We start from the raw sequence: 52,978 nt of genomic DNA, 5'->3' as shown, positions 1-52,978 counted from the left end.
TTACTTTATCGCCGCCTTTTAGATTTGCTTGTTCCGCCTGCTCCGTAACAACCAAAAATTCTTCCGTCAGTTTCAATCGCTGATGTATTTGAATCGCAAGAGGGCTTTCGGATACAACCGTGCCAAACAACACATTAACTGGATTAGTCGCTTCCACAGCTTTCACAGCAACTGTTTTAATTAAATCTATCAAGCTCATCTCAAATCACCTTCAAATCTAATTGCATCGTGTGCACGCCACCTTCCCAGTTGTGCGTGCATTCGTCAACGAGAAAATATTGCTTGATGCCGATCTTTTCGATGTACACAAACACAAAACAACCAGCGCGCACTTTCCAATGGCCGAGGCAGGTGAGTTTCAATGATTTCGTTTCACGGTTACGCAACGTAATTAACTTGTCCAACAAGTCTTTAATTTGCGCGGCCGTCATCCTTTCATCGACTTTGCGAAATTCTTGCAATCGTCCCCATTTAGCAATGTTCGCGCTGTCTTGGGCAATATAGACCTCGCGTTTTCCTGTTTTTTTGTTGTCTTGCACGATCTTGATACGATTGTACGTTTCCTCGTCGATTGACTTTTTATAGTCGAAATCAAAAAGCAGACTCTCTTCCCCAATGTAGAAGTCGTCTGCTCGAATGGCCATGTTATTGATATTTCGCAGTTCCAGTTTCCCAAAATGATCGAACAGTACATAGTTCCTGTTCGTTGCAATCAACGTTGAATCTAAAAACTTTGCCACCACATCGAGCGCTTTTTTGTTGTCTTCGACCATCGCTGGCACTTTGTATCCCGTTTCTTCAAACGTTCCAATTTTCAATCCTGCATCGGTTGCAATTTTCCTAATGCCGGCCGTGGCCGTTGTTGAAGAAAAGACAAAGGTGTCGTTGTACATCAAATATCGAAGCTGATCATACGCCTTAACACTAAAATCACTATCCGCATTGAATCCTGTTTCAAACACATAGCCGTAGAAAATCTTGTATGATCCGTCGGTGACACGAATCATGGCTCCACTATTGATGGAAAACTTACGCGGATCCTCTATCACCAACTTTGCTTCCAAGGTGCCGGCTTTCCCGATCCGGCTGGTTGTCCATTTTAAGCTGGCCACGGGCATGTCCCATATGGTTCCGTCTCGATTATCGATGAACACTTCCATTTCATTTCACCCAGTCTGGCGGGATCTTTAGCACTAAGCCGATAGGCAATCGGCGCAATTGACTGTCCTTGATACCGTTCAATTTCTGCAATTCACGATATCTATGACCACTGCCCGTGTAATACTGCGCCACCTTCCACAAGCTATCCCCTCTTTTAAGCGTATAGGTTGTTGGTTTCGGCTTCGTATTTTGCCGAGTGGGGGTATTCTTCTTCACGATTTGTTTCGTTCCGTTTTTTGCCTTGGCGATTTTCATTTTTTTTGGGCCGAATGGTACATATTTTTTTAACTCAAGAGAAAAGTTGACGTCCTCGCTACCAAAAGACTCGTCGTATTCAAAACGCTCAATGGTCACCAATTCATTAATCGTAAACGGCCCATTGACATAAATATATCGAACGGGCTGTTTGTGATTCAGCCACTTTTCCAACAAACGAATATAATCCTTCGGCTTTTTAAAGACCGTCGCTGAATAGTGCGTCGGTTGTGCTGGGAAGTAGGACTCCAGAGTAAAACTTTTCAGCTTTGCTGGCTTCGGGACATTCACTTTCCCTAACGAGGCAATCGTAAATTCTTCTCCGTCCCCTTCTTCCTTCACATTCACCTTTTCGGGGTTAACCGGGAGACGGAAGAATTCCCGGTCATTCACGACAAAATATATGGCTCTTTCCGTCATGAGTACGCCCCTTCCGCCGACCGTGCGATTTCATTTGACATGAGCTGTTCAATACGTCGGATCAACTTGTTAATGTCGACTTCGCTGCGAATATCGCCGGTTTGAACTTGGACAGTCGGTGTCAGTGTGATGAAGTTCTGAATCGACTTGATTGTCGCCAACTCTTTGAACACTTCTAAATCTTCCTCAGCAATATTCACCTCATCATCAATCTTCCCAACCTTTCCGACCTTATCCAGTTTGCCGCCGGTCGGGTTTTTGCCTTTATCATTTCCAATGGGATTCTTCATGCCAGGGCTGTTGGCGATTTGATTACCAAGCGCTTGGGACGGAAAGGATTTGAACGGATTGCCTGTTTTCCCATTCGGAATTAGGCTTTTCGCTTTATCCCACACTCCTGCCAGCTTATCTGATACGTTTTTGCTGAAGTTGATACCGGCTTTATTCCCCGCGTCAAACGCTTTGGGAAGGCTGAGCAAATTCATCCGTGGAATACTAACCACATTTTTGCTGCTTGTCGGCGCTTGAAGATTTGCTGCCCAGCTTTTCAATCCACCGGAGATGTTGCTTACCGATCCGGCACTCAGTTTGCCGATCGTTCCGATGTTCACGCCTGGTATCATGTTCAGAGCTTTAATCAGACCGTTAATGGCTCCAATCGCAATATTTGCGCCAGCTACAAAAGCACGAGCCAACGCATTGGCCGCACGATCAAAAGACCCGGCGAGCGCCGCCATGTTGTCGATCACCATTTTGGCTAAATCGTAGAACAACTTTTTAACGGCGTATGTCGGATCGATAAACACGTTGGCCAGGAACTCAGCAAACGTTGCAAACAGATTCCATAGGTTGGCCACACTGTTCCAAATATAAGCCCCCAACGCCGCAAACAACCCTGTAATAAATCCAATCACCGCAGCTGTTTGTTCTCCCCATCTTACCGTGGCATAAGCAACGAATCCGATTAAAGCAATGATCGTCAGTAATACCCACGTGGCTGGGGAGCTAAGCATAGCTGCATCGTATACCCATTTTGCGGCTGCTGCCATGAGGGTAGCTGTTCGCACTATCAACCATTTCGCTGCAAGGCCGAGTAAAATGAGACCAATTCCGGTCAAGAGTGACCCGATGACTACTAAAATCGGTGCAATCCACGCCCAATTTTCTTCAAAAAACCGTCCAACGGCACCAACCATTCGATAGAAAAACTCCAGCGCATCAAAAGCAAGATCCATGCCTTTAATAAACACGTTGACAAAAAACATCGCATGTTCCGCCATCGTAGCGAACGCATCAGAGTTCACGAACTGGTTAAACCGAATCAGCAACGGTTCAAATGCGCGGAACGCCCAGTTTTTGAACATGGTCATCGCATCGGAGAAGGTTAAAGGCATGTTTTTAAATTTTTTCTCGATCTCATCCGCAGCCTTAAACAGGGCATTTTTGATAATATCCGCCGTAATCGTTCCTTCGGCTGACATTTCCTTGAGTTGTCCCTTTGTTTTTCCAGTGAAATCCGCAATTGCTTGGGCGAGCAACGGCGCATTTTCCATGATGGAACGGAATTCATCACCTTGCAGTTTTCCAGCCGCCATCGCTTGCGTGAGCTGATACATACCGGCTTGCCGTTCAAAAGTGGACGCACCCGACACCGTAAACGCTTTGCCCATCAATTCAGAGAATCGGATGATTTCATCATTATTTTTGAACGCATCCTCTGCCAGTAGCCCAAGTTTTGAAACGGAGTTGGCCATATCGATATAGCCGCTTCGACTTTTCTGCGCCGCTCGATAAATCTTCTCTTGAAGTTGCGCTTGTGTTTGCAATCCGTCATTGATATTCGCTAAACGGGCTGATGTAGAAACATACGTATCCGACGCTTCTACAAATGTTTTCGCTCCTTGTTTGATCGCCTCCAATGCCATATAAGCTGCCGCCGAACCAGCAAAAGCACTAAAGAATCCTCTGACGGCGCTAGTTGCTTGATGAATAGGGGGAGGCAAGCTGGAAAATTTGGACTGAAGCGGGGTTAAAGCATCGGCCGATTGTTTAGACGCCAAAACTAGACGTTCTAAATCGGCCGATGCGTTTGTAATCGCTTTTCGCGCTTTCGCTAATCCTTTCGTATCTAATTGAGTCGCGCTCGCATCCATCTTTTCCATGACGCGAATGGTTGCATCCATCGCACGAATCATTTTCATCAGAGGTCCTGTCAATTTGTCGTTTAACGCTAACGTTGTTTGCACTCCAGCCATTCGCTCACCCCCTCACCTTTTGTTTTATTCGATCGTGCTCTTCCTTCTCTTTCTTCAACTCGATTTGAATGCTCGCAATGACAAACGCTTTTTCTTTTCGATCCATTTCTAAAAACTCCCGCGGTCGCCAATGAAAACGGTGGAGAGCGACATGCGCATAGAACGCCTCTCCACCTTCCTCAATTAGTTTTTTGCTTCTTCGACCTCTTCGTCCATCGTTTTATCTAATCCTGAAATTTCCGTTACCTTCTCAAGAATTTGGTTTGCTTCTCCTAAAAGAAACATTTCAGCAAATAGCTTGTCCGCACCTAGCACACCATAGGATTCTTGTAGCTCGCGGTCATTTAAATCTGGGTACACAATCGACGCCACGCAAATTTCACGATTGTATCTCACCACATCAAAAACGCGCTCCATTTTGCCGCCTTTACCTGGGCGAAATTTGAAACAACGCTCGTTGATGGCATCAGCTTCACCCGCAGTCAACGGGCGCAAAACAAGTGGTTCGTCAAAACGATCGAGTTTCAGCTCTACATTTTCGTATGGTTTGGCATTCCCCTTTAAAAACGCCTTAAACTTGCTCATATAGGCCCTCCTTAATTAATGGTTTTGAATTGGTCTAGCAAATCGAAGTCATCAAATGTGAATGACACTTCGTCTTTCAACACATCATCTGAATCTCCGTCCAACTTGGCAATGAGTGTGCTGTCTGGCACAATATTTTTAATGATCGCGGTTTGCTTGCCGGCTGCGCTCGTAATATCTGCATTTACCAACATCGCATCGAACATTGGCGCTTTTCCTGTCCGCAAATATTCCAATGCCATGGCACGAATTTCTGGGCGGTGGTAGTAATACGTCATATTTCCTTTTCCGTTTGCTCCAACGATTTTGCTGCCGTTCATACGTGCACCGACACGTTTGACGTCAGCCTTGATATACTCAATGGTCGCGTCAAACTTTACAATCTCTGCAAACTCATATGACTTCCCGTCAATCGTAATATATAGCGTCCCTTCTTTCGAAGAAATGGCGTCTTTCGATTCCATTACACGCGGCATATCGATCACCTCCGTTGATTACTTGCATGCAATCGTCATGTAGAGCTTTTCCATTGCATCCACGAATTTGAGCCCCATCTTCACCAACACGGCATCCTTTTCATCACCTTGTTCAACCACGATTTCATCCGGATTATATGGCTCCAAAGCGCCAACCCGCACAAGAGGATCCAACACTGTCTTCATCATCTCTTTTTTGAACAAGTTTCGACCGTCCTCATTGTTGTTTACTTTTCCAACGAAATACTTGGAGTAGATATACTGCGTATTATCCGAGACGATATCCATTTCGCGAATGATTTTATTTTTGCGAAAATCTTGATTTTTGGTCGGTGTGAAGGAACGGAACGTATTGATGTCTTGTTCCACCACTACCGAGTCCCGATTGAATGTATAGACGATATGGCCATCTTTCAACGCTTGCTCGATTTCCTCATGAGTTTTGCGCTCGCAGTCGATTGCTCCCGGATACTCGGCATAGGTCAATGAATTCGTTCCCGCACTTGCATACGCTGCCGCGTACCAATACAACGCATCTTTTGCCGATAGCTGCTCGTTTCCCTCAAGCGTGACACCATTGAGAACAGACACCACACCTTCATGGTCAGCAGCATTGTAGCTGTTCGTAACGAGCGTCACGTTTTTTCCGTAATTCTCGCGCCATTCTTTTACTTTGAGCGCCAGCAGCGCTTTCACTGTTGGATCGTCCGTACCAACCGCGACCACCTTGAAATCTTGGGTATCAAGACCTGCCGCAAATTCCGCATAGGCATCATTGGTTGCAATCCCTGTGGTTCCGCCAGACAGTGTCAATGTGATATCGGATGTGGGCAACTGACCGCTAAACGTCACAAACGGATTTGGTTGTAAGTCGGCGATGGTAGCTACCGTTTGTGTGTCAACGATATCCCCGTCAAAATATGTTTTCACCGTCGCCGTGCCGTCTAAATTCGCCGTCACTACTACCGATAGTTTGTTGCCATCAGAGCCGGCGTGCTTGGCGGTCGCTGTCAATCCTCCACCCGTTGCCGCGGCTTTATTCCCCCCACTATTCAAGTTAAAAATCAGTACTTGACTGGTTGCCTTGAACGCTTCACGGAGTGGAACGATTTCGTTCAAATTCTTCCCTAACACTTCTTTAAATTTGGTGTTCGGCGTGACCTTTACGAACTTTCTCGCTTCGCCCCAATCTAATTTGATGGGAATGGCCACAACCGTATTGGAGTCCGGCGTCGTTGTGTTCAGGCTGTTCGTTTCAAAATTGATATACGCGCCAGGACGAATTTTGTTTTGCGTCTTCCATGTACCTCCTGCCATTATTGAACCTCCTTCGCTTTCCATTCACTCAAGAGCGTGTCTACTTCTTCTTTCGTGTACGTTCTCGACTCATCAAGCAGCACTTCAAGCAGCAATCGATCTTTCGCATATTCGGTCGCGCCCAAAAATGCTGATTTCCCATATCGCACTTCTGCCGTGCTTTTTTCAGTTTGCCGCGCCAATTTCCACCCCTCCTAGCGTCTGCATCTTTGTTTCGTCCGCCTTCTCTTGAAGCCAAACGCTCACATCGAACGTGATCACCAGCACGTTATCGGTTTTCGTCCCTTCGACACGATTGACATGGTAGCGATTCGCGATGTATTGAAATTCGTTTTGAAACGTTTCAAACACGTCATCGCATTCTGTATCTACTTCTGTAGATTGAGGAAAGTACACTACATTGAACGAATACGACCGTTGCACTTGACCTTTGACTTTTCTTTCTTGGCCAGATCGAATGATACGCACAAGAAAAGCAGGAGTTTGAAGCCCCTGCTTGACTTTTTCATCGTATACTTTGATGTCGCCAAACACCTGTTTAATTTGCTGAATAATGAGTGTTTTAATCTCCAAAGATCCGCCTCATCTCCTTTTCGATCTCCCGTTGCCACATGTTCGGGGCGATTCGGCGCATGTCATCCATCGTTAGCTTCAACATAAACCGTCCTTCTACCCACCCGACGGTCTGTCCAGCCACCACGATACGATGTCCGTTTTCCACAAACGATGCATATTCTGCCTGGTTGTAAATGTGAATATATATCGTATCACCCTTGCTCATCACATAATACTTCCAGTTGTTTCGCAAGTTTCCGGTATCAACGGGCGTTAGTTTTTTCACCTTTCGAATGGCTAGCTGTGCGATGCGTCCGGCCACTCTCATTTGCACTTGATGAGCGATTTTATTCAGCTCCACCAACTGCTGTTTTAGCACTCGAACTTCACTAAACTCATAGCCCATTATGCATACCCCTTTCTGATGAGCAACACCTCCTGGTGGGTAACATACACAAACGGTTCTTTGGCCGACTCATATCGAACGCCATCGATGATAAATATATCGCCGGCGCGTACGTCAACGTCGCCGGATAACAAGACTTTGACATCATACTGAATGATGTTGGCTTCGCCTTGCGATGCGTTATTGAGCGTCTGCATGCCAACAGTTGAAAGGCGACAAGGCACGTTTTCGTGCTTTGTCGCCCACTGCATTCCGTCGGCGCCATTTGGCTTCTGATATGGTTCGTACCGCTGAATGGTAGCTGTTCGGTCATACAGCCGTTCGACCGCGGATTTGGCTTTGAGAAAGATGTCACGGGACCGCATGCTACCACCTCATTTTGCGAAACTTATATAACACATTCTTGTATGAATGAACAACACTCTCTACTTCTGTTTCGCCTTGGCTCTTTTCGTGGGTCGTGAACGTGATTTGCACGTCCCCTTCTTTGATGGACTGGACAGCCGGTTCGGCATCAGGAGTGTTTTTTTGCCTCAAACGAACCAAATCCACAACCATGTTCGCGTGGACATACCGCAACTCATCTGGAACGTCCTCCCGATTACAAAACGTCTTGATCGCCTGGCCAACTTCATCGATGTACATCTCCAGGCGATCGTCAGACAGAGAGGTGTCCAATTGGGCTTTCACAATCTCAAGAACGGTCATCACTATTCAGCTGCCTTTTCTGATGCCTTTTTTGCCCCTTTTTTCGCCTCTTCCTCCACCACTTCTTCGTATCCAGCCTTTTTAAAGGCGGCCTCTTGTACATCGTTGTGCGCGACCAAAACAACGTCGCCTTTTTTAAATTTCTTCATGTCCCGTCACCCCTTACGCGTTTTTGTGCACGTAAATGGCGTTCTTTTTGTTCTCGAATACGAACGCATCGTAACGAATACGTCCTTCCACCAATGTACCGTTAATGCCTGGCGGATTTTCATGCGTGACATAGTCAGTCAATTTAATTGGTGCCACTGTCGCCATCGGATGCGTAATGAAGAACTCGACGTTGGCTGGCAAGTAAGAAGACGGCACCGTAATCAATGGAATCCCGTCAATGAGACCCACTTGCCCTTTCATTAGTGCATCCTGTGCGATATCAGACGCTTTAATGAAAGACGGGTCTAAGCGAATTTGTTTATAAAAATTCGCGCCAATATACGCTACGCGACCAACCAATGGCACTTTCAAGTCTGTAAGTGTCGTTGTCGCATCCAAAAACGCCTCATACGCATTATCCTTTGTAATCGGCGCCGTCACCGTCGTGCCCGCATTGGCGCAAATGACTGCAAAACGATAGATGTCCACCTCCGGCACAACCACTTCGTCAATCTGACGGGCAAGCGCTTTGCCGGCCTCCATGACACCCATGGTATCTTGTTTCGATTTATTATCGATCGTAAACGTAAAGGACCGATCGCGTGTTACTTTCATTTCTTGCACACTGTTCTCCAGTTCGACCGGTGTGCCATAACGATTGTTTCCTGACGGCGTATAATCTTGCATCGGTGCTGTTGGGATCGAGAATACCTTGACCGTTTCGACCCCAACCCACTCCAAATCTTGATTTACAGCTCCACCCGAAAGAGATTGTTTTTTGAAACGCTCGTCGACATATGGCGCATACTTCTCCGCATAGTTAATTGGCATTGTTCATTACCTCCTACACATTAAATAGAATTAAATCCAGCTAAAAACGGATCCTCTGGATCCCCGCCAGTCGGATTGCCTTCAGCTGGTTTGATCCCCGTAATTTTCGGTTGATGGTTGTTTTCAGGCACAAATAAAAAGGACTTGGTTTCTTGCAGCGTCTTTAACTGCTCATCCAGTCCTTTCGTGATGTTTCCGTTTTCGTCTAATTCAATAGCGTCCTTGTCAAGAAGCGACGCAACCAAATCGGCGTCATGCACTTTTCCATTGATCGCGAGTTTAATCGCGCTGTTGAGTTGTGTTTCTTTGATTTTTGCCTCATATACTGCCTTCTCGTCTTTATATCGCTTCTCTAATTCCGCAAGCTTCGTTTGTAGCTCTTCATTTCCCTCGGCTTGCTTTTTCAACTGTTTTAAGTCGTTGTCGCGCTGCTCTAGCTGTTTTTTCATATCGTCAAGGTTGGCTTTCAACTCATCGACTTTGGCCTTGTGAGCTTCAACCGACTTTCCATGCTCAGCCATAATTTTGTCAATGACCTCTTTCTCCAGTCCTAAACTTTCGAGAAATTCACGTTTCATTCTTGTTCCCCTCCAGGTTACGTTTTTTTACGTGGTTACGGCCACGAACCGCTTTGTTCTTTAACGTCTACAAATGCTAAAAAGACGAGGGAAAATAAAAAAGCACATAACCGTTTTGTTTGGTTAGGTGCTTATTCTATAATTTGAATTGACTTAATTTCTGGCTCACCAACACCGATATATTTTCCGTCGATAAACATGTCAAGACTATCATAATCATTATCGGTATCTTCTTGGTCGGTATAATCTTGGACAATCCCCTCTAATATTTCACCATCTTTGAGAGTAACTCTTATTTTCTTTCCTACATATTCCCATAATCTCAATGCTCCATCCCTCTTTCTTTTATTAAAGTTGGAACAATATGAGTTCCTGTCTTACTATAATGTATTTTAAAGTCTTTTGTTTTTACTTCTTCTCCCGTTGTTTGATCCACATATACCCCGATGTATTTATCACCTTTTATGAGTTCTTTATTTATCCATTCTCCTTTGCTACTGAATTGAAGTACACCAGTACCAGCATATTTTCTCACTAACTCATTAGCTTCCTCATAAGAAATCGTTAAATAGCTTGGCTTCTGCTTACCCTTTGCTTTATTTCTCTCTACATAATCAAGATAGCGTTTATGAGACGGATTATGCTTGTCGTAATGGTTTCGGCTGTGTTCCAATTTATAAACACCATTACGAATATCGGCTCGTATCTGTTCTTCTAACGCTTGGCGCTTCTCTCTTTCTTTACGTTCCGCCTCGAGCTTCGGTTTCAATACATGTTCATTATACCACTCTTCATAAGGAACCGAACCCACCAATCCATTCATGGACTGGCGTTTTTCGCCGTTTGTGTACTCCGACTCATCAAAATGCGGGATCGTCGTCGTTCGGCAGCGCACATGAAACGGCGGCGCATTCGTGCCTGGCTTATAATCTTTGACGTTATAAACCTTGCCGTCTTGATATCTACAAATATCTGATGTTCGCATATCGAGCGTGGCCAAAATCTCGTATTTCTCCATCCCCGCATCGCGATAGCTGTTGTGCGCAGCTAAATTGTGAAAGAAGCTCGCTTCCGTCCTAACCAACGCTTCGGCGCGCGAGTATGCAACGTCTGTCACTCTCACTATTTCTTTGGCCGTCCGATCGATGGACCGGCCGATGATGAAGCTTTGTTCGAGCGACTTTCGAATGTTTTGCATGGTTTCTTGTTCGTGGCCCCAAATCCGTTCAGAAAACTCTTTGCCACTCCAGTTGTACGACATCACTTCGCGCATGGTGCTGTCATCAAGTATTTGAACGTTTGCAGGGATGCCGGCCATCGCGAAATCATACATGAAGTGGTAGTACGAGTTTTGGTACACATCGACCAACCCCGTATAGGTGTACTCCTGCAATCCGTTTTTTCCGCCATAGAGGTGCAGCATCATCATTTCGATTTGCGCTAAAAGCAACTCTAATCGCGAAATCCGAACACGATAACTGACTGCGTTGAGCAAATTTTCGTATTGCGGATTTCCCGCGAGGGCCATAGCACGAAACCGGGCCAAATCGACTTGCTTAAATTCTTCAATTTCTTGGGACGTTAAAATCTTTTTCGCCTCATACAATGAAAGCTTGTTATCTCTCGCATACCTTGCGTAAAACGCTTCAATCTGTCGCACAATATCTCGTTGCGCTTCTTTCAGTCGCTGTTGCATCTGCGCTAAATATTTCTCGACAATCAACTGCGCTTCCTGTTCTCTTTGCGCGGCACGCTGCTCCCAATACTGCCGGCTATTCATTTACGTTCCCATCTTTCCTTTGTTGCTGGAACGCGCCCTGGTAGCCGTTATACATTTGTTCTTGTTCCTGTTGCTTCTTCAATCGTTCCTCGACTTGCTCCGTATACCACGGATGATTTTCACGAATTGTCTGGTCATCGAGAATACCAACCGACGCCTGGCAGTTGGCGATCACCTCTGACTCATTAATGATGATGTCACGGTTGAAGATAATTGAAATTGGCTCATTCGTGAAATCGCCTTTTCCTGTCATGAGCAAATACTGGTCGATGAACCAAATCAAATGTTCTAGGCTTGATTGAAACTCGGTTTCAAGGATGTTGCAGTCCATATCTAAATCCGAATATCGGTATCGAAGCGCCACTCCACTGGCGTTGCCCAGGTTCTCATCCTGTGTATCAACCCCGCGTCCAAATTCATAGATGGCTTTCCGGATCCGAAGAAGCTCTTTTTCCACCGCGTCTGTCTGAAGATCGGCTTGGAGCTTATCCACATCGCCGTTTTCATCTAACTTTACCGCCCGATATCGGTTCAAATCATTTAAAAATTCCTGTAAGTTCGTCCCGCCATAATTTACTAACTTATAGATGAAATTCGGGATGTCAGCCAACAGATCCGCATTTACGGAAGCTTGCAAATTGTAGTCATCAATCAATGACTTGATACAGTCGATCAGTGGCTGCTCTTCCTCATTGTACTTGAACGCAATCAACGGCATGCGCTCCCACAGATACGGCTTTCCATCGATCATGAAATGATAGTTTGTTTCCACTCCAGCCAACACATCTGGGACAAGCGAATCTGCCTGCCAAACATAATATCGAATTCCTTTCGGATGATGATACTCGACCTTCTTTTGTTTTTGCTTTTGGCCATTCATGAAAATGACCTCTTCATAAACACGAATAAACGACACGATTTCTTCATGGTCATTATCGGACCAAAACGGAATAATCTGCTCGCTTGGAATCTTTTTAAACGATAACTCGCCTTTTTCGTCAATATACACATATAAAAAAGCGATCCCTTTATTGATCGCTTCTTTGCCGAGATTTTTAATCACCTTTAACAGCCGTTTATCAAACATATCTTGCATAATTTTGCGGTATTCTTCGTTTTCTGTCGCGATCGTCGGCTCCTTTGAAAGCAAATAGCCCACCTTTTGATTGACGAGCTTCTTCACAAAGTCATGAGCCAATTTTTGATTGGAACGCCACGTGATTTCCTGATTTTTCTTTTCAATGTCCATCTTCGTGCGGTAATATCGATCGCCGAGCAACATCAAATTCCGCTTTTCGCTTGTCTCCCAGTCTTTGACGATCGCCGCCAAAAGTTGCTCATCTGTCATGATCCCTTTCGCAAGCTCCGCCAACGCCCGCTCATGCCATGGCGCCCTGAATAAGTCCTCAATCAGCACATGATCACCTCCCTATTTCAAAATTGATACGGATGGCCGTTTCATATCGTCTTCAAACGCATACCGTGTGGCATCGATCGTATGGTTATTTTTATCCTCCAGCTTGGGCTTTGGATTGCCGTCTGCATCTACCTGATAGTCAATAGACTCAAATTCTCTTGCGATGTTTGGTGTTCTCTTTGGGTCAATGACGATCGCCTCTAGGTCATCCAGCCATTTCTCCCCGTACTCCACGCTTCCCGGCCCCTTCTTGGCTCCTTTGATTCGTGGTATGCCGTGCTCTTTCTTCATTTCATCTATCGATTTCGGTTCGGCACTATCGGCAATGATCGGTTCAAGATGATAATTTTTCGCTTTGATTTTTTCAGCTGCTTCCCGGTTCGATAACTTTACACCATATATTTCGTCAATCGCGTAAATCGTTCTCCTCGTTTTATCGTAGTGCCAGCGTACAAACGCGAACGGATCCACACCATATCCCCAGTCAATGCCCTGGCGGATGTTATCAAAGCTCTTCATCTCGTCATCCGTAATCGTCCGAAACACCAAGTTGTCAAACGGTACCACACCACTCCCGATCGGCTCGCCAAGGTATTCATGACGATACTTCATTTCATTCGTTCGCTTTGTGTGCTCCGCTTCCTCCATGAAATCCTGCGACAAAAACGGATTATCCAAATACGTCGAGTGATGAACGAACGTGTTTTCAGGAAGAAACTGCGTTTCGTATTTTTGGTTCACCCATGATTGCCTCCGTTTTGGCGGGTTATAGCTGTAAAAAAACGTATATCTCAACCCATCTGGAAGCTCTCCGCGCAACACCGACTTTTCGATGACAGACACTTCTTCTTCTGTCTTAAATTCAGCAAGCTCTTCGATCCACATAATTGCTAGTGGAAATTTCGATGCTTTAATGGATTTGATTTTTTGTGGGTCATCAGCACCGCGGAACAGAATCCGATTTCCTCGCGGCAGATACGTGATCCGCATCGGGTTGATCGTCACTTGAAAATACTCTGTGACACCCAATATTTCCATCGCTTCTTTCAGCTGTTCCAACACCGAATCCGCTAGCGTGTTCCCGACCCTGCGTACAACAAGAGCCGTCACCGGATACCGCATCACCAGCAATAACACCATCATTGCGATATGCGTAGATTTGGCGCTGGCCCGACCACCTTTCAGTACATAGCGCAAATAACGTTGCTGTTTCACCAGCGCCCACACTTTTTGGAACGTTGGTGTAAACACTTCAGAAAGCCTAATCTGCTTCATCGGACTCACCGATGTCATCGATAATTTGAACACCAAAATTGGCGTCAATTTGCTGGCGCTCGGTCCACATGGCGAAGCGCTTGCCGAGGAGCTCAGCAGCTTTAACACGATCCCGAATGCTTGGTGTCTTATCTTCCAATTCAAAAAATCCTTCGCCTTTTCCGACAGGGATTTCTTCCGTGACCTCACCACGCAGCACTTTTGTCAAAAACTCCAGCACCTCATCCTGCGAAGCGACGCGTGCTTTATCTTTTTCAGCTAAGCGTTGACCGATGTACTCTTTAATCGCAACATTTTGCAACAGTTTGTGCGCGTGCCCTCGAGCCGTAGCGTCGGAATACCCAGCCTTTCTCGCCGCCTCTTCTGCGTTTCCTAATTCGATATAATAATCCGCAAACGCTTTTTGTTTTGGCGTCAACTTCCGCATCTACATCATCACCTACCTCCTCACTTCCTTCGAATCGCCCCGCGCACTCGCTTGTACGTGTCGCGTCGGACGCCCATAATGTCGAGCCAGTCACGCCAGGTCATTTTCTCTTTCTTCCGTTTCGGGTTCTTGTCTTTATCGTCAACATACAGTTTATACATGCTTTTCACCTCAAATGAAAAACGCCACCCAATCGGGTGACGCTCATGGAAGGGGGATTTGGTTGATACCATTGTAACACGTCTAAACAGAAATATTCTGTCATCTTTCTATCATTTTTCCTTCACTTTTCCGTCAGTTTTCTGTCATCCATCCGCGCTCGGCCGCCACCTTTTTAGCTTCCTCGATTGTGTCGCAGGTAGCGACCACGCGCCAATATGGCCCGTCGATTCCGTCTCGATCCCACGGCGGACAAGTCGCCACTCCTTCATATCGAACGACATACTTTCCGTTCCGGCACAATACGATTTGACCGGTCCACATTTCATTTGATTTGCTCCATACGACTTTCATCTCGCCCATCCTTTCTTAATAGTCCTTGTATACTTCAATCCGCAACGCAAAAGCGAGCTTGTAGAATGCTCTCTCGCGCTCACGATAGTATTTTGACTCACTGATGCACATTTCGTTGTACACATCGTAGTCACGCGGTTCCTCTGTACTCATATATCGCCTCACGATCAATTCTCGCTGTAGTTTTGTTAGGCGATTCACTGCACGCACAATTCGGTTCATGTATTCGTCACGCTCACGCTCAAAATCAACTTTTCTGATCACTGCACTCTCGGTCGACGAATGAAACGCATTTGTCTGCGACGGCGGCACGAGAGAGTACGTTTGCGTCACTCGCGGAAGTGCCTCGTCTGGCACAGTCAACATGTACATGCGATATTTTTCCAGTGCTGCCTCAACAGCCTCTTTTGTTTTCTCGCCGTCCACATCGCGAAGAAATGACAATTGCTTATATTTCAACCGGACCCCTCCCGTTTATGTTAAAATATACTTACATATAGCTGTTATGTTTCCGCGGATCTCGTAATCATTTTTCATTACGAATCACCTCGGCTTTTTTATTCGGTAGCGAGTGCCGGGAGAAGCCCGGTCTTTTTTATTTATTGATCTTTTGCACGATTCGCAAAACATAACCAATGCTCGCGGATTTTTGTTGCTGTCTTCGGCCCGATCCCAGGGATGTCTTCTAGTTGCCCGAGCCATTCGAGCATCAGTTTTGTGTCCAACTCGTTTTGGCGTTTAGCTCCGGCGTGAAAACCTCGGTTCCACGCTTCTGCCAGTTCTGCCTGGCGGACAGGGAGCGCTGTCATCTCCCCACCTCGCCTGATCCTGCGCAGCGTTTTCCCCATCACGTCACTACCTTCCAGCCTTTTTTCAGCCGGCTTTTCAACTCGCACTTTTGCAACGGCTCATAGCGGTAGACGGCTTGTCCATCTTCACGTCGAAACAACAGGTACCATTTCAGCCTGCGCTTGCGCTTACTCATCGTATACATCCTTTTGCAGTTTTTGGAGAGCGTATAGTCTCAGCGCTCGGAGTTCTCGCGTCGCATCTACCCAACTTTCCTCTCTCCGATCTTTCTGTTGGCGCAACTCGTTGGCTTGCTCTTTCAGTCTTTGTATTTCATTTTCGAGAACGATGATTTCTTTATGCAGCCGTTCCTTGTCCGCCATCGCCGTTTCGAAAAGCTCTTTCCAGTGTTCAATTTCCTTCTCTTTCTCCGTCAGCAGCTTGTGCGCGTGGATCGCTTCTCGTTTGAGCCATTCGATGCCGGCCTCTTCTGTTGTATCTTCAGTGATCGTTTCGCTATCGGTCGGCTCATTCTCTGCCGTTTCTTGCGATTCAGTCCCTTGCATCTCTTTTTCCAATTGGGCGATCTTCTCTTTCCGAAAACTCTTCCAACTGTACAGTTGTTGTTTCGTAATGTTCTTGATTGCAGCGATCACGGCATCGCTGAATCCCTGGCGACGTAAATCAATGTATTCCTCCACAGTCAAGTCGATTTTTTTGTTAGACATGTCTTTCTCCTCCTTCACGCTTTCGCAATCTTTCAAAATATCATCGAGACTCTCTCCGTTCCGCAATCGCTCCAGCTGTTCCGGTGTCAGCTGATATGTTCTCACCGTCGTATCTATTCCGTGTGGGCGGTTGCCGAACCGCACAGGTCCTGACCGATACGGGGATATTCTTGCGATCGTCGGCATCGCGGTCACCTCGCATTTTGTTTCGCGGTCTTAAAAACCTTGTCACGATCCTCAGCTGATCTCCAAAACCATCTCTTACCTTGTTTTTCATACCTCTCGAACCAGTGTGGCTCGAAATCTCGTCTCCATGTGTATCCAGCTCGCGCCCGTCCGTCCTTGTACAGCTCAGCATGCACCCACATATATTCATCGCCACGCCGGATGATCGCGGCGTAGTCTTCACACCAGCCCCAATCCCAATCTCTTGTGTACCCCAATACTTCCCATCCTGGAAAAGCGCTCTGTATCCTGTTCAATATGACGCTATCAGCTATCTGCTCATCCTCAACAAAATCGAAAATCGTCAGCTGGTTCATTTATTCCCTCCTTTCGGGAGCAGAAAGAACTGCTCCCTTTGGTTTATTTCACTGCTCTTAACACTCTGCCCTCTTCACGTTCAATATCATCCAACGACATCTGATAATCAGCTTCACGAACTGCTGCGGCAAACTTTTCAATTCCTGTATCCCATAACCCGTGTCGTTTGATAACATCCGAAAACTCCTCAACGTCATGTTCTCGGATGGACCAGCTATCTGCTTGATCTGCCGGTTCGTATTTTTCAACCCAATCTCCTGTTTTCGGATCAATGTCTTTGAAACTCTTGCGGGCAAAATGGCATAGCTCATGATCGACGAGAGCAACACGCTGTTCATGCTTCATAGCTTTCCAGGCATCGGAGCTAATGAAAACAAACAACATTTTGTTTGTGACGAATCGCTCAAATGCTGTGCATTTCTTTGCTTTTCCTGCCCAATCGCTTGAGCCTTCACGGAAGTAATAGCCGATTAAATGCTTCGCGTCCTTTAAATGCGGATGATACTTATCGATTAACTCCTCTGCAATTTCCTTTACCTCTGCAGCTTCTTCAAAATAAACGCCTGCCATCTTTACAACCTCCCAGCTTATTAGATTGATAGAGCTTGTTAATGATTAGTCATGCAACCTTTGCATTCTCGACCGATGCCCATTCTGTCACTTTTGTCTTTCCAAAACATATCAAGTGGCAATATCCGTCCACATCTGGAACAAACTCTTTTATGTCCTTCCTGAGCCTGGCTGATACCGATAAAAATTTTGGGATCGTCCTTTACTATTTCCCAGTCCACCCTCCTAATACAAAACCAACGATCATCAACATTAATGGCTTCTTTGATAGCATCACAGATGAAATCAATAAAGTTAATCGCGTCAAATCTGTGATTGGGCTTTTGAATAAAAATATCGATCCAAACTTTATCTTCATAGAAATCAATATCACTAGTTTTTCTTTTTAGGATGGTTGTTAGCCCATTAACTATTTCCCTGCGCTGCTTTATTCGTTGTTTCACTCCCGTTTGATCATTCGTGGTTACTGAGTTTTTAGAATAAAAGTTTGAAAACGGGATAGCTGTTTTAAAAATCGTAGATGCTTTAGGTTCTTCTGTTTCCCATTCCCAAAAAATCGATTGTTTGTTCCTTTTATTTATTTCCTTGCCTTTTTCAGCAGCAACCTGCTTATTGTTGGCCCTCATTCTACGAGCATATTCAGTGTGATATTTTGTCTTCTTTGCCCAATTACGTTTTCTTTGCTTTTCCCTCTTTTTGGAGCAGGATTTACAAAACTTTTGTGTTGGAGATTTTCTAGTAATTAAGCTGCTGCACATGTGACACTGTATTTGTTTTTCACTCAATCACATCCATCTCCTTAATCTGAATTTCAGTACGAGGAGTTTCACTATAATACTTGCTAATAGAACAATCGATGATTTGAGAATCGTCTTTCCAAATTACGCCTGTTAATGCATCCTCGATCAGTTTCAAATAATTTGATACATCTGGCTTGCTTATTGGCCTTAGCTGGCCGGCTTCGGCTGCGGCTTTCTTCTTTTTGCTAAAGCTCTTCAAAATAGGTTTGTACACCTTAACCTCAAGGGAAATCGGCCCCTCAATCAATTGTTCCGGCCGATGCTTCGATGCAGCCAATTTCAAATAATGCTTGAAATCTCGTGATTTCTTGGGATCATACATCCGAACGCGGCCATTCACCGTCGTCGCCCTTGGCCGTCCCTGTGCCACGGGCTCGCCATACACAATGAGCTTAATCATTCCTCATCCAACCTTTGCACATGAAACGGATTCATGTATTGTTCTTGCAACTGACACCGTTTCTTGTTTTTGTACGGGTGTTCGAAATCAATTTTTCTGATGCAATAGGTCTGTGTGATCGTCGTCCGTCTTTCCACATTCGATACGTGTATGCGGCATGCTGTCCCCGTAAAGTGCTTGCATGCTGGGCATAAATCCGGGTTGTACCGTACCGGCATGTTCTCGTACTCTACAATTCTTGTTTGTTTCATTCGGTTCCCCCCAATGCTCGCTCTAGCATCACTTGCACTTGTGTCCGCGTTCCGGCGCCGCCCTGCTTCATTCTGTTCAGCGCTTCTCGGATCGCCTGCTCTAGCTCTTGCACACGCTCCTCCAGCTCCTGCACACGCGCGCACTCCCAGCACCTGATTCTGCCGTGATAGCATACATCCACTTTCCTCACCTCGCTAGGCGCTTTATTTTGCCCTGTACGGCGTTTTTCTCGTTCTGGGATACTTTCCTATTACCCTCGCAAGAAAAACGCCGTACGGGCTAAAATTTGAAGATTTCGAGCGTGTTAGTTTTTTAGACTCTGCAAAAGCTTCAATTGCTTTTCATGCTTCGCCCGCTTCTTGCTGTGCTTCGTGTACTGTATCAGCTTTTCCGTGCGCGCAATATGCCAATCTAGCGATGCTTGCCATACCCATTCGGACGCTCTCGCTAATATCGCGTGTAGCGAGTCTGCTGTTGGTTCAAACATCTTCTTGCCTCCTTAATCTTTTAGTTTTTGCATTGCAAGCACATGACGCAACGTGTAGTAGTCCAAATCGTAAACGGATTGCCCTTGATGTTCGGTGATCCCCATCTCGATCAGTTGCCGAATCATCATTTGGCGTTTAAGCTCTTTCGTGAGTTGAACCTTTTCATAGAGGATGCCCATCGCGATCACCTCCCTCCCAAACAATATCCTGTGTGATCCCCAATCGCTCACAAGCTTCCGCCAGGCGTTTGCGCCACTCTCGCATCTTTATCTCCTCTTCCTGTCGCACCTTCTCCGCATCCTCGCAGCCGCACGAGGTGACCAGCCAGGCTCCACTCATCACCCTTGTGTATAGCCGTCCCGTTCCATCGCACTTCACGCACATTGTTTACGCCCCCTTTAGTCTGAAATCTTCACCCTCGACCTCGAGGAGATATGGACCGCATTGCCCGAGCAGCCGACTGGCAGCTGCATAGCCGATTTTTTCGCTTAGCGTTCCGCGGTCTTCGTTAGAGTTAAACACGATTGGTTTTTGCTTTCTGTATCGCTCGTTGATAATCTGATAATAGAGTGCCTCTTTTGCCTCGCTCCATTTGGCTTTTCCGATATCATCCCACACCAGCACATCCGCATGGATCGCGCTGTATAGAAGCCGGTTCAACGTCTCGCCTTCGTCGTTCATCGTCTTGGCCTGGATCAGCTCGTCCATGAATGCGACATCTGAAACGACGAGTACATTGAATCCGTCCTTAATGAGCCGTTTAGCCAGGGCGATTTGCAAATGGGTCTTCCCCACACCGAAATTGTTGTGCTGTTGCTTCATCTCTGCTCGTTGGCCGGCCGGCAGTTCTCGAAGGCGTTGTTCCCCTAGTACTGCGATGAACCCAAAATTTTTGTCAGACAGTTTTTTCGTTCCGTTCTCCGCACCAAATTCTTGCAGGTAATTGACTGTCATGTCATACATATCCTGTTGATATGGTGCTGATCGTCTGAAGTTTTCGAAATTCGCGTGCACGAATTCGTCCGGAATGAGCGCTTGCTTGAATCGGCGTCTCCAGGCTTTTCGTTCTCTGCATTCACAAGGCCGAGCGAATTCATAGCCGCGCTCATCCCGATAGAAGATGAACTCCGCATCTTTACACTTGTGACACTCGTAGTCACCCCTTCCATCCCCAAGCTCGTCGGGCTGCTTCGGCTTCTCGGAGGATTTGCTCATATGTCTTTCCGCCTTCTGCTGAAGGTCGGCTAATACCTCGGCGATGTTTGTAAACCTCACGATTGTTCACCTCTTCTCGCTTTCTATGAAACTCCCGTTCGTAGGCTTCTATATCTTCGATCGTGCGCAGATTGTTTTGTACCCACTCGCGAAGTATCCCCTCTGCGTAATTCCATTTCTTCTGTTGTTTAAGTGCTCGTTTCATAGCCTCGATGACAATCTCGTCTCCAACGTCATCTATCCATTGATCGATGCACTCTGATACAAAAGGACTTTCTACACCAAAGTTTTCTTGATAGAAGCGATGAGCGTTTACTACTACTACCTTTAAGTTTTCTTTATTACTTAGTAAGTCATTATTTAGTTCTTTATTATTTAGTAGTTGCGGATTTTCCATCGATGGTTTTTCCATCGATGGTTTTTCCATCGATGGTTTTTCCGTATATGGTTCCTCGTAAACAATGGTTTCCCATTCGAATTTTCCTTGTTCATTTTTCCGGCGTTCACGCCTCATATATCCATATTGCTTCAGTTCCTTAATAGCTGATTTCAAAGCGTCTTTACCGTCTTTGGCATGCTTCTCTAGTTCATCGTCATAAAACTTCCAATCGTCCGGCATGGAAAGCATATAAGCATGGAGCCCTTTTGCTTTCCAACTAAGACGCGGATCGTGCAAGGCGGTTTTATTCATCACGACGTAGTTGTTATTTTTTTGAACTCTGATTACGCCCATGCTGTCACCCTTTCCTAACACAAATCGCAAACCCGTCTTTCACGCTTTTTACCGTATATTCCGGATATCTCCGCATATACTCTCGTACAAGCTGTTTGAAATGCTCCTCGTCTTTGGCCTCCTCCCAAATCCATCTTGGGAGGAGGACTTTATATGTGGGTGGATTATTCAGCATCGAAGACGATCTCCTCTTGTTGCGGTTCCTCTGTCTGCGGCTGCGGATCGATCACCTCGTATGCCTCGGCTTCGATGTAGTCAACCGATTCCGGATCAGCTGTGATGTCCTTTTTTACTGTCTCGTCTTGCATAACAGCTTGCTGGATCTCAATCGAAATCGGCAGGTACTTCCACATATGACGGATGACCGTCTTTTTGGCCATTTCCTCGTAGTCCGTTACCCATGGGCCGTTATTGGCGGCTCTAGAGCGCTTGCGACGTTTCTCGATCTCCTCTTTTGACATGAATTCGAACTGATAGCCGCCGTCTTTAAAATGTGCAACCGCATAGGCACCAATGAAATCGCCGCGGTTTGTCATTGCCGGTTTATGAACGAGCTTCGGATGTAAGCCGTACTCATATTCGAACGTGTCATTTGCGTAGACTGCATGAGCGTAGATGCTTTCGATGTTTCCACTGCGTCGTGCCAAGTCGATCATGCCTTTATAGCCGATGATGAATTGCACATCGGATTGTCCAGTCTTCCCGTTCTTGAACGGCACTAAATAGCAATGTCCGATGAGCCCCGGCTCTAGTCCAAGCTGTGCTGCTTGCATAACCGCGCCAAGCAGAGAGGGAACCGAGCATTCCAACAGTTTCGGGTTGGTCCGGATTGTTGTCAGCGCGATGCGCGCCATCCGATCAGCATCCATGTGCTTTGGAAGAGCTTTTTCAATTTCAGGTCCCATTTTTTTGAGATACGCTGCAATCGTTTGTGCTGGAGAAGGAGGCGCTGCCTCCGTGTTTTTCGCTTTGTTTGCGAGTTGATTTTTTAGCGTTTGATTTGTTGCCATGTCTATGACCTCCCTATTTCTTTTGAATTACCTACTTAATGGAGAATCGCCGCGATATCGATTCCTTGGCGACCTCTTGATATATTTCTGGATACTTCGCTTTGAGCAGTTTCACATCAACGCGATGACTCACAATGTTTTTCCACGTCACCACGCGATCACCGGCAAATGCTCTTTCATAATCACCGAGCATAGCCTTGAGCTGATTTTCAGCTTCCTTACGACGTTCAGCTGCTTCAGCTTCCTCCTGTTTGGCTTGCTCATATTTCGCAATCAAGTCGGAAGCGTCGGGAGGAAGCTCAATTTCCTCATCGAATTTGGCTGTAGGATAGAGGGCTTTCAACAACTCACTTGAAGCATCGGAACCATCGAACATCGGTGGATTTTTCTTGAGAACGTGATTGTTCCAAAAGTTCAATTCAATCTCGATGAGATATTGGATAATCTCCTCATCACGCTCAATTTTCTTGTAGATGAACTTGTTGCCGCCGATCAGAACCGCAACCCACCATGAATCGAAGCCCGTGATAGCCATATAATGCTGGCATTGAATGAGATATTGCGCCGGAACCTCGTCATTTTTCCATTCGTCTTTGAGATGTTCACTAGCTGTTTTGCACTCAAGCCCCTCTTTCCGGCCGACAATGAGGCGATCGACGTTCGCAATCATGAACGGATATTCAGGATGTCGCAAGATCGCGTTCCGACGACGGACTTTCAGGCCTGTTCGCCGGCTGAATTCCTGTGCGACGATATCCTCCAGGATCGTCCCCCAGTAGGCCGCTTCACTGTTCACGTTCTCCTCGGGGGCCTGTCCGATTTTTTCGAGATACACAGCCACAGGAGATTTCCATTTGTTCAACCCTGCGATCGCCGCGGCGTCACTCCCGCCGATCCCCTTCCGGCGAGCCTGCAGCCACTCCTCATGGCTCATTTCGTTCGTGTTGGCCAAGATGACAGCTTCCAAGTTTCCCACCCCCATTTGATTTTTGGCGGCGATTCCTGTACTATGTAAGTACAGGGTCATAGGGGAATCACCGTTGGCGCCTCGCTCCCTCCAGCGGGGCGTTTTTCACGCCTGTTTTGGCCAGCCGAACTTGCAGCAATATTCATATGCGCACCACTCATCTTGATGGATCATCAAACCGTCAATAAATTCAATAATATTGTCACCTTCATAAATTTCCCCGCCACACCCCTCGCAATAGCCGATCACATGCGGCTCTCCCTGCCGAATCGGATGCCGGTCGGAAATGATCGGGTTCTCGATCATGCTGGTTCACCTCCTTCAGTGTTTCAAGTCGCTTCCGGATCGCCTGTATGCTCCGCCCAGTGCGGGCGGAAAGGGTTTCGATCGGTTGGATACCATAGTGATTGAGAAGGTAAAAGTCTTCATCCTCTGTCCATCTGCCGGTTTTACCTCTCAGATCAGCTTCCCTGTCTTCTCCCCACAACGGTCGGCTAAGCTCTTGCATACGCTTCCCGTATGGACACTGCCGGCAAGGCGACATACGGAAGTTCGGCATTGAAAAGTACTTGCACTGTCGACAATGCGTATCAAGGATTTTTGCTATTTTTAGTCGGATGCGCTGCTTCTCCGTTTTTGTCATTTTCGTCACCTCCTTTCCTAGTGCGCATCGGCAAAGGCGAGAACGCTGATGACCGGGGGATGGAGTCAGTGCAACGTTCCCACCCTTGACGACAGGCACTAGGCCTGTCCTTGTGTTGGGAAATGGAAATGTGCTATATTGTGATTGGGCTGGTTTTTCTTTTGTGTTGCAACGCCGCTTTGAGGCATTTGCGGCGGATTGCAACTTTTTGTTTTTCCCGTTTCAGCACGGCCACTTCATGCCAATTCCGACGCCGGCTATGAATCTCAATTTCTTGCGCCAAGCAGGCTTCCCAGCTCAAGAGATTCATATATTCATCCCAAGAGGGGCTTAAATAATTCGGTGTATACGCCATCACTCATTCCCCTTTCTGAATAATCGTTGTAATATTGATTCCGCGTTCTTGTAGCGTTGCGATCAGTTCAGCTAGCTGGTCGTGTTCTCTCTTCCGCCGCAGGAGCTCGTCCAACTCACGACGACAGCGTTGGTATTCTTCGATCCAGCGATCGGCAGCGTCTACATCGCCTTGCTGTAGCTCCATATAGGCTCTCGATACGTAGAATTTGCAGTGTTCAAGCAGGATGGCGCCATGTTCTAAGTCGCCTGGGAGGAGGTTCATTGTGCTCCCCCTTCCTTCACATACGCCACGATGTCATCAATCATCGTTTGCGCCTGTTTATCGCCGCTTGTCTCGACGACATGTCTCAAATACTCCAATTCCTCAAGGATCGCGAGTCTTTTCTGATCGACGCCATATTCCCGCAGAAACACCCCTTCGTTAGTTGCGAACATTTCAATTGGCGTCCCTGTTTCCCAACCGCGAATGCGTCGAACTTCCATTGGAATGACGATTCTTCCTAAATGGTCAAGTTTACGAACGATTCCAAGTGGTTTCATCGTGTAACAACCCCCATTTCTGCTTGGATGATCTCTTTAACACGACGTTGCCATTTCAGTTGATACACCATTTTCCCGCTTTCCAACTGAATCGGCTCGGAACTGCTGTATTTTTTGCCTTCAGCCGTTGGCACCCACTCACCGCCCACTCTCCACTGCAAGCCCGCCCGTTGCAACAGCTTGTTGACCTCTTTTCCGGAGATAGCCGGTTCAAACATCTTGCCGATCTGCGTTGGTGTGACCAGTTGCATTTCAAAATCATCAGTCAGGCGTTTTTCAATTTTGTTTTCCAGTTGCTCAATGCGGCTGTTTTGACGAGCGTTATCTTCTTCAAGAGCTTTGATTTTTCGTTCTTGCTCCACCATTTGCTGCGCATATAGGAGCAACATTTCCGCCTGGGTTTTTGGTTGTAACACCTGCTTTTGTTTTTGCAATGCCTCTTTCATGCGGTTGAATTCATTTATATATCGAACCTTCACCAGCATGGCCCGTTGCGTTGTATAGCCCATGGTCACAAGCATGAAAGCATCGAAGTTTAGAAGAAACTTCGTATAAATCTGACCGTTTGTCGCCTTGTATTCGCACCGCTCAAATTTGAGCGATGAAAAATCAATCCCTAATTCACGCGCTTCTTCTGATGTTTTTAAGACATCGATGTTGTTAATTGTGTTTTCGATGTCACGTTTAACGTTTTTATGTTCTTTGCCGAACATTTCCGCGACTGTAAGGCTATCAGTGAGAACTTGGTCATTTTGAATAAAAACTAAATCTCCCATGATTTCACCTCGCCGTATTATTTTGTTTTCGAGTGAATTTCGTGTGAAAGCTTGTCCACTTTTCCGCCAAAAGGAACGCCCTCACAGGGCAGCCGGATCATATTCCCGGTCGATGCGTTCGTGCAGTTCCCGTTTGAAGCGCAAGACTTCCTCGTGCATGCTCCGGTCGCGGTTCTTCATGGCCTCTGCAACCGTTCGGGTGTAGAAAGCGATAGCGGCTTCAAGTGAATTGAAATCATGCGCGCTTGGTAGTTTTGGCATTTGTGTTCACCTCCTTCCTCTGTTCTGAAAGGTGACGGATGAGACCTGGAATTAAATGTTTAATGACTGCACGAGCGAGCTTCTCGCTCGGCACTTCGATCGTTTTTGCCATTAGATCGCCCCCATTTTTTTGTTACAGTGTATGCGGAACGGATTGTCCGTCATTTCGTGTCTGTTGTGTCTTTTTACGACACTTTTTCAGGAAAAAAAACTGAAATATCAACATTGTACAGCTTGGCTAATCGGTACAATTCATCGGCATACCAACGACTTTTCCCGTTTTCACGCCTTTTATATTGAGTCAAAGACATATTCAGGTAATCGGCGACCTCTTTTTGGGTCAAACCACTGTTTACCCTCAACGCCTTTGGGGATAGGTGCAATTTCACAGTATCACCTCCAATTTTTTCTTGTGTCTTTATATGACACTTTCATCATATCATCCTTTAAACACCAAGTCAACACAAAAAAGACACTTTTTTTAAAAAAAATATTTTCAAAGTGTCGTATAACGTCTATAATAAATGCGGAAAGGAGGTGAAGAAAATGAATGATTTTTACAAAAAAGTCGGACAAAACATTGAAAAGTACAGAAAAATGAAGGGGTTGAGCGCCGAAGAATTAGGAAACAGAGTGGGACTCACTAAAAAGACGATCAGGCGTTATGAGACAGGAGAAATACGCATCATTAATGACAGGGTCTTGGCGATCGCCGACGCCTTGGATGTTGATCCGGCCGATTTATATGAAGGGACAGACGTCGTCGAGTTTACCGATGAAGTTGAAAAACTTCCAATTGTTGGGGCAGTTAGTTGTGGGAATGGCACAATCGCATACGAAGCAATTGAAGGATATGAAGAAGTTCCGAAAAGCTGGGTCAGAGGCGGAAAGTACTTCTTCCTGCGCGCGAAAGGAGACAGCATGATTAATGCTCATATCACAGACGGATCACTACTCCTCATCCGCCGCCAGGACGATGTAGAAAACGGAGACATCGCCGCCGTATTGATCGACGACGATGCGGTGCTAAAACGGGTGTATAAGTCGGGTGACACTATTATTCTACAAAGCGAAAACCCGGCGTACAAGCCTATCATCCTGCATAAAAACGATATGAAAAACGTTAGGATTATAGGCAAACTCAAGAAAGTGGTCCTAAATTTCTAGCGCTAGGAATTTAGAGGGCGGGCGACGACTCGCCCGTTTTTTACGAAATACGAAGGAGAGGGGAAGTAATGAAAGCGGCTCTTTACGTCCGCGTCAGTACAGATGAACAAGCAAGGGAAGGGTATAGCATCGAATCACAAAAAGATTCTATTATTCACTTCGTTAAGTCGCAAGGATGGGAAGTTTATCATCTTTACATTGATGACGGATACAGCGCAAAAGATTTGGATCGTCCAGCTATGCAACAATTGATTCGAGATGCAGAAGAAAGAAAATTTAATGTCGTGGTGTTTTACAAATTGGATCGGCTTGTACGGTCTGTCGGTGACTTGGATAAGCTCCTCAAACTTTTTGATAAACATAACATCAGCATTCGCTCCGTGACAGAGCCGTTTGATACCACAACTGCAGTAGGAAGATTTTTGATAACCCTTGTCGCCGCATTGGCTCAGTGGGAGCGTGAAACAATTTCCGAGCGCGTAGTGGTCAACATGACTAAAAAAGCTATGTCTGGAGAGAGGAATGGCGGGCGTGCCCCCTTTGGATACGACATGAAAGACGGTGAGTTGGTCATTAATGAAGAAGAAGCTCGTTTAGTACGTGAAATATTTCGCGTGTATATTGATGGAAAAGGCATTCGTCAGATTGTTCTATACTTGCAACAATTCGGTGTAGACAAAGATATTCGCACAGTGTCACGAATGCTTGAAAATCCGGTTTATTGTGGAAAACTTCGTTGGGGAAAAAATTCAAAGATGCATGAAATCATTTCTGACGGCCCTCATCCGGCTATTATCGATGTGGAAACTTTTGAGAAAGTACAACAGCTGCGCAAGCAACGATCCCAAGAAGGAAAAAGGGCCACGTCTCCATACCCCTTTAGCGGCGTTTTGCGTTGTGCACGTTGCGGATCGGCACTGTCCGGGTACTACAAGAAAGAACGCGGGACAAAACATTATATTTGCATCACTAAAAAGAATAAGGGTACATGCAATCTCCCGATGTTCACAGAACAGGCCCTGACCAAGGTATTCCTTGAAATGTTGTCGCCTAAAGACCCGGAAGAATTTATAAAATTAATCCAAAACGCAGAAATTAAAACAGAAAACGAAGATCATACTGCGCTAATCGCAGAGCTTGAAAAAGAACTGTCCGCGATCAAAAAACGGAAAAAGAACTGGCTACTGGCGTTAGGAAATGGTGTCATCTCACCGGAAGACTATAGAGAGATGACGGCCGAAGACGCAAAGCGAGAAATGTTCATAAGAGAACAGCTTGAACAACTAAATAAAAAATCGGTTTCGATCGATTTAGAGTCTGTTCTTAACATAGCACAAAATATTCCGGTGTTATGGGAGACAGCGAATGACTATGAGAAGAAAAGTTTTGTCAACGAATTGTTTGAAACCATCGTCGTCGACGTCCCGCGCGATTATTACCGCGCGCGAGGAAAAACGCCGTCTGTCGTAATTAAAGAGGTGCGCTTGCGATAAAGATTCTTTTGTAGGCGCTAGCCACTCCCAACGCCGGCAGACCGACGCGGACCGCTGCCGGCAACAGAACCGCCCCCATGAGGGCAACGGACGGGGACGGCCAGAAAAACCAAGAAATGACCATCATCAAAATCCCGATCGTCCAATACGCCCAAGCCGGCGTACGGATGAAGCGGACAAACGGCGAAACCATGACATCATTGATGCCGGTGGCCGACAACACTTTGCTCATCGCCACAATAATAGAGATGACTAAAATCGTCGGCAATAGCTCCGTAATGGCGTAAATAAAGCTGTTAAACACCCCGCTGACCGCCGCGTTCAACGAATGGGTGGCGACCGCCGCCAATAAAAAGATGCCGGCAATGCAAATGAGCGATGTATCTTTGCGGGCGACCATAAACCCAATAATGAGCACAATAAACAGCAAGTAAATCCAGTGCAGCGCCACAAGCTCTACACCCATGAACCATTCCCCTTTCTTCCCGACTTCGAGCCCGACCCTGTGGACATGCGCCCAGGCCGGTGTACTACAGCATATGAAGCGGGAAAAAAGGTGTGAAAGCCACAGCAGTCCGTCGAGAACGAAAAACGCCGGCGCCAGCGCAAACAGCGCTAGCGTCCGGCCTTCTGCCCACGCCGCAGGCGCACGTACCGCCCTGCCGTCCAAAGCCCCCATATGTTTCCGCCAAGCCAAGTGGCGAGCCAAAGAAGACGCGGGGAAACAGCCAACAGTACGAGATGAAATATCGTATTTTGCCCAATCAGCAGAATGGAAAGCAACCGAACCGCCGCAGCACCCGGTTGCGCCTGCGGCAACGGGTACAGCCGCGGCCATAGCGAGTAGCGATGATGGGAAGGCAGCGCGGCCAGTTGAACAGCGGTCGCGTAAAGAAACAAAAATGCGATGGCCGCCCGCCCGTATTCGTGATCGATCACAGCCAGCATGACGCTTCCAATGGCGGTGAGGCGTACATACAGACCAGCATACCCGCCGGCGCGCAAAAACGTGCGGGCATACAAATGAAAAAACACATGCCGCTCGTCGTACGGTATCAAAGCGAGCAGCGGATCAAGCCAGCGCCGCCGCTTCGCCGCCTCCCGCCATTCCGGAACGTCGGTAAACAAGTTGGCCAGCCGGTAAAACGCCGTTGCCGCTCGCTGTTCTTCGGCGATGATCCGTTCCCATTTCCACGTTTTCCCTCTCACCAACCGTGACAAATAGATGGAAAGAGCGGCCATCAGCCCGACGACAACGACAAACAACGGCCATGGCGCCGCCGCCAGCGCCAAATAAACGAACACCGCCGCTAAGCTGAAGCGGGCGAATGCGCCAAAGCGGTGAAAAGACGGCTCAGCGATATAGCTTCCTTTCCAAGCGGCCCATAAGCTCCATCCTTTGAAACAAAAAAGGCCGAGCAAAAAAAGCGGCCACGGCACCGGGGAAAAGCGAGCATGCAATGGACCCGCCAACAGCAAAAGCAAAGAAAGGCCGTACGCCTGCCATAACCATGAGAACAAAAACGCCCGCTGAATATACGGCCCCAGCCGTTCTTCCGCCGGCAATAAAAACACCGTATCCGCCTCGCGGAACAAGGTGCGCACCGACCCGGCGGCCGCCGCCCAGCCGAACACGACCGCCGCAATAGCCGGATACGGAAACGAGTCAGGAAGCGCCGCCGCCCAGCGCTCGTACATCACCGCTATGCCGCCAAGCACGATGATCAAACCGACGAGCAAATGGTCGTTGAACATATAGCGCAAGTAGCGGATCCGTTTTCGCCATTCCGCTTGGAAACGCTGCTTCCAAAGACGGCGGGCGTCAATCATAGCTCATCGTCCTTTGTCAATTCGATGTACAGCTCATCAAGCGACGCCCCCCGCAGCCCGAACTGGCGGCGAATGTCATCAAGCGTCCCTTTGGCTTTGACGCGGCCTTTGTGCAAAATAACGAATGAGTCGCAATACCGCTCTGCCGTCGCTAAAATGTGCGTCGACAGCAAAATGCCCGCTCCCTTCGCTTTCTGTTCGTTCATTCGCTCAAGCAGGGCGTGAATGGCAAGCGGATCGAGGCCGAGAAACGGCTCATCGATGATATAAAGCGGCGGTTCAAGCAAAAAGGCGCATACAATCATGACTTTTTGCTTCATTCCTTTTGAAAAGTGAGCCGGAAACGAGGAAAGCCGCCGCTCCAATCGAAACTCGCGAAGCAGCGGCGGAAGGCGGCGTTCATACTCCGCTTCTCTCAGCCCGTACGCCATCGCCGCTAGACGCAAATGTTCCTCAAGCGTCAATTCTTCATACAACACCGGCGTTTCCGGGATAAAAGCAAACTGCCTCCGATACGTTTCCGGCCCGTCCGCAAGCCGATGGCCGCTGATGGAAATCGCACCGCGGCGCGGTTCCATCAAACCGATAATATGTTTGATCGTCGTGCTTTTGCCGGCTCCATTTAAGCCGATCAAGGCGACCATTTCACCGCGGTCGACCGCAAACGTCACGTCTTCAAGCACGTTTTGCGCCGTATAGCCTCCGGATAGATCCTTCACCTGCAAAAGTGTCATCGTCCGCCCCCTTTCCGTTCTGGCGTTTATCCCCATTGTACCAAACCATAGCCTCGCTTACCAAAAAAAGATCACACCGTTCTTTTGCATAAACTCACTCAAGCCGGGCATGATAAATAGCGAAGAGGGGATGAGGAATCAAAAAGTTGATGAACGATCCATCCGAAATGGGGTGTTCGTCAAAGACGCCGTTGTGAGCTGCAAAACGTTGTAAACGTTCCTAGGGAGCGACCATCGCATTCGTTGCTGGGAAGCAACGAGCCTGTCCAAAGGGGATGGTCACGTTGAACAAAGGAAGCGCTCACGCCGAACCAACTTTTGCCGCAAATGGGGTGTTCATCAAACGCACATTTGCTTGAATCATCCTCTCCCCTTTTCACCAACCGGGATGTAGCCTGCGTTGCGGGATTACATCCCGGTTTTTTTATGGTAAAATGAAGAAAACAGGAAGGAAAGGGTGACCACAGTGAGCAATTGCATTTTTTGCAAAATCATTAACGGCGAATTGCCCGCGGCGAAAGTGTACGAAGACGACCATGTGCTCGCGTTTTTGGACATCAGCCAAGTGACAAAAGGGCACACGCTTGTCATCCCGAAAGTACATACGGAAAACATTTTCACCCTCACGCCGGAGGCGGCCGGCCAACTGTTTCGCGCAGTGCCGACGATCGCCAATGCGCTCAAGCAAGCATTTTCCCCGGTCGGGCTCAACCTATTGAACAACAATGGCGAGCAAGCGGGGCAGACGGTGTTCCATTACCATCTTCACCTCATTCCACGCTACGGCAAAGGGGATGGGTTTGGCGCGGTCTGGAAGTCGCATGCAAGCGACTATACACCCGCTGACTTGCAGGCGATCGCGGCCGCCATTCGCGAACAGCTCGGCTGATCTCCCGTTGAACAGCAGAAAGTTCAAGCTCACAACAATAAACGGAAGCAGGGATGTCCCGCTTCCGTTTTTACTGTTTTCCTTGCTGCCCGATCACATCTTGCAAATCTTTGTCTTTGATCTCAACATCGGCGTCTTTCACCAGTTTGTCCACTTTTGACTGCATCGTCGCAGGATCAAGCTTGTTCCGTTTGACTTCAAACGCAATTTCGTCTTTCATTTCGTTGAACGATTTTTTCTTTTCTTTGTCCGTCACTTTAATGATATGGTAGCCGTAATCCGTTTTCACCGGATCGCTCACTTCGCCGACTTTCAGCTTATAGGCGGCGTCTTCAAACTCCTTGACCATTTTCCCCGGGCCAAACCAGCCTAAATCGCCGCCGTTGGACGCCGAGCCCGGATCTTGGGAGTATTCTTTGGCCAACTTGGCGAAATCCTCGCCTTTGTCGAGCTTCGCCTTTACTTCTTTTGCTGTTTTTTCATCTTTGACCAAAATATGGCTGGCGCGAATTTTCGGCTTGTAGTTGTCATAATACTCCTTCAGCTCTTTCTCCGTCACTTTTATGTCTTCAACGGCCGCTTTCGTCCGCAGCAAATCGAGCTTGACCATTTCGCGGATCACTTTTTCTCCGTTCTGCTGCACGGCCAAATCATATTGCGTTCCATACGCTTCCTTGATTCGTTCGATTTCTCGGTCAATCTCTTCATCGGTTACCTTGTATTTTTTGCTCAACACTTTTTCGTCGATCAAATCACGAAGGACGGATTTGCCGACGCGCTCTTTCATCTCATTGTAAAATTCGTCTTTCGTAATATTGCCGTTTTTCGTTTCCACAATCGCTTCCGAACCGTCGTTATTGCAGGCCGACAAAGCCATGAGCGAGACGACGGCAGCGGCCATCATCCATTTTTTCATTCGCTTCACAACTCCTACATCTTTTTTCGATTGAATGTTCCCACGCTTTCAAGCGGCGCAGATCGAATGGCGCCCAAGCGCGCCCAAGGAACAACATGCTCGCCTCTTCAGCCACGACAATAACTATACCATATTTCCAGCGAAAAAAAAACCTCTTTCCGCTTTAGTCATCCGCCCATAACATGCACGCTTGCCATACATATGATGAGGATGAAGCGCTCGACAGGCTTCTTCTTGCCGAAAGGGGGTGTTACGATGAGCGCACCTTACTCCGGAGGCTTTGCGTTGATTGTTGTGCTGTTTATTTTGTTAATCATTGTCGGCTGCGCCTGCGTCATCTACTAAACGAAAGAGGGTGCTCCCGCAAAAGGAGCACCCTTTTTTGCCGCCTTCCTTGAAACGAAGGGAGAGGCAACGACAATGGAACTCGCTCCATCAAAAGGAAAACATAACAATCCCCGCATCAACCGTCAGAGCAGGGAAAAGTCATGTAAACAACACTTCAAAGTAAGAAGAGATTAATAAAATCGTAATAAGGACATTGATCGTGCGAAAAACCGCCGGCTGATGCTCCTCCGGGATGTCGCGCTGCGCGCAGAGCAAGTGGGTGAACTGGTTCACCAAAAACAAGATCATGGCTGCCAGAGGGATGAAATAAAGCGTCAAAACTGTTCCCCTCCTCTTTGATCTTCGCCAAACGCCGCCCATGGCTCTAACTTTACATCGTTCATGGCTGGAAATCAATCATTTTTCTTTTTCCGGACACAAACCGATTTTTCTATTGGTGAATGCGCACAAATTCGGTAAAATATACGTAAAAACGGTCACATTTTCGTCACCAAAAGGAGCACGATATATGGAATCGTTGGAAAAGCGAGTGGCCAAGCTGGAATTTCACCAGTCTCTGCTGATGGAAATGATCGATGAAGCGAAAAAACCATTTTATTCCCTCATCATCCGCGCGGATTTGACCAAAGAAGAAGTCGACGCCTTCTTAGCGTTTTGCCAAGAGCTTGCCGACCAATACGAACAGCAAAAAGCGGAAGGGTTGACGATTTTCACTCCCCTGCTCGTGCAGTTTGCTGGGATGCTTCATCCGAACCTTCCGCTGGAACAGACAGTTGACGCTCTTTTGGCCCAACAAATGTTTGTCCCGCTGATGACCGAACTGAAAACGCTCATTCGCACCATCAGTTAGCCTGGCTGGCCAATTCTTTCTCGTGCTCTTCCGTTTTCGGCTTTCGTTTGACAAGTTTGCCGTCCTGCTCGATAAAATCTTCTTTAATGTTTTCAAACGCCCGCTCAAAAATTTCCATGAAATCATCGCCATAAATGTTGCGGACGATGCACATCATTTCTAAAATTTCTGGAAACTTTCCGTACAACTCGCGCAGCGGCAGCGCCCCATTGAAAACGGCATTTTTCGTCGGGTCATACGTCTCCATCAGCCTCATCAACACTTCTTCGCCTTTTTCCGTCAACTCAATGTACGTATTGCGCTTGTCATCCTGTTTTTTGGAAAACGAAAGCAACCCTTTTTCTTCCAATTTTTTTGAGAAGTTGAACGCCGTCGACACATGCATCACGCCGAACTTGGCGATTTCCGAAATTGAGGCTCCCTTGAAGTGGTAGGCGATCCATAAAATGTGATGTTCGTTAATGTTCAAGTCAAACGGCTTGATCCACCGCTGCCAATCTTTTTCAATCGATTTCCACAGCGCTTTGCTCAGCTGGGCAATCCGTTGGCTGAATAACATCGCCTCTTTGATGGAATAATGCTGTTCTGTCGTTTTCATCGTTCCACCCACTCTTCCCTCACCGTATTTTTTACTTCCTATTATATCAATAAAACAAAAAGGAATARAGACAAAAGTATTTATTTTTATGATTTTTTTTGCATATTCATAGTAGTAAACATAAGGCGCTTGGCGCATACAGGAGGAGAATGCCATGGTGTATATACAATGGCTGCTTATCGCTGTCGGATTCTTATTTTTCTGTCTTTTTATAAACGCATTTTTCGCCTTATGGAAAGCGCGGGCGTACCCGCCCAAAGCATTGTTGAAAGAACGGACTTTGCGCTATATTGGAATAGCGTCCATTTGCTTGCTCGTCGCTTGGCTTCTCAGCTATGTCTAATATACATCAGAAATAAATGGAATGCGAGGCATTTTTCCCCTTATCCTCTCCCTTTGATAGCAAAAAACCCGACCAGCAATGATCGGGTTTTTCGCCGTTTACACGTGCGCTGTAACGTTCATCCGTCGGAAAATCGACGATGCGATCGGATAGATGATGGCCATCGCCACTGCGTTCAACGCCGCTGTTGGCAGCACGATGGTGACAAACAGCGCCGAAAACGTCGCTCCGCCCGGCAACCCGACGAGCAAGAGCGCCGCAGTCAAAAACACCGCGCCGGAAATGACTGTGCCGACTGCCGCCAGCACTGAAGCCCCAATGACCGTTTGGCTGTATGTTTTTATCAAAGCCACTAGGGCAAACACAACAAGGGCGGTGATGACCTTATCGATCATATTCGGCAGCTGTCCGCCTGGGAATGTCGTCGTCATCGCTGAGATCAAGCCAGTGACGACGCCGACAAGACCGACCGCTTTGACGTTTGGAAAAAGCAAAATCGCCAAAAACATCATCGCCAGCATCATATCCGGCTTCATTCCGAAAAACAACCCCGGAATGACCGCGTGCAGCACGGCTCCGATTCCGACTAACAGCGCCATCGATACTAATGCTCTCACATTCATGCTCATCTCTCCTCATCTCTCCTCATCTATTCTCTTGCTCGAGAATTTTTCTATCATTATATCACTTTGCAGTGTAAAAGTGAAGAAGAAATTTTCAGGCAAAACGGCGGCGGAACTCGTTCATAAACGACGCGAGCGCTTCGCACGCCTCAAGCGGCACCGCGTTGTAAATCGACGCCCGGCAGCCGCCGACCGACCGGTGCCCGCCGAGCCCGACAAACCCGCGTTCTTTCGCCTCAGCGAGGAACGTTTTCGTCAACTCCTCATTTGGAAGCGTAAAGGTGACGTTCATGAGCGAACGGCTTCCCTTTTCGGCGTGCGGTTTGTAAAAGCCGCCGCTTTCATCAATCGCCTCATACAGCACGGCCGCCTTTTGCCGGTTGCGCTCTTCCATCGCCGCCACACCGCCTTGCTCTTCGACCCATTCGAGCACGAGCGACAGCATGTAAATCGCAAACGTCGGCGGCGTGTTGTAAAGCGAATTGCTCTTATGGTGCGTCCGGTAATCGAGCATCGTTGGCAGCCCGTCCGGAATGCGTTCAAGCAAATCGTTGCGGAGAATGACAACCGTGACTCCTGACGGGCCGAGATTTTTCTGCGCCCCGGCGTAAATGAGGGCAAATTGGCTGACATCGAACGGACGGCTTAAAATATCGCTCGACATATCCGCGACCAAGTCAACAGGCGTGTTTGGAAATTCATGCCATTGGGTGCCAAAAATCGTGTTGTTTGACGTAATATGGACGTAGGCGGCGTTTTTCGGCCATTGGACGCCATCAAGCGACGGAATGTATGTGTAGTTCGCTTCTTTGCTCGAAGCGACGACGGTTGTCAAACCGATTTTTTGCGCTTCTTTCAGCGCTTTTTCCGACCACGCTCCGGTCAGCACATAACAGCCGATCTTCCCTTCCGTGAGGAGATTCATCGGCACCATTGAAAACTGCAGACTCGCCCCGCCTTGCAAAAATAAAATGTCATATCCGTCCGGCACGTTTAGAAGCCGCTTGAGCCGCTCTTTCGCCGCATTATGGACGGCGTCGTATTCTTTGCTCCGGTGGCTTAGTTCCATGACCGACATGCCGGTGTTTTGGAAATTAAGCAGCTCTTTTTGCGCCCGCTCAAGCACCGGAAGCGGCAGCGCTGACGGGCCGGCGTTGAAGTTGTACGCGCGTTTCATCGTCATCCCTCACTTTGCCTCCTGGTAGTCCATTGATATTATTATCCTAACACGATTCGGAAAAAAAGAAAGGGAATTTTTCGAAAAAAGCGCTTTCAAATGAAATCTTCCAAAAAAGAAAGCCCCTGCTATTGCAAGGACTTCGCTTGTTTCCGCCGCTCGCGCTCCTGGCGGATGCGCTCCATGTAAATCTCCCCTTCTTTTTCAATGAACGCTTCGTCGATTTCCCGCTCGCGCGCCGCCGTTTTTACGGTCATATAGCCGCTGAAAATAATGCCGGCAACAACCAAATACACCCACCAAGGCAAACTGAGCATCGCCATTCCCCCTTGTATGCTTGTCTTGTCTTAGTACACTATACGCGCGAGCGGGCAGCCGTATGCATGAAGAAAGAGGCGGGAAAGCCGCCTCTTTCTTAGGGACAACGCTTATGCTTCGTTTCGCTTCTTCTTTGTTTTCTTCTTCGCTTTCTTCCACTGTCGGCGCAGCTCGTTCAACTCTTCTTTCGCCTGTTCATACTGAGCCGTCGGGACGATTTCAATGATCGGTTCGATCATGATCCATCCCTCCCTTGATCCGCCCCTACTCTTTACTACCCGCGTTTTTTGGCTTTGAAACAGACAAAAACGCCGGTTTGTAAAACGAGCGGTTGTCAAGGGCAAAGACGCGTTCGGTGAATTCACCTGGTTTCACTTTCTCAAGCGCGCGGTTGATCATCGTAATTTTCGCATCCAAATTATCAATGTAATGAAGCACCTCGGCTTCTTTGACAAGCGGCGGCTTCGGGCTGCCCCATTCCGCTTTGCCGTGATGCGCGAGCACAAGATGCTGCAAAATGACAACTTCTTCACCTTGAATGCCGAGCTGTTCCGCCGCCTTGCTGATCTCGCTCACCATGATCGAAATGTGTCCGAGCAAATTTCCTTCAAGCGTATACGCCGCCGATACCGGGCCGGATAATTCAATCACTTTGCCAAGGTCATGCAAAATGACGCCGGCATAAAGCAAATCTTTATTGAGCGACGGATAGAGATGGATGAGCGCCTTGGCGAGCTCGAGCATCGACACGACGTGGTACGCCAGTCCGGAGATGAATTCATGATGGTTTTTCGTCGCCGCTGGGTACTCAAAAAACGCCTTTTCGTATTTTTTCAACAAATAGCGGGTAATGCGCTGGATGTTTGGATTTTCCATAGCAAATATGTATTCCATGACTTTCGCCTTCATTTCCTCGCGGCCGAGCGGAGCCTTCTCCAAAAAGTCATCGATGCGCACGGCATCGCCCGGATGAGCGGGACGGATCGAACGGATGCGCAGCTGCAATTTGCCGCGGTAGTTATGGATGTCTCCCGCCACTTTGACGATGCACTCCGGCACATACCGCTCTTCGTCATCCGGCGAGACATCCCACAGTTTGGCTTCAATGTCGCCGCTTTTATCTTGCAAAATCAAAGTTAAGAACGGCTTGCCGTTGCTGGCGATGCCTTTCGTTGCTGATTTGATGAGCAAAAAGAGATCAACTTGCTCCCCAACCTCATAATGGATGATGCCTTTCGTCACTTCGTTCTCCTCCGTTTCTCTGTACGTACTTTCTAGTATATCATAACGGTTAGAGGGCAAAAAGAAAGCCTTGCCGAAACGGCAAGGAAACATTGACCCAAACGTCCCGTCACGCTGTTTATTTTTTTGTTAACTGAATGGCCCGTTTCATATCCTTGAAAATGTTCATTCGCCCATACATCAGCACGCCGCCTCGATACACTTTGGCGCCAAAATAGATCAGCAAGGCAATCGTCGCCGCTAAAAGCGCGAGGCTGAGCGCCACTTCCCACCCTGGCACGGAAACGAGGCCGATGCGCAAAAACATGAGCATCGGAGCGAAAAAGGGAACAAACGAGGCGCCGGTCACGAACGCCGACTCTGGCGCATTCAAGCCAAACATCGCGATCATAAACGCAGCGACAACCAACATCATGACCGGCGTAATCGCCGGCTGCACATCTTCGACCCGGCTGACGAGCGAACCGAGCACGGCAAATAGCACCGCATACAAGAGGTAACCGAGCAAGAAAAAAACGAGTGCGTACACAAATATCGATGCCGGCAGGTGGTCAAATCCGAGAAAGCGCCACACTTCCTGCCCGCTCGTTTTTAACGCGGCGAAAGCGACGGCGAAAAAAACGAAAAATTGCGTCAAGCTGACAAGAGCAACGCCGATGATTTTGCCAAACAGCTGTTGGACCGGGGAAACGCTCGACACTAAAATTTCCATCACGCGCGACGATTTTTCCGTCGCCACCTCCGTCGCGATCATTCCTCCATACATCAAAACAAACATATACATCGCGAAAAGAAGGACATAAACAAGAGCGCGCGCTTGGTTCAACTCCTCTTCCGTCTTCGCGTTTTTTTCCAATGCCACCTTTTGGAACGGAACCGGTTTGTAAAGCTCAGCCATTTGTTCATCCGTCAGGCCGAGCTTAGCGGCTGAAAGCGCTGTTTTCAGCTGGCTTAGCGCTCGTTCCAGTTCCTCAGGCGTCTGATTGTCCACAATCGTATTGGCATAATACACCGCTTCCGGCAATCCTTCCGCATCCATGGACAATACGAGCAATCCGTCCCATTTGCCTTCTTTGACTGCTTCTTTCGCTTCGTTTTCCATATCAGTAATTTTAGTCAACGCGATTTGGTCATGGCTTACCTGCTTCTCAAGCGGACCGTACAAAGATCCCGTGCGGTCAATGACCGCGACATGAGTCTTTTCATCACCGGTGAAAAACTCGATGATCGGCTGAATGTTGGCCACCCCGATGATCAACAGGCAAGTGATGGCGGTTGTCACAAGAAATGCTTTCGCCCTCAGCTTCGTTCCATACGTATGCCCCACCACAAGGAAAAACTTATTCATACGCCGCACCTACTTTTTCAATAAAGATATCATTCAGAGACGGTTCTTCCAAGGCAAACAGACGAACCGCGACTTTTCCTGCTATATGGCCGAGTATCGCTTGTGCCGTCTCCTCATTGGCGATTTGCAGCCGCACCCCTTCCGCCGTCCGCTTCCACTGCAAAACGCCAGGAAACCGCGCCAATTCTTCAAACGGCCCGTCCCCTTGAATGACAAGTATTTGTTTGCCAAACGAACGTTTCAGTTCACGCAGCGCTCCAGCCACCACCGCGCGGCCGCGGCGCAAAATGCAGACATGTTCGCACAGCTCTTCCACATGTTCCATCCGATGACTCGAGAAGACAATGGTCGTGCCGTTCCGTTTTAAATCAAGCACCGCTTCTTTCAACAGCTCAACGTTCACCGGATCAAGACCACTGAATGGCTCATCCAAGATTAATAGCTTCGGTCGATGAAGCACAGCAGCGATAAACTGGATTTTTTGCTGGTTGCCTTTCGACAGCTCCTCCACCCGCTTGTTGGCGTAATCGCGGATATGGAAGCGCTCGAGCCAGCGGTTGATTTCCGGGAGAATATCCATCTTTTTCATTCCGCGCAACCGCCCTAAATACAGAAGCTGCTCTTGCACTTTCAGCTTCGGGTACAACCCGCGCTCTTCCGGCAAATAGCCGATCAGATGGCTTTTCGAGTAATCAATCGGTTCGCCTTGCCAACGGATCACCCCTTCCGTTGGGAGCAGAAGGCCTAAAATCATGCGAAAAGTCGTCGTTTTTCCCGCCCCGTTCGCCCCAAGCAATCCGAACATCTCCCCTTCCGGAACCGTCAACGTCAAATGGTCGACGGCCGTCGCCTGACCAAACCGTTTCGTCACCTCAATGATCTCTAAACTCATCCACATTCCCCCAACGTAAACCAAATTTTCCACCCACATTATTAAAACGTGCAGTCTCAAAAAAAGTTTCAGACAGAAGCAGGAATTTGCCTATCAAACCTCTAATGAAAGAGAAATGAATGATGATTCAGCGAAAGGAGATGGTGACATGCCGATGTATACGTTGACCGCTTTTGAGCGCGATGGAGAAAAATTGCTCGATGAAACGTTTGAAGCGGCCAATGATGAAGAAGCGAAAAAAATCGGTGAACAAAAGCTGCGCGAGCGCGGCTGTTTGGACAAAACACACCGTTGCGTCAATGCCAGCGGCAAGCTCATTTTATTTCACCGCTAATCAAAACACCCCGGGGTTGTTCCCGGGGTGTTGTCATTTATCCAAATATTTCCTTTAACATATTGATTTTCTCTTCCGTATATTCGGCGAAATGCTCGTTGTACACTTTCGGCTCTTTTGGGTTCGCCTGGCGGGTGATTTTCCGCGTTTTCGGATCGACGAATTTGCTTGATGCCCCGCAGCCAAGGCCGATGATCGACTGCTGCTCTTCCATGATCATAATGTTGTATATGCTCTCTTGCCCTGGCAGCGCGTAGCCGACGTTTTCAAGGTTGCCGAGAATGTTTTTTTGTCGATACAAATAGTAAGGGACATAACCGTGTTCCTTTGTCCATTCTTGGGCCGCCTTCATCATCGCCTGCACTTCCTCGCGGCTGGCGACTTTGTACTTTTGTTTGTTCTTTGTCATTTCCGACGCCCGCTTAAACGACAGCGTATGGATGGTGAGCGATTCCGGCATGAGCCGCTCCGTCTCGGCGAGCGTATGCGTAAATTCCGAAAGCCCCTCGCCGGGCAGTCCGATGATTAAATCCATATTAATGTTGTTCATACCCATTTGCCTTGCTAAATGAAACTTGTTGATCGTCTCTTCGACCGTATGATGGCGCCCGATCGCTTTTAACGTCTCCTGAATGTAGGACTGCGGGTTGATGCTGATGCGGTCGATCCGCCACTTTTTCAACACTTCGAGCTTCTCCTGCGTAATCGTATCCGGACGCCCGGCTTCGACCGTGATTTCGCGGACGCGGTCGACATCTGGAAAGACGTCGTACATATGAGCGTACAGCCGGTCCATCTCGTCGGCCGTAATGCTCGTCGGCGTCCCGCCGCCGTAGTAAATCGTTGTGATGCGGATGCCGCGCTCGCGCAAAAAGCGGCCGACTGCCTCCATTTCGTAATGAAGGCCGGCCAAAAAGGCGTCGACCGACCCTTGGCGGCCGTTGATGGCGTACGCCGGAAATGTGCAATAGGCGCATTTCGTCGGGCAAAATGGAATGCCGATATAGATGCTCACTTCGTGGGCCAAATCGTATAAATCCGGAACGACCGTGAGCTGACGATCCACGATCGCTTGCATTAATTCGATTTTTTCTTTTGTCACTAAATAATCTTCAGCCAGCTTCCGGTGCGCCTCTTCTTTCGAAAGGCCTGAGCGCAAAAGCTGATGAAGCAGCTTGACCGGACGAACGCCAGTCAGCACGCCCCACGGCTGAATGAGGCCGGTAGAACGCTCAAGCAACGTCAAATAGACATGCAAAACGGCGTTTTTCAGCTGTTTTTCGTACGTTTTCCCGTCAGCGTCCGCCGGCGCGCTGCGTTCATGACTCGCTTCCTCGACGCGCCCGGACGTCTTGTCGAGAAGCGTCCCAGAAACAGCGATGCACCCGTTTTCCTTGACGGAAAACATAGCGGCCATATCGGCCTCGGGAAGCGGCGCCAACGACAGCTCCGGCGCTTCGAAGAACAGCTCGGTCATCACTTCGAGCGGGCGCTGAAACCGTTCCGGATGCGGCAGTCCTTGAATTTCGATCCGCACGTTCATCACCTTTTCTTTCAAACTTCTTTCAGTGTACTGAACTGCTGTTTCCTTCGTCAAGCGGAAGAATGCACCTTCGCCGCCGGCTTTATGGAAATGCTTCCCGCCCGGCCAACTAGATAAAAAAGCCGGGCATTCGCTCCGGCCTCATTTTTATGATTTTCGCGAAAACGGCAAGCGCCAGTTGTCTACTCACGGTTCGCTCCCCGCTCAGACTGCTTACTGTTTCGTTTTGAGTTTTTGCAAAAACTCGATCCGTTGCTGTTTGCGGAAATGTTCTTTCACCATGTAGGCAACGCCGAGCTGTTCGTTCGAACGCGTCACCCAGTCGGCCGCCCGCTTCACCTCAAGCGGTGCGTTCCCCATGGCGACGCCGAGCCCAGCCGCTTCAATCGCCGGCAAGTCGTCAAGGCCGTCACCGATCACCACCGTTTCTTTCAACGATACGCCGAGATGTTGAGCAAGCCGGCGCAACCCCGCGAGTTTAGACACCCCTTGCGGGACAATTTCCATTTTTCCGTTTGGCTGCATAATCATATCAATGGACGGAATCGATTTCGTCAATAAAGCGGCCGCTTCATCCCGCTCTTCGTCTGTGGCAAAATATACATCAATTTTCGGCACAGCGACCGGTTCGTCGATCAGCACATCGCCGAGTGAATCGACAAATTGGGTCGGATAGAAAAACGGGTCGCTTGAGGAGAGAACCGTCTGCACGACAAGGTTTTTCTTCACTTTCTTCCGATTGCCGAGCGAATACCGTTCATGCATGAGGCGGATGTTGCAGTTGAAGTTTTCCAAAATTTGCACGATATTAAACGTCCGCTCCTCGGGGATCACGGCGTCAAACAGCTTATCATCAAGCGTTCTGGCAATCATCGCTCCTTGGAATGCAATGAGCATCCCATCAAGCCGCAGCGCTTTCGCCACTTTTCGGGCGGAAAGCAAATTGCGGCTCGTGATGAACGTGACATAAACTCCTTTTTTCTTCACATAGTCGACCGCCTCTTTCGTTTCGCGCGGCAGGCGGCCGTTGTTTTTTAAAATCGTTCCGTCAATGTTGAGCGCCAACAGCTTATACACGGCTGTCTCCCCCTTTTGTCCGTCTCAACCTTTCTTTTCGCCGCCAGCAAGCTGGCGGCGGCTTTGCGTTCCTTATCATTTTCATGACTATGACGAAACGGACAAAAAAAGAACACCCGACCGGGTGTTTTTCCTATCTTCCTTCCATCAATGAACGGTGCAACTCCTCAAGCGGCTTCATGGCGATTTGCTGAACCTCGGCGATGGTCATGCTCATTTGCTGCTCGAGCGCCATCAGGCGGGCGAGTTTCTCGTTTTGCTGGGCGAGCGCCATCGTCTTTTGCGCCTGTTCGATTTCGTCAGGCAAAATGGCCGCCCCGCGCATCTGTTTTTCATGGAGCCGGAGCTGGATGTCGCGGACATTAGCGAACATCCGATAGGCGGTTTCATCGCGGCGGACATCTTCGTATGCCCGTTTCAGCTGCTGAAACGGCTCGCTCGCCCGAATCGCCTGCTCAAGCTGTCTAGCGAGCGCATGAAGGGTTTCAGACATAAAAAGAGCCTCCTATACGAATATCGTTCACGTTCTAACGTATGCACCATCTGGAGGCGATATGCCACAGCTTACAGCCATAAGCCAATGACGCCTTGAACGGCGCCGATCAGCCCGCCAAGCAAAGCGCCCAAATACGTAATCATCTTCAGCTCGCGGCGGGCAATCGATAAAATGATCTCTTCCAACCGTCGTAATGAAAACGACTCCACTTGGTCGCGGACAATATCCGCCAACCCAAGCTGCGCAACAATCGCCTCGATTTTGCCGCTTAGCAGGCGGCTGGCCGTTGCCGCCGCCTGCGGGATCAGGCGGTCAAACAATTGTTGTTCGTACGGAGCGATCAGCTCATCAAGCGGGCGATGCAGCCAGCCGCCGCTTTGCACCAAGCGGCGGACAGCCGACCGCACCGCGTCATCGATGCGCCGGCGGCCGATCATCTCTTCCACGGTTGCGAGCGGATAGTCCAACCATTTGTTCCACTCCGTCCAAAGGAGGCGGGCCAGTGCAGCCCTTGTGCCAGCATGGCGCAAAAATTTACCGAGCTCCGCCTGCACCTTATCGACGAAATTGACATTGCCAAGCAGCATCTGCAGCATATTTCCAACCATCCCGCGCTCTTGGAAAAAACGCTCGATCATACCGGAAACCTGTTGCTTTCCCTCCTCGCTGCGAAAGTAGTCAAGCGTCCGGTCGGCCAAATAACCTGCTAGACTTTCGACGCGTGCTTCCATCGTCTGCTTCAACTCCGCCGGCAATACATCGCGTATCGGCTGCAGACGCCACGTTTCGCTCCACCGTTCGTACGCTCGCTCAGCTTGCTCGGCCGCCATCGCTTCGAGCCGCTCGGCGGGAGAGCGAACGCCGAGGCGTTCAAGCAACTCAGCCGGCGTTTCTTTGCGCGCAAGCCACTTTCGAAGCCATTCCCGCCCCCACTCGGCCATCCCGGCCGTAAAGGACGGATCCATGAGTTTGCGCCGCAATCCTTCCGGCGTCACCAAATGCTCCACGACCGTTTTCCCGAGCTGTTCGGCCAGCTCCCGCCGCCGCTTTGGAATCAATCCCGGCGTAAACGGCAGCCGTTTTCCAAACACGTACATCGGCTCATATGGGCGAAACAGCATCACGATGGCGATAAAATTCGTCACCCCGCCAATGAGCGCCCCGACCGCCACCATAAACAGCAAATAAACGAACGTTTCCATCCTCTTCTCCTTCCGTCCCCGCCGCTGTCACCAAACGGCGTCCGTCATCATACGATGGCGATATAAACGTTTGCCTAATTGTTCATTATAGAGCTTGCCTGACGAATGCGCAAATGAGGGACTGCGATGAGCAAACAACGAACGATGGCCGTGCTGACGGAAATCAATGAAACAAGTGAACAAGCCGCCTTTGGCTCCATCCATCATTTTTGTGAGGAATTGGCGGCATATGCTAGAAAGTGTGGTCTCTTTTTTTACGTGTCCTCGCCGCCGCTTTATTTAGAGGGAGTCGGCTATCAGTGGACCGAAAGCGGATGGGGCAAGCGGGACGTTCCTCCAGCCGATGTCGTTTACAATCGCCTTCACTCGCGCAAGTTCGAACGCTCCCCTTTGTTTGCCGAGCTGCTCGCCCGGCTTGCCGAGGAAAACGGGGTGATATTCAACCATCGCTTTTTGCATAAATGGGAAGTGCACTGCCATTTTGAGCGGCACGAGTACTTGCACCCACACTTGCCGAAAACGGCGCTCTGGAGCGGTCAAAATACGCTTGAGGCATTCCTCGACGCTTTCCCATCCGTCTTTCTCAAGCCGATCTATGGCAGCCAAGGGCGAGGGATTTTCTGCCTCCAACATTTGGACGACGGAATTTGTCTTCGCCATTCCACTTCCGCTTCAACGGCCGTATATCGTTCGATGGACGCTTTAGCTTCCGCTTTGCGGCGACAAATCCGGACGCCGATGATCATTCAACAAGGACTTGAGCTTCGCACCCTCGACAGCCGCCCGGTCGATTTTCGCCTGCTTTGTCATCGCATCCGCCACAACGATTGGCGCGTCACTTCCGCCGTCGCCCGCGTAGCACCACCCGATCAGTTTGTCGCTAACCTTGCCCGCGGCGGAGAACTGATGGCGGTCAATGACGTCTTGCGGAAGTGGTATACGAGAGCTGACGCGTTCCAGCAAAAACAGCTTCTGAAAGAAATCGCACTGGAATCCGCCGCCGTTCTCGCCTCGGAAGCGGAAGGACTGTATGGAGAGTTTGGCGTCGATCTTGCCATTGACATCCATGGCCAGCCGTGGATCATCGAGGTGAATACGAAGCCGTCGAAACAGACGGATATGGCCGTTTCCTACCAATCGGTCCGCCCGTCGGCCAAGGCGATCGTCGACTATAGTTTGACATTGATGGAGGAAAAGGAGTGAACCGTTTTGCTTTCACTCGGTTTTGTCACCCTTGACGAACAGCAAGACCGCGCGTATTGCACCGAGGTGGCGAAACGCGCCAGACGCTACGGCATTTCTGTCTGCCGCTTTTCGCCGCTTGGCATCGATCCGCAGACGGAAAACGTCCGCGGCTTTCTCTTTCAAGCGGAAACGAACGAATGGACAAACGCCGTCTTTGCCATTCCGCCGTTTTTATATGACCGCTGCTTTTACGGCAATGATGAGCGGTCCAAAAAAGCGAAACCGATTATGAACTGGTTGAAGCAGCGACCTGACCTCACGTTTTTAGGCTATGGCCTACCGGGCAAATGGGACGTATATGAAGCGCTCTCCTCCCACCCGCTCTTGTCCGCATACGTGCCGCCGACTGTCCGTCTTGAGCGCGCCGATGATGTGCTTGCGCTTCTCCGCCGCGAACAAGCCGCCATCGCCAAGCCGGTGCACGGCTCCGGCGGACGCGGCATTTGCATCTTTCAAAAGAAAGGGAAGGCGCTGTCCGTCCAAGACAGTCACGGTCAAGAACAGGCCGTCATTGCCCGCCGAAGCGAGCTGGAACAGCTCCTCTCCTCCTTGAGCCGCCGCGGCGAGTATGTCCTGCAGCCGTTGCTTCAGCTATCGACTCCGGAGGGCGAACCGTTTGACCTCCGCATTCTTTTGCAAAAGGATGAAAACGGACACTGGGTGGAGCGGGTGCGAGCCGTGCGAGTCGGCCGACCGGGGGCATGGGTGGCCAACGTCCGCGCCGGCGCGGACATTCGTCCGTTTTCCGAGTGGCTCGACCGCCTTTCCTCTTCAAAACGTCTCTTCGTGCTCGATGGCGTTGAGACGATCATCCGCACGCTGCCAGTTTATATAGATCGCATGTTCGGTCCTTTTTTTGAAATCGGCTTGGATCTTGGCGCGACCGACAACGGGGCGGTGTGGATTTTGGATGTCAATTCCAAGCCGGGGAGAAAAGTGGCACATCTTCTGCCCCCGGAGCAACAAAACGAACTGTACGAAGCGCCGCTTCGGTATTGCCTGTTTTTGGCCAGAGGGGTGAAAAGCCAATGACCTACACGTTGATCATTGACGAACAACAAACGAATACGGTGATCCTTCCCGCCACGCTCCAAGCATCTAGGCAAACATCAGCCGCGTTCGGCAGCCTTGTCACCCCATGCCGGGTCATTTCTTCCCCCCGTCTCACCGACCGTGTGATTGTGGCGCATGACGTTGCCCGATGCTTGTCGATCCCGTTTGCCGCTGACGTTCATGTCTTTTTGACCGATGAAGCTGTTCACTTCGGACCGCTTGTCGGCATTTTGACCGCCGGATTCACAAAGTCGCTCCACCGCCCGGTCGGCAGCCGGAGCTTCTTTTTTGCCAAGCTGCTGGCGCAAGAAAAGCAAGTCGGCGGATTTGCCTTTTTGTTTGGCGCGCCCCATATCGACTGGGAAAACGGCATGACGAACGGCTATTTTTACACGGAGCGCGGCTGGGAACGCCATACGGTGCCGTTGCCGAATGTCGTTTACAACCGGCTGCCAAACCGGCGCGTCGAAAAGGAGGAAACGTTTCAAACGATGACGAAGACGCTGCAAACCACCTACGGCATCCCGATCTTTAACGGGTGTTTTTTCAACAAATGGGACATTTACCGCTGGCTCGCTGCCCATCCGAAGGCGCAGCCGTATTTGCCGGCGACGTCCGCCCACGTGACGCAGCACACCATTGAGCAGTTTCTTGCCCGCTACCGTGAAGCGTACATCAAGCCGGCCGATGGCAGCCTCGGCCGCGGCATTTATCATTTAGCGAAAAAAAACAACGCCTATAAATGCCGGTTCCGCGATGAAAGCGGAGAAATACAAACAGTGCTGTTTCCGACCGCCATGGCGGCGTGGCATCATTTGCTCGCCCATGCGCCGCTTCACCGCTATGTCATCCAACAAGCGGTTCCGCTTCTTGCCGTCAACGGCCGACCGGCTGATTTCCGCGTTCACGTTAACAAAAACGAACACGGCATATGGCAAGTGAGCGCCATCGCCGCCAAAATCGCTGGAAAACAAAGCATCACGACCCATATGAACAGCGGAGGCATCGTCAAAACGCTGGAAGAAATTTTCCCGGATGCTGCCGAGCGCGAAATCGTGCTCGCCCGTCTTTCTGACGCCGCCCTTACGCTCAGCCGTTGCCTTGATGAAACATCAGAAACGTTGATCGGCGAAATCGGTTTTGACCTTGGCGTTGACCAACAAGGAAGGATTTGGATGTTTGAAGCCAATTCCAAACCCGGACGGTCTATTTTTAAGCATCCAAAATTAAAGGACGCAGACGAACGAACAGCGCGGTTGCCGCTCGCTTACGCCGTCCACCTCAGCAAAACGGCCATCACCGAACCCGAGGCGCTTTGGCCATGCTGACGATCGGCTACCGTCCTGACACCGGTGAGTGGGTGTGCAACAGTCCGGGCGGCCCTTATCGGTTCGGCAGCGGCCGGGTTGCTCCCGCCGCTACCCTTCCCGATCTCGTCTTTCCCGTCCGCGAGCAAGATGGACGGGTGGGACCGCTGGTTGGCGTGCTGGTCAGCGCCTCGTCCCTTTCCGCTTTGCTGGCTGGGAAAAAGCCGTGGCTTGAAACCGTCATCTGCTCCATCCACGCCGCCGGCGGCATCTCCGTCGTCAGCGCGGCCGCCGGCATCGGAGAGAAAACGGTCTCCGGATATATATTCGTTCCGACGCTTCATCGTTTCATCGAAGCGGCCGCTCCACTGCCCGATGTCGTCTACAATCGAGTAAAAAGCCGCGAAGAAGAAGAAAGCGAGCCGTTTCAAACGGCGGCTGCCCAGTTGAGCGCCCATGGCGTTCCGCTTGTCAACCGCTCTTTTTTCCGCAAATCGGACGTTTACGACGCGCTGCGGTCCGACCGCCGGCTCTGGCCGCATCTATTGCCGACGGCGCCTGTCCAAACAGCGACCGACATTCGCGCTTGGCTCCGCCAATACAGCTGCATTTACTTGAAGCGGGATGACGGCGCCAGAGGAATAGGGCTGTTTCGTCTCACCGCCTTGTCGGAGACGGAAGCCATTTGCGAATATCCAGGCGACCAAAAACGGCTCTGCTCGCTCGATGCGCTCGCATCGCTCATTCAGTCCGGCCGCTACATCGCCCAAGCACTGGCTGAAACTGACGAGTGGAACGGACGCCGCTACGATTTGCGCGTGCTCGCCCATTGGCACAACGGCCGCCATACGATCACCGGCATCGGCGTCCGTTCGGCCGACGTCGAGTCGGTGACAACCCATGTGTTTCATGGCGGGACCATCCTGCCGTACAAAGAAGTCAAGGAACGCATCGATGAAGCGGCGCTCGAGCGGCTTATTGCCTTGAGCGGCGCGCGCCTTGGCGAACGGTTTGGCTTTGTCGGTGAGTTTTCCGCCGACATCGGCGTCGGAAGCGAGCGGCAGCTTTACATTTATGAAATCAACGCCAAGCCGATGGTGTTTGACGAGCCGGAGATTGAGGCACGGCGGCTCGAGAGGCTCAATCAGCTGTTTGCCGAGCTCGCTCATCGTGCGCCATAGCTAGAAACTGGCCGCTGTAGCGAAGCGCCTGGCGGAACACAGCATCGGCCGCTTGTTTGGCGGCCCCGTTTAAGCTTTGGCAGACGTTCTGGCATAACATCGCTTTTTCCCACTCAGCCGCCGCCATGGCTTGCAAGAGCTCGAAACGAGGTGCGCCTGCTTTGCTTTGCTCTCTTTCCGCTCGATCGTCGGCGTTAGCCCCAGTGGCTAAATAATGCACGTATTGCCAAAGTTTACGCTGCCGCTCGGCTTCAGCCAAGTAGGCCGCCCATGCCTCATCCGTTTCCATCTCTGCGAGTTGCCGGGCTTTGTCTTCCGCCGCGGCGGTCGTTTCGAGCAATTTTTTGATAAGCATGATCATTTCCTTGCCACCCTTTCTTCCCGCTTGTCCTGTTTCATCCATATGAAGGGCATGGATAGCGTATGCCTCTTTTGGACAAACTTTAGGAAAAACGATGAGAGGAAGGAGCGAGATGATGGAACGAAATGAAACCGAGCGCCGGGATTCGTTGTACGAAGGGCGCGATGAATACTATATGGACATCGACCGCATGATCAACGAAGGGATGGCCGGCGGTGCCGTGTACGGCCGCGGCGATGACGTCAACATTGAGGAAGCGCGCGATCTTGTCAAAGAAGAACCGCCGTACGAAGCCGGCCAGTAAACGGAGCCGATTTTCCCGCCTCGGGAAAGTCGGCCTTTTGTTCTATGAGCCCCTCCGCCGATGCGTTAGGCGGGGATCGTTCGAGACGCCCGCTGTTGACCAAGCCGCCCGTTCATCCTGCGGCTTTCCCGCTTTCATCCATTGTCTTTCTTTCCATTCGCGGGGATTTGGTATAATGAAAACAACGCCGATTCATCTTCGGCGTGACATCATCCTTGACAGAAAAGGGTGCGCCGCGATGTTAAAAGAGCTCAAGTCGCTTTATGAAAGGGACATCGTTATCAACGGTCAGCCGGAACACCCCGAAGATTACGAATGGTTTTACACCGCCGACGGTGATGAGATCGGCATCGCCAAGCATCGATTGACAGAGCAGGAGCGGCGATTGCTGGCGCTTTTTTTCACCCCCGCCGAGCGCCGGCGCGAACCGGAAAGCGAAGAGGAGCGGGCATGGAAACGATGGATGGCAACCGGCGACCCAGCCGCGCTCGCTCGGCTCGCTGCTCCGTACTGCCGGTTCATTCATTTTACGGCCAGCCGGCCGATCGCCAACAAAGAGGAGTTTGCTGACGCCGTTCGCGGCTTGTTTTCTTCCCCGGTCACCATCGTCTGGGAGCAAGATCGGCGCGGGCTGATCGTCGAAGCGAAACAAAAGCGAACGACGGAGCCGCCTTCGTTAGCGGACATGGCTGAGGCGCTCGCCGCTGATTTTTATACTTCCATTCATTTATTGATCGGCCCGATCCGCCCCGTCGATGAACGGCTATATGAATCGTTTCTCCTTGAAAAAGAGTGTTTTTCCGCCGCTCGGCGCTTTTGGCCGAAACGAACTGTGTACGAATGGGAAGACGTCATTCCGCTTCCGCTCTTTGAAGAAGGAGCAGTCAGTGAGAAAGCCCGCCGGACCCTCTCGCTTCTTGACGGATTCGACGAGGAGGAAGTGCGGGCGATGGAGACGTTTTTGCAATGCAACTTAAACGTCTCGATGGCAGCGAAAAAGCTGTATATGCACCGCAATAGCTTGCAATATCGAATCGATAAATGGACGGAGCAAACTGGTGTTGACATCAAACGGTTCAAAGGGGCGGCAGCCGTCTATTTGGCCATCTTGCACCGGCGTCGTTCGTAATCCCCCGCTTTTTTGTCATGTCGCCGAAAATCTGCGGCATTTTTTGTGCACCTCGTCCATTTACGAATGTTCCTATTTTTCTATACACTAATGGCAAGAAAACGATTTCGGCGATGAGGAGGATGGTTATGGCAGAACTCATTCTTGATCATATTTACAAAATTTACGACAACAATGTGGTCGCCGTCAAAGACTTCAATTTACATATTCAAGACAAAGAGTTTATCGTATTTGTCGGCCCGTCCGGCTGCGGCAAATCCACCACGTTGCGGATGATCGCCGGCCTTGAGGAAATTTCCAAAGGCGATCTTTACATCGACGGCAAACGAATGAACGATGTGCCGCCGAAAGACCGCGACATCGCCATGGTGTTCCAAAACTACGCCCTGTATCCACATATGAGCGTCTATGACAACATGGCGTTCGGTTTAAAACTGCGCAAATTCCCGAAAGCGGAAATTGAAAAACGCGTCCGCGAGGCGGCGCGCATTCTTGGGCTCGAGCAATATTTGGACCGCAAACCGAAAGCGCTCTCCGGCGGGCAGCGGCAGCGCGTGGCATTGGGACGGGCCATCGTCCGCGATGCAAAAGTGTTTTTAATGGACGAGCCGCTCTCGAACTTGGATGCGAAACTGCGGGTGCAAATGCGCTCAGAGATCGCGAAGCTCCATCAACGCTTGGAAACGACGACCATTTACGTCACCCACGACCAAACAGAAGCAATGACAATGGCCACCCGTCTTGTCGTTATGAAAGACGGCGTCATCCAGCAAGTCGGAACGCCGCGGGAGGTATAC

At 49.3% G+C, this 52,978-nt stretch carries 76 protein-coding genes and 1 pseudogene (2 of these 77 running past the window's edge); 14 read left to right on the top strand and 63 right to left on the bottom strand.

Translation table 11 applies throughout. From position 1 onward, the window contains the following. From B1A75_RS01530 to B1A75_RS20505, 45 genes are all read right to left on the bottom strand, one after another. On the bottom strand, window positions 1-199 hold the 5' portion of the coding sequence (locus B1A75_RS01530; protein WP_014194743.1) for a DUF2577 domain-containing protein. 59 nt of this gene lie to the left of the window's left edge; the window shows 199 of its 258 coding nt (coding positions 1-199); it begins with the start codon at window positions 197-199; its stop codon lies off the left edge, out of view. A gap of 1 nt (window position 200) precedes the next feature. Then, window positions 201-1,160 carry an XkdQ/YqbQ family protein gene (locus B1A75_RS01525; RefSeq protein WP_079935612.1) on the bottom strand — a complete coding sequence of 320 codons (960 nt, stop codon included), beginning with the start codon at window positions 1,158-1,160 and terminating at the stop codon, window positions 201-203. A 1-nt stretch (window position 1,161) separates the two neighbouring features. Continuing rightward, window positions 1,162-1,836 (bottom strand): LysM peptidoglycan-binding domain-containing protein, encoded by a 675-nt coding sequence (locus tag B1A75_RS01520; RefSeq protein ID WP_033016786.1) that lies wholly within the window; start codon window positions 1,834-1,836, stop codon window positions 1,162-1,164. Next, the gene (locus B1A75_RS01515; RefSeq protein WP_079935611.1) at window positions 1,833-4,091 is read right to left on the bottom strand and encodes a tape measure protein; all 2,259 of its coding nucleotides are present in this window, start codon (window positions 4,089-4,091) and stop codon (window positions 1,833-1,835) included. Before B1A75_RS01515 ends, B1A75_RS01520 begins: the two co-directional genes overlap by 4 nt. Window positions 4,092-4,274: 183 nt before the next feature. Further along, complete coding sequence (locus B1A75_RS01505) at window positions 4,275-4,676, bottom strand: phage tail assembly chaperone (protein ID WP_014194739.1); 402 nt, start codon at window positions 4,674-4,676, stop codon at window positions 4,275-4,277. A gap of 11 nt (window positions 4,677-4,687) precedes the next feature. After that, the gene (locus tag B1A75_RS01500; protein WP_014194738.1) at window positions 4,688-5,152 is read right to left on the bottom strand and encodes a phage tail tube protein; all 465 of its coding nucleotides are present in this window, start codon (window positions 5,150-5,152) and stop codon (window positions 4,688-4,690) included. A gap of 18 nt (window positions 5,153-5,170) precedes the next feature. Then, on the bottom strand, window positions 5,171-6,469 hold the full coding sequence (locus B1A75_RS01495; protein WP_014194737.1) for a phage tail sheath C-terminal domain-containing protein: 1,299 nt from the start codon (window positions 6,467-6,469) through the stop codon (window positions 5,171-5,173). Then, window positions 6,469-6,651 (bottom strand): hypothetical protein, encoded by a 183-nt coding sequence (locus B1A75_RS01490; RefSeq protein ID WP_014194736.1) that lies wholly within the window; start codon window positions 6,649-6,651, stop codon window positions 6,469-6,471. The genes B1A75_RS01495 and B1A75_RS01490 overlap by 1 nt, the downstream gene beginning before the upstream one ends. Further along, the gene (locus tag B1A75_RS01485; protein ID WP_079935610.1) at window positions 6,635-7,042 is read right to left on the bottom strand and encodes a phage tail terminator family protein; all 408 of its coding nucleotides are present in this window, start codon (window positions 7,040-7,042) and stop codon (window positions 6,635-6,637) included. The genes B1A75_RS01490 and B1A75_RS01485 overlap by 17 nt, the downstream gene beginning before the upstream one ends. After that, window positions 7,032-7,430, bottom strand: coding sequence for an HK97 gp10 family phage protein (locus tag B1A75_RS01480; RefSeq protein WP_044741945.1), 399 nt, complete (start codon window positions 7,428-7,430; stop codon window positions 7,032-7,034). The genes B1A75_RS01485 and B1A75_RS01480 overlap by 11 nt, the downstream gene beginning before the upstream one ends. Continuing rightward, on the bottom strand, window positions 7,430-7,795 hold the full coding sequence (locus B1A75_RS01475; RefSeq protein WP_079935609.1) for a hypothetical protein: 366 nt from the start codon (window positions 7,793-7,795) through the stop codon (window positions 7,430-7,432). The genes B1A75_RS01480 and B1A75_RS01475 overlap by 1 nt, the downstream gene beginning before the upstream one ends. Window position 7,796: 1 nt before the next feature. Then, a complete protein-coding gene (locus tag B1A75_RS01470) occupies window positions 7,797-8,138 on the bottom strand; it encodes a phage head-tail connector protein (protein WP_079935608.1) in 342 nt (113 codons plus the stop codon). Between the two features lie 2 nt (window positions 8,139-8,140). Continuing rightward, window positions 8,141-8,287, bottom strand: a complete 147-nt coding sequence (locus B1A75_RS19725) for a hypothetical protein (RefSeq protein WP_164834629.1) — start codon at window positions 8,285-8,287, stop codon at window positions 8,141-8,143. A 13-nt stretch (window positions 8,288-8,300) separates the two neighbouring features. Further along, entirely contained in the window at window positions 8,301-9,119 is an 819-nt protein-coding gene (locus B1A75_RS01465; protein ID WP_079935607.1) for a N4-gp56 family major capsid protein, read from the bottom strand. A gap of 20 nt (window positions 9,120-9,139) precedes the next feature. Beyond that, entirely contained in the window at window positions 9,140-9,697 is a 558-nt protein-coding gene (locus tag B1A75_RS01460; protein WP_079935606.1) for a phage scaffolding protein, read from the bottom strand. Window positions 9,698-9,828: 131 nt separating this feature from the next. Beyond that, window positions 9,829-10,023 (bottom strand): LSm family protein, encoded by a 195-nt coding sequence (locus B1A75_RS01455; RefSeq protein ID WP_014194728.1) that lies wholly within the window; start codon window positions 10,021-10,023, stop codon window positions 9,829-9,831. Next, window positions 10,020-11,477, bottom strand: a complete 1,458-nt coding sequence (locus tag B1A75_RS01450; protein ID WP_025950452.1) for a minor capsid protein — start codon at window positions 11,475-11,477, stop codon at window positions 10,020-10,022. The genes B1A75_RS01455 and B1A75_RS01450 overlap by 4 nt, the downstream gene beginning before the upstream one ends. Beyond that, window positions 11,470-12,894, bottom strand: coding sequence for a phage portal protein (locus B1A75_RS01445; RefSeq protein ID WP_025950451.1), 1,425 nt, complete (start codon window positions 12,892-12,894; stop codon window positions 11,470-11,472). The genes B1A75_RS01450 and B1A75_RS01445 overlap by 8 nt, the downstream gene beginning before the upstream one ends. Window positions 12,895-12,906: 12 nt before the next feature. Further along, window positions 12,907-14,169 carry a PBSX family phage terminase large subunit gene (locus B1A75_RS01440; RefSeq protein WP_110107640.1) on the bottom strand — a complete coding sequence of 421 codons (1,263 nt, stop codon included), beginning with the start codon at window positions 14,167-14,169 and terminating at the stop codon, window positions 12,907-12,909. Continuing rightward, on the bottom strand, window positions 14,156-14,596 hold the full coding sequence (locus B1A75_RS01435; RefSeq protein WP_025950450.1) for a terminase small subunit: 441 nt from the start codon (window positions 14,594-14,596) through the stop codon (window positions 14,156-14,158). The genes B1A75_RS01440 and B1A75_RS01435 overlap by 14 nt, the downstream gene beginning before the upstream one ends. A 20-nt stretch (window positions 14,597-14,616) precedes the next feature. Then, window positions 14,617-14,757, bottom strand: coding sequence for a hypothetical protein (locus B1A75_RS19720; protein ID WP_176202376.1), 141 nt, complete (start codon window positions 14,755-14,757; stop codon window positions 14,617-14,619). Between the two features lie 133 nt (window positions 14,758-14,890). After that, complete coding sequence (locus B1A75_RS01430) at window positions 14,891-15,109, bottom strand: hypothetical protein (RefSeq protein ID WP_079935605.1); 219 nt, start codon at window positions 15,107-15,109, stop codon at window positions 14,891-14,893. Between the two features lie 15 nt (window positions 15,110-15,124). Further along, complete coding sequence (locus B1A75_RS01425; RefSeq protein ID WP_254866584.1) at window positions 15,125-15,568, bottom strand: ArpU family phage packaging/lysis transcriptional regulator; 444 nt, start codon at window positions 15,566-15,568, stop codon at window positions 15,125-15,127. Window positions 15,569-15,708: 140 nt separating this feature from the next. Then, entirely contained in the window at window positions 15,709-15,957 is a 249-nt protein-coding gene (locus tag B1A75_RS01420) for a hypothetical protein (protein ID WP_033012591.1), read from the bottom strand. Further along, window positions 15,957-16,094, bottom strand: coding sequence for a hypothetical protein (locus tag B1A75_RS19715; protein ID WP_164834595.1), 138 nt, complete (start codon window positions 16,092-16,094; stop codon window positions 15,957-15,959). The genes B1A75_RS01420 and B1A75_RS19715 overlap by 1 nt, the downstream gene beginning before the upstream one ends. Beyond that, entirely contained in the window at window positions 16,087-16,626 is a 540-nt protein-coding gene (locus tag B1A75_RS01415) for a hypothetical protein (RefSeq protein ID WP_254866583.1), read from the bottom strand. The genes B1A75_RS19715 and B1A75_RS01415 overlap by 8 nt, the downstream gene beginning before the upstream one ends. 191 nt (window positions 16,627-16,817) lie before the next feature. After that, a complete protein-coding gene (locus B1A75_RS01410) occupies window positions 16,818-17,168 on the bottom strand; it encodes a hypothetical protein (protein ID WP_079935604.1) in 351 nt (116 codons plus the stop codon). A 43-nt stretch (window positions 17,169-17,211) separates the two neighbouring features. Continuing rightward, on the bottom strand, window positions 17,212-17,739 hold the full coding sequence (locus B1A75_RS01405) for a putative metallopeptidase (protein WP_079935603.1): 528 nt from the start codon (window positions 17,737-17,739) through the stop codon (window positions 17,212-17,214). A 38-nt stretch (window positions 17,740-17,777) separates the two neighbouring features. Continuing rightward, a complete protein-coding gene (locus tag B1A75_RS01400) occupies window positions 17,778-18,524 on the bottom strand; it encodes a hypothetical protein (protein WP_079935602.1) in 747 nt (248 codons plus the stop codon). Further along, window positions 18,517-18,939 (bottom strand): RusA family crossover junction endodeoxyribonuclease, encoded by a 423-nt coding sequence (locus tag B1A75_RS01395; RefSeq protein ID WP_079935601.1) that lies wholly within the window; start codon window positions 18,937-18,939, stop codon window positions 18,517-18,519. The genes B1A75_RS01400 and B1A75_RS01395 overlap by 8 nt, the downstream gene beginning before the upstream one ends. A 247-nt stretch (window positions 18,940-19,186) precedes the next feature. After that, window positions 19,187-19,324 carry a hypothetical protein gene (locus tag B1A75_RS19710; protein ID WP_176202375.1) on the bottom strand — a complete coding sequence of 46 codons (138 nt, stop codon included), beginning with the start codon at window positions 19,322-19,324 and terminating at the stop codon, window positions 19,187-19,189. A 171-nt stretch (window positions 19,325-19,495) separates the two neighbouring features. Continuing rightward, on the bottom strand, window positions 19,496-19,678 hold the full coding sequence (locus B1A75_RS01390) for a hypothetical protein (protein WP_079935600.1): 183 nt from the start codon (window positions 19,676-19,678) through the stop codon (window positions 19,496-19,498). A 12-nt stretch (window positions 19,679-19,690) separates the two neighbouring features. Next, complete coding sequence (locus B1A75_RS19705) at window positions 19,691-19,858, bottom strand: hypothetical protein (protein ID WP_176202374.1); 168 nt, start codon at window positions 19,856-19,858, stop codon at window positions 19,691-19,693. Window positions 19,859-20,066: 208 nt separating this feature from the next. After that, a complete protein-coding gene (locus B1A75_RS01380; protein WP_079935598.1) occupies window positions 20,067-20,894 on the bottom strand; it encodes an ATP-binding protein in 828 nt (275 codons plus the stop codon). Continuing rightward, window positions 20,836-21,627: a DnaD domain-containing protein gene (locus B1A75_RS01375; RefSeq protein WP_079935597.1), complete on the bottom strand. Its 792-nt coding sequence runs from the start codon at window positions 21,625-21,627 to the stop codon at window positions 20,836-20,838. Before B1A75_RS01375 ends, B1A75_RS01380 begins: the two co-directional genes overlap by 59 nt. Window positions 21,628-21,791: 164 nt before the next feature. Then, on the bottom strand, window positions 21,792-22,637 hold the full coding sequence (recT, locus tag B1A75_RS01370; RefSeq protein WP_079935596.1) for a recombination protein RecT: 846 nt from the start codon (window positions 22,635-22,637) through the stop codon (window positions 21,792-21,794). A gap of 31 nt (window positions 22,638-22,668) precedes the next feature. After that, window positions 22,669-23,604 (bottom strand): YqaJ viral recombinase family nuclease, encoded by a 936-nt coding sequence (locus B1A75_RS01365; protein ID WP_079935595.1) that lies wholly within the window; start codon window positions 23,602-23,604, stop codon window positions 22,669-22,671. A 105-nt stretch (window positions 23,605-23,709) separates the two neighbouring features. Further along, window positions 23,710-23,910, bottom strand: coding sequence for a hypothetical protein (locus B1A75_RS01360; protein WP_015985928.1), 201 nt, complete (start codon window positions 23,908-23,910; stop codon window positions 23,710-23,712). A 470-nt stretch (window positions 23,911-24,380) separates the two neighbouring features. Next, window positions 24,381-24,602: a hypothetical protein gene (locus tag B1A75_RS01355; RefSeq protein ID WP_079935594.1), complete on the bottom strand. Its 222-nt coding sequence runs from the start codon at window positions 24,600-24,602 to the stop codon at window positions 24,381-24,383. 3 nt (window positions 24,603-24,605) lie between these two features. Further along, complete coding sequence (locus tag B1A75_RS01350) at window positions 24,606-24,866, bottom strand: hypothetical protein (protein WP_079935593.1); 261 nt, start codon at window positions 24,864-24,866, stop codon at window positions 24,606-24,608. Continuing rightward, entirely contained in the window at window positions 24,863-25,144 is a 282-nt protein-coding gene (locus B1A75_RS01345) for an AbrB/MazE/SpoVT family DNA-binding domain-containing protein (protein ID WP_079935592.1), read from the bottom strand. The genes B1A75_RS01350 and B1A75_RS01345 overlap by 4 nt, the downstream gene beginning before the upstream one ends. Further along, window positions 25,141-25,920 (bottom strand): Rha family transcriptional regulator, encoded by a 780-nt coding sequence (locus B1A75_RS01340; RefSeq protein ID WP_079935591.1) that lies wholly within the window; start codon window positions 25,918-25,920, stop codon window positions 25,141-25,143. Before B1A75_RS01340 ends, B1A75_RS01345 begins: the two co-directional genes overlap by 4 nt. 81 nt (window positions 25,921-26,001) lie before the next feature. Continuing rightward, window positions 26,002-26,181, bottom strand: coding sequence for a hypothetical protein (locus B1A75_RS01335; RefSeq protein ID WP_079935590.1), 180 nt, complete (start codon window positions 26,179-26,181; stop codon window positions 26,002-26,004). Beyond that, window positions 26,156-26,293, bottom strand: a complete 138-nt coding sequence (locus B1A75_RS19700) for a hypothetical protein (RefSeq protein ID WP_176202373.1) — start codon at window positions 26,291-26,293, stop codon at window positions 26,156-26,158. The genes B1A75_RS01335 and B1A75_RS19700 overlap by 26 nt, the downstream gene beginning before the upstream one ends. A 73-nt stretch (window positions 26,294-26,366) precedes the next feature. Beyond that, window positions 26,367-26,570, bottom strand: coding sequence for a helix-turn-helix domain-containing protein (locus tag B1A75_RS20505; RefSeq protein WP_016062781.1), 204 nt, complete (start codon window positions 26,568-26,570; stop codon window positions 26,367-26,369). A gap of 157 nt (window positions 26,571-26,727) precedes the next feature. On the opposite strand from B1A75_RS20505, the gene B1A75_RS01325 reads away from it, so the two are divergent. After that, the gene (locus tag B1A75_RS01325) at window positions 26,728-27,348 is read left to right on the top strand and encodes a LexA family protein (protein ID WP_079935589.1); all 621 of its coding nucleotides are present in this window, start codon (window positions 26,728-26,730) and stop codon (window positions 27,346-27,348) included. Window positions 27,349-27,416: 68 nt separating this feature from the next. Beyond that, the gene (locus tag B1A75_RS01320; protein WP_079935588.1) at window positions 27,417-28,841 is read left to right on the top strand and encodes a recombinase family protein; all 1,425 of its coding nucleotides are present in this window, start codon (window positions 27,417-27,419) and stop codon (window positions 28,839-28,841) included. 13 nt (window positions 28,842-28,854) lie between these two features. On the opposite strand, the pseudogene B1A75_RS01315 reads toward B1A75_RS01320, so the two are convergent. The 3 genes and pseudogenes from B1A75_RS01315 to B1A75_RS01305 all read right to left on the bottom strand — a co-directional run. Then, window positions 28,855-29,307: pseudogene (locus B1A75_RS01315) on the bottom strand (hypothetical protein); the annotation flags it as partial. A gap of 149 nt (window positions 29,308-29,456) precedes the next feature. Beyond that, window positions 29,457-30,671: an ABC transporter permease gene (locus B1A75_RS01310; protein WP_033024798.1), complete on the bottom strand. Its 1,215-nt coding sequence runs from the start codon at window positions 30,669-30,671 to the stop codon at window positions 29,457-29,459. Then, the gene (locus B1A75_RS01305) at window positions 30,668-31,405 is read right to left on the bottom strand and encodes an ABC transporter ATP-binding protein (RefSeq protein ID WP_079935587.1); all 738 of its coding nucleotides are present in this window, start codon (window positions 31,403-31,405) and stop codon (window positions 30,668-30,670) included. Before B1A75_RS01305 ends, B1A75_RS01310 begins: the two co-directional genes overlap by 4 nt. Window positions 31,406-31,871: 466 nt before the next feature. On the opposite strand from B1A75_RS01305, the gene B1A75_RS01300 reads away from it, so the two are divergent. Then, window positions 31,872-32,294 carry an HIT family protein gene (locus B1A75_RS01300; RefSeq protein WP_074044594.1) on the top strand — a complete coding sequence of 141 codons (423 nt, stop codon included), beginning with the start codon at window positions 31,872-31,874 and terminating at the stop codon, window positions 32,292-32,294. A 70-nt stretch (window positions 32,295-32,364) separates the two neighbouring features. On the opposite strand, the gene B1A75_RS01295 is transcribed toward B1A75_RS01300, so the two are convergent. Then, window positions 32,365-33,210, bottom strand: coding sequence for a peptidylprolyl isomerase (locus tag B1A75_RS01295; protein ID WP_074044595.1), 846 nt, complete (start codon window positions 33,208-33,210; stop codon window positions 32,365-32,367). A gap of 255 nt (window positions 33,211-33,465) precedes the next feature. Here B1A75_RS01295 and B1A75_RS01290 point away from each other — a divergent pair, with 255 nt between their 5' ends. Next, window positions 33,466-33,555 (top strand): YjcZ family sporulation protein, encoded by a 90-nt coding sequence (locus B1A75_RS01290; RefSeq protein WP_021322511.1) that lies wholly within the window; start codon window positions 33,466-33,468, stop codon window positions 33,553-33,555. Window positions 33,556-33,696: 141 nt separating this feature from the next. On the opposite strand, the gene B1A75_RS01285 is transcribed toward B1A75_RS01290, so the two are convergent. Beyond that, a complete protein-coding gene (locus B1A75_RS01285) occupies window positions 33,697-33,876 on the bottom strand; it encodes a hypothetical protein (protein WP_074044596.1) in 180 nt (59 codons plus the stop codon). Between the two features lie 190 nt (window positions 33,877-34,066). Between B1A75_RS01285 and B1A75_RS01280 the strand changes: the two genes are divergently transcribed. Then, window positions 34,067-34,408 carry a YhaI family protein gene (locus tag B1A75_RS01280; protein WP_074044597.1) on the top strand — a complete coding sequence of 114 codons (342 nt, stop codon included), beginning with the start codon at window positions 34,067-34,069 and terminating at the stop codon, window positions 34,406-34,408. On the opposite strand, the gene B1A75_RS01275 is transcribed toward B1A75_RS01280, so the two are convergent. Continuing rightward, window positions 34,401-35,006, bottom strand: coding sequence for an HTH-type transcriptional regulator Hpr (locus tag B1A75_RS01275; protein ID WP_172620548.1), 606 nt, complete (start codon window positions 35,004-35,006; stop codon window positions 34,401-34,403). The genes B1A75_RS01280 and B1A75_RS01275 overlap by 8 nt on opposite strands. 154 nt (window positions 35,007-35,160) lie before the next feature. Here B1A75_RS01275 and yhzF point away from each other — a divergent pair, with 154 nt between their 5' ends. Further along, window positions 35,161-35,349 (top strand): membrane protein YhzF, encoded by a 189-nt coding sequence (gene yhzF / locus B1A75_RS20720; RefSeq protein WP_074044599.1) that lies wholly within the window; start codon window positions 35,161-35,163, stop codon window positions 35,347-35,349. Window positions 35,350-35,447: 98 nt separating this feature from the next. Here the strand turns inward: yhzF and B1A75_RS01265 are convergent, their stop codons facing one another. The 7 genes from B1A75_RS01265 to B1A75_RS01235 form a co-directional block, all read right to left on the bottom strand. Next, window positions 35,448-35,972 (bottom strand): tryptophan transporter, encoded by a 525-nt coding sequence (locus tag B1A75_RS01265; RefSeq protein ID WP_079935585.1) that lies wholly within the window; start codon window positions 35,970-35,972, stop codon window positions 35,448-35,450. Window positions 35,973-36,066: 94 nt separating this feature from the next. Further along, on the bottom strand, window positions 36,067-37,149 hold the full coding sequence (serC, locus tag B1A75_RS01260) for a 3-phosphoserine/phosphohydroxythreonine transaminase (RefSeq protein ID WP_074044775.1): 1,083 nt from the start codon (window positions 37,147-37,149) through the stop codon (window positions 36,067-36,069). 128 nt (window positions 37,150-37,277) lie between these two features. Beyond that, on the bottom strand, window positions 37,278-37,466 hold the full coding sequence (locus B1A75_RS01255; protein WP_015374033.1) for a sporulation YhaL family protein: 189 nt from the start codon (window positions 37,464-37,466) through the stop codon (window positions 37,278-37,280). A 111-nt stretch (window positions 37,467-37,577) separates the two neighbouring features. Next, on the bottom strand, window positions 37,578-37,706 hold the full coding sequence (locus tag B1A75_RS01250) for a hypothetical protein (protein ID WP_013523055.1): 129 nt from the start codon (window positions 37,704-37,706) through the stop codon (window positions 37,578-37,580). Window positions 37,707-37,731: 25 nt separating this feature from the next. Continuing rightward, window positions 37,732-38,709 carry a 3'-5' exoribonuclease YhaM gene (gene yhaM / locus B1A75_RS01245; protein ID WP_079935584.1) on the bottom strand — a complete coding sequence of 326 codons (978 nt, stop codon included), beginning with the start codon at window positions 38,707-38,709 and terminating at the stop codon, window positions 37,732-37,734. 118 nt (window positions 38,710-38,827) lie between these two features. Then, window positions 38,828-40,057, bottom strand: coding sequence for an ABC transporter permease (locus B1A75_RS01240; protein WP_074044773.1), 1,230 nt, complete (start codon window positions 40,055-40,057; stop codon window positions 38,828-38,830). Next, window positions 40,050-40,949 (bottom strand): ABC transporter ATP-binding protein, encoded by a 900-nt coding sequence (locus tag B1A75_RS01235; protein ID WP_074044772.1) that lies wholly within the window; start codon window positions 40,947-40,949, stop codon window positions 40,050-40,052. The genes B1A75_RS01240 and B1A75_RS01235 overlap by 8 nt, the downstream gene beginning before the upstream one ends. A gap of 148 nt (window positions 40,950-41,097) precedes the next feature. On the opposite strand from B1A75_RS01235, the gene B1A75_RS01230 reads away from it, so the two are divergent. Continuing rightward, on the top strand, window positions 41,098-41,283 hold the full coding sequence (locus B1A75_RS01230; protein WP_074044771.1) for a YhzD family protein: 186 nt from the start codon (window positions 41,098-41,100) through the stop codon (window positions 41,281-41,283). A gap of 37 nt (window positions 41,284-41,320) precedes the next feature. On the opposite strand, the gene B1A75_RS01225 is transcribed toward B1A75_RS01230, so the two are convergent. From B1A75_RS01225 to B1A75_RS01210, 4 genes are all read right to left on the bottom strand, one after another. Next, window positions 41,321-42,826, bottom strand: coding sequence for a coproporphyrinogen III oxidase (locus tag B1A75_RS01225; RefSeq protein ID WP_074044774.1), 1,506 nt, complete (start codon window positions 42,824-42,826; stop codon window positions 41,321-41,323). A gap of 213 nt (window positions 42,827-43,039) precedes the next feature. Next, window positions 43,040-43,903, bottom strand: coding sequence for a Cof-type HAD-IIB family hydrolase (locus B1A75_RS01220; protein ID WP_074044770.1), 864 nt, complete (start codon window positions 43,901-43,903; stop codon window positions 43,040-43,042). 133 nt (window positions 43,904-44,036) lie between these two features. Further along, complete coding sequence (locus tag B1A75_RS01215; RefSeq protein ID WP_074044769.1) at window positions 44,037-44,396, bottom strand: YlbF/YmcA family competence regulator; 360 nt, start codon at window positions 44,394-44,396, stop codon at window positions 44,037-44,039. Between the two features lie 71 nt (window positions 44,397-44,467). Continuing rightward, window positions 44,468-45,601, bottom strand: a complete 1,134-nt coding sequence (locus B1A75_RS01210; RefSeq protein ID WP_079935583.1) for a DUF445 domain-containing protein — start codon at window positions 45,599-45,601, stop codon at window positions 44,468-44,470. 126 nt (window positions 45,602-45,727) lie between these two features. Between B1A75_RS01210 and B1A75_RS01205 the strand changes: the two genes are divergently transcribed. From B1A75_RS01205 to B1A75_RS01190, 4 genes are read left to right on the top strand one after another with little or no spacing between them, the layout of a single operon-like run. After that, the gene (locus tag B1A75_RS01205; protein ID WP_014194982.1) at window positions 45,728-46,804 is read left to right on the top strand and encodes a YheC/YheD family endospore coat-associated protein; all 1,077 of its coding nucleotides are present in this window, start codon (window positions 45,728-45,730) and stop codon (window positions 46,802-46,804) included. A 6-nt stretch (window positions 46,805-46,810) separates the two neighbouring features. Then, window positions 46,811-47,878, top strand: coding sequence for a YheC/YheD family endospore coat-associated protein (locus B1A75_RS01200; RefSeq protein ID WP_014194981.1), 1,068 nt, complete (start codon window positions 46,811-46,813; stop codon window positions 47,876-47,878). Continuing rightward, window positions 47,875-49,227 (top strand): YheC/YheD family endospore coat-associated protein, encoded by a 1,353-nt coding sequence (locus B1A75_RS01195; RefSeq protein WP_079935582.1) that lies wholly within the window; start codon window positions 47,875-47,877, stop codon window positions 49,225-49,227. Before B1A75_RS01200 ends, B1A75_RS01195 begins: the two co-directional genes overlap by 4 nt. Then, complete coding sequence (locus tag B1A75_RS01190; RefSeq protein ID WP_014194979.1) at window positions 49,221-50,387, top strand: YheC/YheD family endospore coat-associated protein; 1,167 nt, start codon at window positions 49,221-49,223, stop codon at window positions 50,385-50,387. Before B1A75_RS01195 ends, B1A75_RS01190 begins: the two co-directional genes overlap by 7 nt. Here the strand turns inward: B1A75_RS01190 and B1A75_RS01185 are convergent. Next, the gene (locus B1A75_RS01185) at window positions 50,347-50,748 is read right to left on the bottom strand and encodes a hypothetical protein (RefSeq protein WP_079935581.1); all 402 of its coding nucleotides are present in this window, start codon (window positions 50,746-50,748) and stop codon (window positions 50,347-50,349) included. The two genes, B1A75_RS01190 and B1A75_RS01185, sit on opposite strands and share 41 nt — an antisense overlap. A gap of 115 nt (window positions 50,749-50,863) precedes the next feature. Here B1A75_RS01185 and B1A75_RS01180 point away from each other — a divergent pair, with 115 nt between their 5' ends. The 3 genes from B1A75_RS01180 to B1A75_RS01170 form a co-directional block, all read left to right on the top strand. Then, entirely contained in the window at window positions 50,864-51,052 is a 189-nt protein-coding gene (locus tag B1A75_RS01180) for a hypothetical protein (protein ID WP_041470249.1), read from the top strand. A gap of 238 nt (window positions 51,053-51,290) precedes the next feature. Continuing rightward, entirely contained in the window at window positions 51,291-52,181 is an 891-nt protein-coding gene (locus B1A75_RS01175; protein WP_041470277.1) for a PucR family transcriptional regulator, read from the top strand. A gap of 128 nt (window positions 52,182-52,309) precedes the next feature. Further along, window positions 52,310-52,978, top strand: the 5' portion of a protein-coding gene (locus tag B1A75_RS01170; protein ID WP_013146253.1) for an ABC transporter ATP-binding protein. The gene runs 444 nt beyond the window's last position; 669 of the gene's 1,113 nt are visible here — the first part of the coding sequence; it begins with the start codon at window positions 52,310-52,312; its stop codon lies beyond the right edge, outside the window.

This window comes from Geobacillus sp. LEMMY01 (assembly GCF_002042905.1).
GTDB classification, from domain to species: Bacteria; Bacillota; Bacilli; order Bacillales; family Anoxybacillaceae; genus Geobacillus; species Geobacillus proteiniphilus.
Note: the sequence above shows the minus strand (reverse complement) of the source record. Positions and strands in the feature narration are given on the sequence as shown.

Coding starts and splice junctions, on each gene's coding strand:
- B1A75_RS01525 (WP_079935612.1), bottom strand. CDS start 1,160: ATGGAAGTGTTCATCGATAATCGAGACGGAACCATATGGGACATGCCC.
- B1A75_RS01520 (WP_033016786.1), bottom strand. CDS start 1,836: ATGACGGAAAGAGCCATATATTTTGTCGTGAATGACCGGGAATTCTTC.
- B1A75_RS01515 (WP_079935611.1), bottom strand. CDS start 4,091: ATGGCTGGAGTGCAAACAACGTTAGCGTTAAACGACAAATTGACAGGA.
- B1A75_RS01505 (WP_014194739.1), bottom strand. CDS start 4,676: ATGAGCAAGTTTAAGGCGTTTTTAAAGGGGAATGCCAAACCATACGAA.
- B1A75_RS01500 (WP_014194738.1), bottom strand. CDS start 5,152: ATGCCGCGTGTAATGGAATCGAAAGACGCCATTTCTTCGAAAGAAGGG.
- B1A75_RS01495 (WP_014194737.1), bottom strand. CDS start 6,469: ATGGCAGGAGGTACATGGAAGACGCAAAACAAAATTCGTCCTGGCGCG.
- B1A75_RS01480 (WP_044741945.1), bottom strand. CDS start 7,430: ATGGGCTATGAGTTTAGTGAAGTTCGAGTGCTAAAACAGCAGTTGGTG.
- B1A75_RS01475 (WP_079935609.1), bottom strand. CDS start 7,795: ATGCGGTCCCGTGACATCTTTCTCAAAGCCAAATCCGCGGTCGAACGG.
- B1A75_RS01470 (WP_079935608.1), bottom strand. CDS start 8,138: ATGACCGTTCTTGAGATTGTGAAAGCCCAATTGGACACCTCTCTGTCT.
- B1A75_RS19725 (WP_164834629.1), bottom strand. CDS start 8,287: ATGAAGAAATTTAAAAAAGGCGACGTTGTTTTGGTCGCGCACAACGAT.
- B1A75_RS01465 (WP_079935607.1), bottom strand. CDS start 9,119: ATGCCAATTAACTATGCGGAGAAGTATGCGCCATATGTCGACGAGCGT.
- B1A75_RS01460 (WP_079935606.1), bottom strand. CDS start 9,697: ATGAAACGTGAATTTCTCGAAAGTTTAGGACTGGAGAAAGAGGTCATT.
- B1A75_RS01450 (WP_025950452.1), bottom strand. CDS start 11,477: ATGAATAGCCGGCAGTATTGGGAGCAGCGTGCCGCGCAAAGAGAACAG.
- B1A75_RS01440 (WP_110107640.1), bottom strand. CDS start 14,169: ATGAAGCAGATTAGGCTTTCTGAAGTGTTTACACCAACGTTCCAAAAA.
- B1A75_RS01435 (WP_025950450.1), bottom strand. CDS start 14,596: ATGCGGAAGTTGACGCCAAAACAAAAAGCGTTTGCGGATTATTATATC.
- B1A75_RS19720 (WP_176202376.1), bottom strand. CDS start 14,757: ATGTATAAACTGTATGTTGACGATAAAGACAAGAACCCGAAACGGAAG.
- B1A75_RS01430 (WP_079935605.1), bottom strand. CDS start 15,109: ATGAAAGTCGTATGGAGCAAATCAAATGAAATGTGGACCGGTCAAATC.
- B1A75_RS01420 (WP_033012591.1), bottom strand. CDS start 15,957: ATGGGGAAAACGCTGCGCAGGATCAGGCGAGGTGGGGAGATGACAGCG.
- B1A75_RS19715 (WP_164834595.1), bottom strand. CDS start 16,094: ATGAGTAAGCGCAAGCGCAGGCTGAAATGGTACCTGTTGTTTCGACGT.
- B1A75_RS01415 (WP_254866583.1), bottom strand. CDS start 16,626: ATGTCTAACAAAAAAATCGACTTGACTGTGGAGGAATACATTGATTTA.
- B1A75_RS01410 (WP_079935604.1), bottom strand. CDS start 17,168: ATGAACCAGCTGACGATTTTCGATTTTGTTGAGGATGAGCAGATAGCT.
- B1A75_RS01405 (WP_079935603.1), bottom strand. CDS start 17,739: ATGGCAGGCGTTTATTTTGAAGAAGCTGCAGAGGTAAAGGAAATTGCA.
- B1A75_RS01395 (WP_079935601.1), bottom strand. CDS start 18,939: ATGATTAAGCTCATTGTGTATGGCGAGCCCGTGGCACAGGGACGGCCA.
- B1A75_RS01390 (WP_079935600.1), bottom strand. CDS start 19,678: ATGTTTGAACCAACAGCAGACTCGCTACACGCGATATTAGCGAGAGCG.
- B1A75_RS19705 (WP_176202374.1), bottom strand. CDS start 19,858: ATGGGCATCCTCTATGAAAAGGTTCAACTCACGAAAGAGCTTAAACGC.
- B1A75_RS01380 (WP_079935598.1), bottom strand. CDS start 20,894: ATGAGCAAATCCTCCGAGAAGCCGAAGCAGCCCGACGAGCTTGGGGAT.
- B1A75_RS01375 (WP_079935597.1), bottom strand. CDS start 21,627: ATGGGCGTAATCAGAGTTCAAAAAAATAACAACTACGTCGTGATGAAT.
- recT (WP_079935596.1), bottom strand. CDS start 22,637: ATGGCAACAAATCAAACGCTAAAAAATCAACTCGCAAACAAAGCGAAA.
- B1A75_RS01360 (WP_015985928.1), bottom strand. CDS start 23,910: ATGATCGAGAACCCGATCATTTCCGACCGGCATCCGATTCGGCAGGGA.
- B1A75_RS01355 (WP_079935594.1), bottom strand. CDS start 24,602: ATGGCGTATACACCGAATTATTTAAGCCCCTCTTGGGATGAATATATG.
- B1A75_RS01350 (WP_079935593.1), bottom strand. CDS start 24,866: ATGAACCTCCTCCCAGGCGACTTAGAACATGGCGCCATCCTGCTTGAA.
- B1A75_RS01345 (WP_079935592.1), bottom strand. CDS start 25,144: ATGAAACCACTTGGAATCGTTCGTAAACTTGACCATTTAGGAAGAATC.
- B1A75_RS01340 (WP_079935591.1), bottom strand. CDS start 25,920: ATGGGAGATTTAGTTTTTATTCAAAATGACCAAGTTCTCACTGATAGC.
- B1A75_RS01335 (WP_079935590.1), bottom strand. CDS start 26,181: ATGCCAAAACTACCAAGCGCGCATGATTTCAATTCACTTGAAGCCGCT.
- B1A75_RS19700 (WP_176202373.1), bottom strand. CDS start 26,293: ATGGCAAAAACGATCGAAGTGCCGAGCGAGAAGCTCGCTCGTGCAGTC.
- B1A75_RS01325 (WP_079935589.1), top strand. CDS start 26,728: ATGAATGATTTTTACAAAAAAGTCGGACAAAACATTGAAAAGTACAGA.
- B1A75_RS01320 (WP_079935588.1), top strand. CDS start 27,417: ATGAAAGCGGCTCTTTACGTCCGCGTCAGTACAGATGAACAAGCAAGG.
- B1A75_RS01310 (WP_033024798.1), bottom strand. CDS start 30,671: ATGATTGACGCCCGCCGTCTTTGGAAGCAGCGTTTCCAAGCGGAATGG.
- B1A75_RS01305 (WP_079935587.1), bottom strand. CDS start 31,405: ATGACACTTTTGCAGGTGAAGGATCTATCCGGAGGCTATACGGCGCAA.
- B1A75_RS01295 (WP_074044595.1), bottom strand. CDS start 33,210: ATGAAAAAATGGATGATGGCCGCTGCCGTCGTCTCGCTCATGGCTTTG.
- B1A75_RS01290 (WP_021322511.1), top strand. CDS start 33,466: ATGAGCGCACCTTACTCCGGAGGCTTTGCGTTGATTGTTGTGCTGTTT.
- B1A75_RS01280 (WP_074044597.1), top strand. CDS start 34,067: ATGGAATCGTTGGAAAAGCGAGTGGCCAAGCTGGAATTTCACCAGTCT.
- B1A75_RS01275 (WP_172620548.1), bottom strand. CDS start 35,006: ATGAAAACGACAGAACAGCATTATTCCATCAAAGAGGCGATGTTATTC.
- yhzF (WP_074044599.1), top strand. CDS start 35,161: ATGGTGTATATACAATGGCTGCTTATCGCTGTCGGATTCTTATTTTTC.
- B1A75_RS01265 (WP_079935585.1), bottom strand. CDS start 35,972: ATGAATGTGAGAGCATTAGTATCGATGGCGCTGTTAGTCGGAATCGGA.
- serC (WP_074044775.1), bottom strand. CDS start 37,149: ATGAAACGCGCGTACAACTTCAACGCCGGCCCGTCAGCGCTGCCGCTT.
- B1A75_RS01255 (WP_015374033.1), bottom strand. CDS start 37,466: ATGCTCAGTTTGCCTTGGTGGGTGTATTTGGTTGTTGCCGGCATTATT.
- B1A75_RS01250 (WP_013523055.1), bottom strand. CDS start 37,706: ATGATCGAACCGATCATTGAAATCGTCCCGACGGCTCAGTATGAACAG.
- B1A75_RS01240 (WP_074044773.1), bottom strand. CDS start 40,057: ATGAATAAGTTTTTCCTTGTGGTGGGGCATACGTATGGAACGAAGCTG.
- B1A75_RS01235 (WP_074044772.1), bottom strand. CDS start 40,949: ATGAGTTTAGAGATCATTGAGGTGACGAAACGGTTTGGTCAGGCGACG.
- B1A75_RS01230 (WP_074044771.1), top strand. CDS start 41,098: ATGCCGATGTATACGTTGACCGCTTTTGAGCGCGATGGAGAAAAATTG.
- B1A75_RS01225 (WP_074044774.1), bottom strand. CDS start 42,826: ATGAACGTGCGGATCGAAATTCAAGGACTGCCGCATCCGGAACGGTTT.
- B1A75_RS01215 (WP_074044769.1), bottom strand. CDS start 44,396: ATGTCTGAAACCCTTCATGCGCTCGCTAGACAGCTTGAGCAGGCGATT.
- B1A75_RS01210 (WP_079935583.1), bottom strand. CDS start 45,601: ATGGAAACGTTCGTTTATTTGCTGTTTATGGTGGCGGTCGGGGCGCTC.
- B1A75_RS01205 (WP_014194982.1), top strand. CDS start 45,728: ATGAGCAAACAACGAACGATGGCCGTGCTGACGGAAATCAATGAAACA.
- B1A75_RS01195 (WP_079935582.1), top strand. CDS start 47,875: ATGACCTACACGTTGATCATTGACGAACAACAAACGAATACGGTGATC.
- B1A75_RS01190 (WP_014194979.1), top strand. CDS start 49,221: ATGCTGACGATCGGCTACCGTCCTGACACCGGTGAGTGGGTGTGCAAC.
- B1A75_RS01185 (WP_079935581.1), bottom strand. CDS start 50,748: ATGATCATGCTTATCAAAAAATTGCTCGAAACGACCGCCGCGGCGGAA.
- B1A75_RS01180 (WP_041470249.1), top strand. CDS start 50,864: ATGGAACGAAATGAAACCGAGCGCCGGGATTCGTTGTACGAAGGGCGC.
- B1A75_RS01175 (WP_041470277.1), top strand. CDS start 51,291: ATGTTAAAAGAGCTCAAGTCGCTTTATGAAAGGGACATCGTTATCAAC.